The organism is Flavobacterium salilacus subsp. salilacus (assembly GCF_004634195.1).
Classification (GTDB): domain Bacteria; phylum Bacteroidota; class Bacteroidia; order Flavobacteriales; family Flavobacteriaceae; genus Flavobacterium; species Flavobacterium salilacus.
Genome location: NZ_SKBP01000004.1, coordinates 173,015 through 230,685 on the forward strand (window position 1 = coordinate 173,015; position 57,671 = coordinate 230,685).

At 38.0% G+C, this 57,671-nt stretch carries 55 protein-coding genes and 1 tRNA gene (2 of these 56 running past the window's edge); 23 read left to right on the plus strand and 33 right to left on the minus strand.

Annotated features, from left to right (window positions below):
* From purD to E0W68_RS06920, 11 genes are all read right to left on the minus strand, one after another.
* Nucleotides 1-453, minus strand: the start of a protein-coding gene (purD, locus tag E0W68_RS06870; RefSeq protein ID WP_135218682.1) for a phosphoribosylamine--glycine ligase. It extends 819 nt beyond the left edge of the window; only the first 453 of its 1,272 coding nucleotides appear in the window; the start codon lies at nucleotides 451-453; the stop codon falls past the left edge of the window.
* A gap of 24 nt (nucleotides 454-477) precedes the next feature.
* Nucleotides 478-1,845, minus strand: a complete 1,368-nt coding sequence (locus E0W68_RS06875; protein ID WP_135218683.1) for an undecaprenyl-phosphate glucose phosphotransferase — start codon at nucleotides 1,843-1,845, stop codon at nucleotides 478-480.
* Between the two features lies 1 nt (nucleotide 1,846).
* On the minus strand, nucleotides 1,847-2,830 hold the full coding sequence (locus E0W68_RS06880; protein ID WP_135218684.1) for a UDP-glucuronic acid decarboxylase family protein: 984 nt from the start codon (nucleotides 2,828-2,830) through the stop codon (nucleotides 1,847-1,849).
* Entirely contained in the window at nucleotides 2,827-4,146 is a 1,320-nt protein-coding gene (locus E0W68_RS06885) for an O-antigen ligase family protein (RefSeq protein ID WP_135218685.1), read from the minus strand. Before E0W68_RS06885 ends, E0W68_RS06880 begins: the two co-directional genes overlap by 4 nt.
* Complete coding sequence (locus E0W68_RS06890) at nucleotides 4,082-5,194, minus strand: DUF1972 domain-containing protein (protein ID WP_135218686.1); 1,113 nt, start codon at nucleotides 5,192-5,194, stop codon at nucleotides 4,082-4,084. The genes E0W68_RS06885 and E0W68_RS06890 overlap by 65 nt, the downstream gene beginning before the upstream one ends.
* 77 nt (nucleotides 5,195-5,271) lie before the next feature.
* The gene (locus tag E0W68_RS06895) at nucleotides 5,272-6,369 is read right to left on the minus strand and encodes a glycosyltransferase family 4 protein (RefSeq protein WP_135218687.1); all 1,098 of its coding nucleotides are present in this window, start codon (nucleotides 6,367-6,369) and stop codon (nucleotides 5,272-5,274) included.
* A gap of 32 nt (nucleotides 6,370-6,401) precedes the next feature.
* Nucleotides 6,402-7,694 (minus strand): O-antigen ligase family protein, encoded by a 1,293-nt coding sequence (locus tag E0W68_RS06900; RefSeq protein ID WP_135218688.1) that lies wholly within the window; start codon nucleotides 7,692-7,694, stop codon nucleotides 6,402-6,404.
* 16 nt (nucleotides 7,695-7,710) lie between these two features.
* Nucleotides 7,711-8,523, minus strand: a complete 813-nt coding sequence (locus E0W68_RS06905; RefSeq protein WP_135218689.1) for a glycosyltransferase family 2 protein — start codon at nucleotides 8,521-8,523, stop codon at nucleotides 7,711-7,713.
* A 10-nt stretch (nucleotides 8,524-8,533) separates the two neighbouring features.
* Complete coding sequence (locus E0W68_RS06910) at nucleotides 8,534-9,349, minus strand: FkbM family methyltransferase (protein ID WP_135218690.1); 816 nt, start codon at nucleotides 9,347-9,349, stop codon at nucleotides 8,534-8,536.
* Nucleotides 9,350-9,457: 108 nt separating this feature from the next.
* Nucleotides 9,458-10,120, minus strand: a complete 663-nt coding sequence (locus E0W68_RS06915) for a class I SAM-dependent methyltransferase (protein ID WP_135218691.1) — start codon at nucleotides 10,118-10,120, stop codon at nucleotides 9,458-9,460.
* Entirely contained in the window at nucleotides 10,120-12,564 is a 2,445-nt protein-coding gene (locus E0W68_RS06920; protein WP_135218692.1) for a DUF6311 domain-containing protein, read from the minus strand. Before E0W68_RS06920 ends, E0W68_RS06915 begins: the two co-directional genes overlap by 1 nt.
* Nucleotides 12,565-12,828: 264 nt before the next feature.
* Here E0W68_RS06920 and E0W68_RS06925 point away from each other — a divergent pair, with 264 nt between their 5' ends.
* Nucleotides 12,829-14,310 carry a glucosyltransferase domain-containing protein gene (locus E0W68_RS06925; protein ID WP_135218693.1) on the plus strand — a complete coding sequence of 494 codons (1,482 nt, stop codon included), beginning with the start codon at nucleotides 12,829-12,831 and terminating at the stop codon, nucleotides 14,308-14,310.
* A gap of 10 nt (nucleotides 14,311-14,320) precedes the next feature.
* Here E0W68_RS06925 and E0W68_RS06930 read toward each other — a convergent pair whose 3' ends face one another.
* From E0W68_RS06930 to E0W68_RS06985, 12 genes are all read right to left on the minus strand, one after another.
* Nucleotides 14,321-15,037 carry a glycosyltransferase gene (locus E0W68_RS06930; protein WP_162845814.1) on the minus strand — a complete coding sequence of 239 codons (717 nt, stop codon included), beginning with the start codon at nucleotides 15,035-15,037 and terminating at the stop codon, nucleotides 14,321-14,323.
* Entirely contained in the window at nucleotides 15,025-15,783 is a 759-nt protein-coding gene (locus E0W68_RS06935; protein ID WP_135218695.1) for a class I SAM-dependent methyltransferase, read from the minus strand. Before E0W68_RS06935 ends, E0W68_RS06930 begins: the two co-directional genes overlap by 13 nt.
* Before the next feature lies 1 nt (nucleotide 15,784).
* Nucleotides 15,785-16,612 (minus strand): dTDP-4-dehydrorhamnose reductase, encoded by an 828-nt coding sequence (rfbD, locus tag E0W68_RS06940; protein WP_135218696.1) that lies wholly within the window; start codon nucleotides 16,610-16,612, stop codon nucleotides 15,785-15,787.
* Nucleotides 16,606-17,157: a dTDP-4-dehydrorhamnose 3,5-epimerase gene (rfbC, locus tag E0W68_RS06945; protein ID WP_135218697.1), complete on the minus strand. Its 552-nt coding sequence runs from the start codon at nucleotides 17,155-17,157 to the stop codon at nucleotides 16,606-16,608. The genes rfbD and rfbC overlap by 7 nt, the downstream gene beginning before the upstream one ends.
* 4 nt (nucleotides 17,158-17,161) lie before the next feature.
* The gene (gene rfbA, locus E0W68_RS06950) at nucleotides 17,162-18,022 is read right to left on the minus strand and encodes a glucose-1-phosphate thymidylyltransferase RfbA (protein WP_135218698.1); all 861 of its coding nucleotides are present in this window, start codon (nucleotides 18,020-18,022) and stop codon (nucleotides 17,162-17,164) included.
* 1 nt (nucleotide 18,023) lies between these two features.
* Nucleotides 18,024-19,040, minus strand: coding sequence for a dTDP-glucose 4,6-dehydratase (rfbB, locus tag E0W68_RS06955; protein WP_135218699.1), 1,017 nt, complete (start codon nucleotides 19,038-19,040; stop codon nucleotides 18,024-18,026).
* Nucleotides 19,033-20,034, minus strand: coding sequence for a hypothetical protein (locus E0W68_RS06960; protein ID WP_135218700.1), 1,002 nt, complete (start codon nucleotides 20,032-20,034; stop codon nucleotides 19,033-19,035). Before E0W68_RS06960 ends, rfbB begins: the two co-directional genes overlap by 8 nt.
* A gap of 5 nt (nucleotides 20,035-20,039) precedes the next feature.
* Nucleotides 20,040-21,725, minus strand: coding sequence for a DUF6909 family protein (locus tag E0W68_RS06965; RefSeq protein ID WP_135218701.1), 1,686 nt, complete (start codon nucleotides 21,723-21,725; stop codon nucleotides 20,040-20,042).
* A gap of 67 nt (nucleotides 21,726-21,792) precedes the next feature.
* Nucleotides 21,793-22,431, minus strand: coding sequence for an HNH endonuclease (locus tag E0W68_RS06970; RefSeq protein WP_135218702.1), 639 nt, complete (start codon nucleotides 22,429-22,431; stop codon nucleotides 21,793-21,795).
* Nucleotides 22,431-22,619, minus strand: a complete 189-nt coding sequence (locus E0W68_RS06975) for a hypothetical protein (protein WP_135218703.1) — start codon at nucleotides 22,617-22,619, stop codon at nucleotides 22,431-22,433. The genes E0W68_RS06970 and E0W68_RS06975 overlap by 1 nt, the downstream gene beginning before the upstream one ends.
* Before the next feature lie 6 nt (nucleotides 22,620-22,625).
* Nucleotides 22,626-24,107 carry a GH3 family domain-containing protein gene (locus E0W68_RS06980; RefSeq protein ID WP_135218704.1) on the minus strand — a complete coding sequence of 494 codons (1,482 nt, stop codon included), beginning with the start codon at nucleotides 24,105-24,107 and terminating at the stop codon, nucleotides 22,626-22,628.
* Nucleotides 24,108-24,113: 6 nt separating this feature from the next.
* Nucleotides 24,114-24,983 (minus strand): M23 family metallopeptidase, encoded by an 870-nt coding sequence (locus E0W68_RS06985; RefSeq protein ID WP_135218705.1) that lies wholly within the window; start codon nucleotides 24,981-24,983, stop codon nucleotides 24,114-24,116.
* Between the two features lie 180 nt (nucleotides 24,984-25,163).
* On the opposite strand from E0W68_RS06985, the gene E0W68_RS06990 reads away from it, so the two are divergent.
* From E0W68_RS06990 to E0W68_RS07005, 4 genes are all read left to right on the plus strand, one after another.
* A complete protein-coding gene (locus tag E0W68_RS06990; RefSeq protein ID WP_135218706.1) occupies nucleotides 25,164-25,373 on the plus strand; it encodes a Sec-independent protein translocase subunit TatA/TatB in 210 nt (69 codons plus the stop codon).
* Between the two features lie 155 nt (nucleotides 25,374-25,528).
* Nucleotides 25,529-26,143 (plus strand): bacteriocin fulvocin C-related protein, encoded by a 615-nt coding sequence (locus E0W68_RS06995; protein WP_135218707.1) that lies wholly within the window; start codon nucleotides 25,529-25,531, stop codon nucleotides 26,141-26,143.
* Complete coding sequence (locus tag E0W68_RS07000; protein WP_135218708.1) at nucleotides 26,143-26,997, plus strand: TlpA family protein disulfide reductase; 855 nt, start codon at nucleotides 26,143-26,145, stop codon at nucleotides 26,995-26,997. The genes E0W68_RS06995 and E0W68_RS07000 overlap by 1 nt, the downstream gene beginning before the upstream one ends.
* Nucleotides 26,987-27,364 (plus strand): DUF1573 domain-containing protein, encoded by a 378-nt coding sequence (locus tag E0W68_RS07005; protein WP_162845815.1) that lies wholly within the window; start codon nucleotides 26,987-26,989, stop codon nucleotides 27,362-27,364. The genes E0W68_RS07000 and E0W68_RS07005 overlap by 11 nt, the downstream gene beginning before the upstream one ends.
* Nucleotides 27,365-27,544: 180 nt before the next feature.
* Here the strand turns inward: E0W68_RS07005 and E0W68_RS07010 are convergent, their stop codons facing one another.
* Complete coding sequence (locus tag E0W68_RS07010) at nucleotides 27,545-29,668, minus strand: Tex family protein (RefSeq protein ID WP_135218710.1); 2,124 nt, start codon at nucleotides 29,666-29,668, stop codon at nucleotides 27,545-27,547.
* 103 nt (nucleotides 29,669-29,771) lie between these two features.
* On the opposite strand from E0W68_RS07010, the gene E0W68_RS07015 reads away from it, so the two are divergent.
* Both E0W68_RS07015 and E0W68_RS07020 read left to right on the plus strand, forming a co-directional pair.
* The gene (locus E0W68_RS07015) at nucleotides 29,772-30,800 is read left to right on the plus strand and encodes a DUF2971 domain-containing protein (RefSeq protein ID WP_135218711.1); all 1,029 of its coding nucleotides are present in this window, start codon (nucleotides 29,772-29,774) and stop codon (nucleotides 30,798-30,800) included.
* 23 nt (nucleotides 30,801-30,823) lie between these two features.
* Complete coding sequence (locus E0W68_RS07020) at nucleotides 30,824-31,408, plus strand: hypothetical protein (protein WP_135218712.1); 585 nt, start codon at nucleotides 30,824-30,826, stop codon at nucleotides 31,406-31,408.
* Nucleotides 31,409-31,411: 3 nt separating this feature from the next.
* Here E0W68_RS07020 and rpiB read toward each other — a convergent pair whose 3' ends face one another.
* Nucleotides 31,412-31,843, minus strand: a complete 432-nt coding sequence (gene rpiB / locus E0W68_RS07025; protein ID WP_135218713.1) for a ribose 5-phosphate isomerase B — start codon at nucleotides 31,841-31,843, stop codon at nucleotides 31,412-31,414.
* A gap of 620 nt (nucleotides 31,844-32,463) precedes the next feature.
* Nucleotides 32,464-32,703 (minus strand): putative signal transducing protein, encoded by a 240-nt coding sequence (locus tag E0W68_RS07030; protein ID WP_135218714.1) that lies wholly within the window; start codon nucleotides 32,701-32,703, stop codon nucleotides 32,464-32,466.
* A 141-nt stretch (nucleotides 32,704-32,844) separates the two neighbouring features.
* Between E0W68_RS07030 and rnr the strand changes: the two genes are divergently transcribed.
* The 4 genes from rnr (at nucleotide 32,845) to E0W68_RS07050 (ending at nucleotide 37,335) form a co-directional block, all read left to right on the plus strand.
* On the plus strand, nucleotides 32,845-35,034 hold the full coding sequence (gene rnr, locus E0W68_RS07035) for a ribonuclease R (protein WP_135218715.1): 2,190 nt from the start codon (nucleotides 32,845-32,847) through the stop codon (nucleotides 35,032-35,034).
* A gap of 93 nt (nucleotides 35,035-35,127) precedes the next feature.
* The gene (locus E0W68_RS07040; protein ID WP_135218716.1) at nucleotides 35,128-35,796 is read left to right on the plus strand and encodes a head GIN domain-containing protein; all 669 of its coding nucleotides are present in this window, start codon (nucleotides 35,128-35,130) and stop codon (nucleotides 35,794-35,796) included.
* Nucleotides 35,797-35,925: 129 nt separating this feature from the next.
* Nucleotides 35,926-36,567, plus strand: a complete 642-nt coding sequence (locus tag E0W68_RS07045; protein ID WP_135218717.1) for a GIN domain-containing protein — start codon at nucleotides 35,926-35,928, stop codon at nucleotides 36,565-36,567.
* A gap of 117 nt (nucleotides 36,568-36,684) precedes the next feature.
* Nucleotides 36,685-37,335, plus strand: a complete 651-nt coding sequence (locus tag E0W68_RS07050; RefSeq protein WP_135218718.1) for a LysE family translocator — start codon at nucleotides 36,685-36,687, stop codon at nucleotides 37,333-37,335.
* Nucleotides 37,336-37,393: 58 nt separating this feature from the next.
* On the opposite strand, the gene E0W68_RS07055 is transcribed toward E0W68_RS07050, so the two are convergent.
* Together E0W68_RS07055 and folB are read right to left on the minus strand one after the other, a co-directional pair.
* A tRNA-Cys gene (locus E0W68_RS07055) sits at nucleotides 37,394-37,464 on the minus strand.
* Nucleotides 37,465-37,540: 76 nt separating this feature from the next.
* A complete protein-coding gene (gene folB / locus E0W68_RS07060; RefSeq protein ID WP_135218719.1) occupies nucleotides 37,541-37,900 on the minus strand; it encodes a dihydroneopterin aldolase in 360 nt (119 codons plus the stop codon).
* Between the two features lie 131 nt (nucleotides 37,901-38,031).
* Here folB and E0W68_RS07065 point away from each other — a divergent pair, with 131 nt between their 5' ends.
* The 4 genes from E0W68_RS07065 to E0W68_RS07080 all read left to right on the plus strand — a co-directional run bounded on the left by E0W68_RS07065 (nucleotide 38,032) and on the right by E0W68_RS07080 (nucleotide 40,964).
* Nucleotides 38,032-39,717 carry a glutamine--tRNA ligase/YqeY domain fusion protein gene (locus E0W68_RS07065; RefSeq protein WP_135218720.1) on the plus strand — a complete coding sequence of 562 codons (1,686 nt, stop codon included), beginning with the start codon at nucleotides 38,032-38,034 and terminating at the stop codon, nucleotides 39,715-39,717.
* 309 nt (nucleotides 39,718-40,026) lie between these two features.
* A complete protein-coding gene (locus E0W68_RS07070) occupies nucleotides 40,027-40,344 on the plus strand; it encodes a YtxH domain-containing protein (RefSeq protein WP_135218721.1) in 318 nt (105 codons plus the stop codon).
* Nucleotides 40,345-40,364: 20 nt separating this feature from the next.
* Complete coding sequence (locus E0W68_RS07075; protein WP_135218722.1) at nucleotides 40,365-40,718, plus strand: competence protein; 354 nt, start codon at nucleotides 40,365-40,367, stop codon at nucleotides 40,716-40,718.
* A 3-nt stretch (nucleotides 40,719-40,721) separates the two neighbouring features.
* A complete protein-coding gene (locus tag E0W68_RS07080; protein WP_135218723.1) occupies nucleotides 40,722-40,964 on the plus strand; it encodes a DUF6327 family protein in 243 nt (80 codons plus the stop codon).
* A gap of 31 nt (nucleotides 40,965-40,995) precedes the next feature.
* On the opposite strand, the gene E0W68_RS07085 is transcribed toward E0W68_RS07080, so the two are convergent.
* The 3 genes from E0W68_RS07085 to gltX form a co-directional block, all read right to left on the minus strand.
* A complete protein-coding gene (locus E0W68_RS07085; protein ID WP_135218724.1) occupies nucleotides 40,996-41,973 on the minus strand; it encodes an SPFH domain-containing protein in 978 nt (325 codons plus the stop codon).
* 475 nt (nucleotides 41,974-42,448) lie between these two features.
* Nucleotides 42,449-43,450, minus strand: coding sequence for an SPFH domain-containing protein (locus E0W68_RS07090; RefSeq protein WP_135218725.1), 1,002 nt, complete (start codon nucleotides 43,448-43,450; stop codon nucleotides 42,449-42,451).
* Nucleotides 43,451-43,599: 149 nt separating this feature from the next.
* Nucleotides 43,600-45,111, minus strand: coding sequence for a glutamate--tRNA ligase (gene gltX, locus E0W68_RS07095; protein ID WP_135218726.1), 1,512 nt, complete (start codon nucleotides 45,109-45,111; stop codon nucleotides 43,600-43,602).
* A 201-nt stretch (nucleotides 45,112-45,312) separates the two neighbouring features.
* Between gltX and E0W68_RS07100 the strand changes: the two genes are divergently transcribed.
* The 7 genes from E0W68_RS07100 (at nucleotide 45,313) to E0W68_RS07130 (ending at nucleotide 55,618) form a co-directional block, all read left to right on the plus strand.
* On the plus strand, nucleotides 45,313-48,618 hold the full coding sequence (locus E0W68_RS07100) for a DUF4175 family protein (protein ID WP_135218727.1): 3,306 nt from the start codon (nucleotides 45,313-45,315) through the stop codon (nucleotides 48,616-48,618).
* Nucleotides 48,611-49,030 (plus strand): rRNA maturation RNase YbeY, encoded by a 420-nt coding sequence (gene ybeY / locus E0W68_RS07105; RefSeq protein WP_135218728.1) that lies wholly within the window; start codon nucleotides 48,611-48,613, stop codon nucleotides 49,028-49,030. Before E0W68_RS07100 ends, ybeY begins: the two co-directional genes overlap by 8 nt.
* 111 nt (nucleotides 49,031-49,141) lie before the next feature.
* On the plus strand, nucleotides 49,142-51,013 hold the full coding sequence (mnmG, locus tag E0W68_RS07110; protein ID WP_135218729.1) for a tRNA uridine-5-carboxymethylaminomethyl(34) synthesis enzyme MnmG: 1,872 nt from the start codon (nucleotides 49,142-49,144) through the stop codon (nucleotides 51,011-51,013).
* Complete coding sequence (locus E0W68_RS07115; protein WP_135218730.1) at nucleotides 51,010-51,531, plus strand: hypothetical protein; 522 nt, start codon at nucleotides 51,010-51,012, stop codon at nucleotides 51,529-51,531. Before mnmG ends, E0W68_RS07115 begins: the two co-directional genes overlap by 4 nt.
* Nucleotides 51,532-52,392 (plus strand): class I SAM-dependent methyltransferase, encoded by an 861-nt coding sequence (locus E0W68_RS07120; RefSeq protein ID WP_135218731.1) that lies wholly within the window; start codon nucleotides 51,532-51,534, stop codon nucleotides 52,390-52,392.
* A 240-nt stretch (nucleotides 52,393-52,632) separates the two neighbouring features.
* Complete coding sequence (locus tag E0W68_RS07125) at nucleotides 52,633-53,223, plus strand: OmpH family outer membrane protein (protein ID WP_135218732.1); 591 nt, start codon at nucleotides 52,633-52,635, stop codon at nucleotides 53,221-53,223.
* Nucleotides 53,224-53,332: 109 nt separating this feature from the next.
* Nucleotides 53,333-55,618, plus strand: coding sequence for a helix-turn-helix domain-containing protein (locus E0W68_RS07130; RefSeq protein WP_135218772.1), 2,286 nt, complete (start codon nucleotides 53,333-53,335; stop codon nucleotides 55,616-55,618).
* A gap of 33 nt (nucleotides 55,619-55,651) precedes the next feature.
* Here E0W68_RS07130 and E0W68_RS07135 read toward each other — a convergent pair whose 3' ends face one another.
* Nucleotides 55,652-56,044: a DoxX family protein gene (locus E0W68_RS07135; RefSeq protein WP_394346281.1), complete on the minus strand. Its 393-nt coding sequence runs from the start codon at nucleotides 56,042-56,044 to the stop codon at nucleotides 55,652-55,654.
* A gap of 6 nt (nucleotides 56,045-56,050) precedes the next feature.
* Nucleotides 56,051-57,199 carry a DNA polymerase III subunit gene (locus tag E0W68_RS07140; protein WP_135218733.1) on the minus strand — a complete coding sequence of 383 codons (1,149 nt, stop codon included), beginning with the start codon at nucleotides 57,197-57,199 and terminating at the stop codon, nucleotides 56,051-56,053.
* A 318-nt stretch (nucleotides 57,200-57,517) separates the two neighbouring features.
* On the opposite strand from E0W68_RS07140, the gene E0W68_RS07145 reads away from it, so the two are divergent.
* On the plus strand, nucleotides 57,518-57,671 hold the 5' portion of the coding sequence (locus E0W68_RS07145) for a phosphoglycerate kinase (protein ID WP_135218734.1). It continues 1,034 nt past the right edge of the window; only the first 154 of its 1,188 coding nucleotides appear in the window; it begins with the start codon at nucleotides 57,518-57,520; its stop codon lies beyond the right edge, outside the window.

The window sequence follows — 57,671 nt, forward strand, 5'->3', positions numbered from 1 at the left end:
GTCAGCTTTTAGTACATAGGGTGGTTGTAGTGTTTCCAGAAACTTACAGCCCTGCTCTACCGTATCTTTGGTAAAGCTGTCATAAGCTGCTGTAGGTATATTATTTTTTACAAGGAATTTTTTGGCAAACTCTTTACTGCCTTCCAGCTCCGCCCCATGTTTTGATGGTCCTATTACGGGTATATCGGCAAGCTCGGTGTCATTTTTAAAAAAATCGTATATCCCGTTTACCAGCGGGTCTTCGGGTCCTACCACAACCATTGTTATCTGCTCGGCAAGTACCCACTTTTTTACCGCATCAAAATCGTTAGGGTTTATTGCTACATTAGTAGCTATGATTGCTGTGCCTGCATTGCCCGGCGCTACAAAAAGCATGTCGCACTTTGGGCTTTGTGTTATTTTCCATGCCAGTGCGTGTTCTCTCCCTCCTGATCCTAATAGTAAAATTTTCATGTGTGTGTTGTGCTTACTTAGTAGTTAATATGCTTTTTCGTCGCCCATTATTATATTGGTTACCGTTTGCAATATAATTTTTAAATCCAGCAGTAGCGACCAGTTTTCTATATAAAACACGTCATACTTTATACGGTTTATCATATCTTCATCGGTACTTATCTCACCTCGGTAGCCTTTCACTTGGGCAAGCCCCGTAATTCCGGGTTTTACATAGTGGCGTATGCCATATTTTTTTATTCGTGAGCTGTATAATCTGTTTTGAGACCAAAGGTTGGGTCGAGGTCCTACTACCGACATTTCGCCTTTAAGTACATTTAAAAACTGAGGCATCTCGTCAAGGCTCGTTTTTCTGATAATTTTACCTACACGTGTTACCCTTGGGTCGTTTTTTACTACTGACTGCTCTGTAGTTTTATTAATTTTCATAGAGCGGAACTTATAACAAAAAAATTCTTTCTCACCAATGCCAGGGCGACTTTGCAGAAAAAAAACAGGTCCTTTAGATTCCAGCTTTATCAATATAGCCATTAATGGCGTAAACCACGATAGTATAAAAATAATTACAAACAGCGAGAAAACAATATCAAATCCTCTTTTAACTATTTTGGCAATTGGCTCATGCAGCGGTGTTTTGCGCAACGACAGTACCGGGAAAAACTCATAATAATCTATCCTCAGGTTTTTAGAGAATATATGTTTGGTATCCGGTATAAATTTAATGATTTTGTTATTTGCCTCCGCAAACTCTACAAGGTCTTTCATTTGCAGGTTGTCCAGCTCATTCATAGAGCAGTATATGTCGTCAATTTTTTTGGTTGTCACAAAATCTTTTACTTCATCTATCTTTCCCACTATCTGCGGGTTTTTCTTTTTATCTGAAAAATAGCCGTAAAAATTATAGCCGTAGTCAGCCCTGGTGTCAAATAACTCTTTAAGGTTTATTGCCTGAGGGGTATAGCCTATTATTATTACATTTCTTTTATTGCTGCCTGTAGATAGCCTGTATTGCTTTAGGTAATAGAACAGTAGGAACTTGAAGGAGGTAATGGCGGTAAAGGTAACCACTATATATTCTGCCATAGCCTGACCGCTAAAAATGGTTTGCTTGGCAAACGGAAAAAAGGCAATTATTGACAGTAGGAAAAGTATGCCCTGACGGAATAGTTTAGAGAATATTTGTACTGCGGTAGTGTAGCGGTACACCTCATAAAATCCTGAAAAATAGGATATAATAGACCAGCAAACTATTTGATAGGCCGTAAAGTGCAGGTCGTTTACATTGAGTTCGCTAAAAAAGAATCGATAGGCTATACTGATAAGAAGCACATCGAAAGATATATTGATTGGTCTTAAATATTTTGAGTACCTACCCCTACTGAATGAATTCATATTAATGTATAAATCCTGAAAAATCTTTATGCTCTTCTTTTAGCAGCTCTTCTTTTGAGAGGGATTTAAAATAATCGTATGTTATTTTCATCCCTTCCGCACGACCTACTTTTGGCTCCCACCCTAATAATTCTTTTGCTTTTGCAATGTTGGGCTGGCGCTGTAAAGGATCATTTTCAGGAAGTGGTTTGTATATTATCTTTTGGTTTGTTCCTGTGAGTTTGATAATCTCCTCGGCAAAATCTTTAATAGTTATCTCGTCAGGGTTACCAATATTTACAGGATATACATAATCAGACTGTAATAACCTGTATATCCCCTCTACCTGATCATCTACATAACAAAAAGAACGGGTTTGCATACCATCGCCAAATACCGTCAAATCTTCGCCTCTGAGTGCCTGACCTATAAATGCCGGTATTACCCTGCCGTCGTTCAGCCTCATACGGGGACCATAGGTGTTAAATATTCTTACTATTCTTATATCTACTTTATGAAAGGTGTGATATGCCATAGTGATGGACTCCTGAAAACGTTTTGCCTCATCATATACCCCTCTTGGCCCTATGGTGTTTACATTGCCATAGTAATCCTCAGTTTGGGGGTGTACCAAAGGGTCGCCATATACTTCGGATGTTGATGCTATCAATATTCTTGCGCCTTTTACTCGTGCCAGTCCAAGCAGGTTGTGTGTTCCTAACGAACCTACTTTTAGGGTTTGAATGGGTATTTTTAAATAATCTATAGGGCTTGCGGGCGATGCAAAGTGCAGTATATAATCTAAATTACCCGGAACGTGTACAAACTTGGTTACATCATGATGATAAAACTCAAAATTTTCGAGCTTAAAAAGGTGTTGTATATTCTTGAGGTCGCCCGTTATAAGGTTATCCATGCCTATAACATAATAGCCCTCTTTAATAAACCTGTCGCAAAGGTGTGAGCCTAAAAAACCTGCCGCACCGGTTATAAGTATTCTTTTCATATCTTTTGTTTATCAGTAGCTCCCGGCAGCAAAGCCGTATTAAAAATGCAGTAGAACATAGTAAAGAAAACTACTCCTCTTTGCCTCCACAGAAATGATTCGGTCAAAAATAAACTTATCATAACAATTGCGAAAGCAATATGTACAAAATCTTTTTTATGGATGCCCTTTTTAAGATTTATTATGAGCATAACAATAACTATCAAAAAGCCGAAAATTCCTAAATCGGCAAACACTTGTACATACTGGTTATGGAAATTGAGCTTATTATAAAACAATCCATCTTTATCGCCATGAACAAGGTTATGTTCTATGCCCTGTTCTTCTACTTTATCATCTGAGGCGTTAAGACCGTAGCCGGTAAACAATACAGGGTCTTCTTCCAGCATTTCGGTAAATATTCTTATTTGATAGAGCCTGAATGATGTTCCGTTAAGGAAATCATTACCGTTAAAGTCGTTTCTCGACCAAGCCTCCTGTAAGGTAACATAATGCACTCCGCCTTCTGCCTCATTCTGTTGTTTGTTATTGGTAAACTCGGCTGCTATGCGCTCATTTATTTTACCGTAATAGCCCAGTAATCCTGCCATTATGCATAGCAGTGTTACGGCAGCAACGCGTCCTCTTACCGTCATGCCCGAATAGAAAATGTAATATAGGGCTATAAGCAGTACATTGGTAATTATAATTACTTTGGAGGAAAGCAGGAAAAGAAAAACGAGCAGGAACAGCATCATAACATGCCCCCAAAAGGTTTTCTTTTTTTTACATAAAAAATACATTAACGCCATAGATACCAGTACTGAAAGGTATATGGCATTAACATCGTTAGTGGCAAGCTCATGGTAAAAGAAAACATCTGTACCGGCGCCTTCTCCGTAACGCATAATTGCCCTGCCCAAAAGGATGATGCCGAACAGGATAATACCCAAACTGTAGTTTTCGAGTATCTTATTTAATGATTTGTATGAAAGTGTCTGATTAAAACAAAAAGTAACGGGTATAAACAGCAACGGTGCCTCGCGGCTAAGGGCTTTGAGGGTACTTTTAAAATCTACCGACCACAGTAGTGACAGTGCCATGAGCATAAAAAGCAACATTAGCGGCAGCAGGGGTAACCGCAGCTTTATATTTTGCTTGTTGTAGGAAAGAAATGTATATAATACAAACAGTATAAGGGTAATACTGTTATATACATAGCTGAGCGGTATGGTTAATAACGCTGCCGAAATGAAAAAAATAAGCATTTTTTTACCCGGCGTGAGTCCTATTCTTTTTAGTAAAGCATGCCTCGAAAAATTGTAAATATTTGCCATTTATTTTTTCCCAGTTAAAGTCGTTTTCTATTGCTTGTATGTTATTTTCTATAATTGCCTTGTTTTTTTCTTTATCCAAATTCGCTATCAGGTGTGCCACCTCATCAGGATTGGAAAAATAAAAAGCATTGTCTTGTAGAACGCCTCTGTTAAAAGCATTATTGTGGGCTGCTATAAGTGCGCCCGATGCCATTGCCTCAAGCAACGAAGGGTTAGTGCCCCCTACTGAATGCCCATGAAAATAAATTTTAGAAAACAATCGTAAATTATTAAGATGTTCTAAGTTATAAAGCCCTCCTATAAACCGTATGTTTTTATAGGATTTGTACTTTTCGGTAAGGTAATCTCCATGCTTGGTTTTATAGTTGCCTACTACCAGTATGGGGGTATCATTTTTTGTGTTTGCCACGCCCTGTAATACCATATCAATATTATTTTCGGGCTCAAAGCGTGCCATAATCATGTTGTAGCCATATTTTTCAACATCATATTCCTTCAGGATATTTTCGTCAGGATTAGTAAAGGGCGTTGCGCCATAGGCTATATATTCAGATTCTTTATTATATAATCTTTTCAACGATTCCTGTATGCCCAAAGAGTCGGCAACAAGATAGTCGCTTTTTACGGCTGCAAGCTTTTCGGCAAATTTTAAAAACTTTTGTACCGGTTTGGAGTATTTAGAGCGTTTCCATTCCAAGCCATCCATATTGGTAATAATTATGGGCTCTTCAGGCAGCATAAAATACCATACAGAGTTGCTGGTATAGCCCAGTTGCAGTATAATATCAAAATTGCGTTTGCGGCTGTCTTTTATACAATTATAATCGTAAATAAACTGCCCTGCCGTACCCATTTTATATTCCGGGTCATAGCAATGGATGATGTTTACTCCGTTAAATATTTTTTCCTGATAGGGGTGGTTGTGCGAGTTGTAAACATATACTTCATGCCCTTTATTAACAAGGTAAACCGAGAAAAATTCGGCAAACTGTTCAAAGCCTCCATAATAATTGGGCACACCTCTTGTTCCTAATATCGCAATCTTCATCAAAGTTCTTTTTCAAGGGCATAAAAATAGGCTTTAATTTGTATATGAAAAAATGTATTTGGATATAATAAAGTGTATTATTTTAAATGCGTGTTGAGTGCAGTTGCCGATATTTCCCAATCATATTTTTGCCTGATGTTGTTGCTTATTGCCTGAGTATCTGTATCTGAAACAGCATTTTGTATTGCTTTGTGCATTGCCTCTTCATCGTTTGGGTTGAAAAGCGTATTACCAAAGAAATCGAAATCGCCCATAGCGGTTGCAGAGGAACAGGCTGTAGGGACTCGTGCTGCTGCCGACTCTAATGGCGGAATGCCGAAACCTTCGGCTATGGAGGGATATACAGATACATCGGCTCCTCTTATTAACAGCAACAAATCGTCAAAACTGACTTTGTTAAGTATCAGTATTTTGGCGGTAACTTCGGCAGGTAATGATTGATAGAATGCGTCAAATTTTGGGTTGGCAATAGCAGGTTGTCCCACAAATACCAAACTATAATTTTTATAGTATTGTTTTTCTACAAAAACTTTTAGCAACATATCGTGGTTTTTACGCGGTTCCCAGCGGCTTACAAAGAGTAAATAATTATTAAGTGCATATTTTTTTGCAATGGCATCCTTAACCGTTTTTTTATCATATTTTTCAAAAAAGGCTGCATCTACTGCATTGGGGGTAATAATTATGTTTTGAATGTTATAATGGTGCTCTATTTGTGTTTTTGAATAGGGTGAAACCGTTAATACCAAATCGGATAGTTTTGCACTATACCTGAAAAAGAAGCCTTTTACCAGCCTGTATGATAGTGGAAAATATTGCGGATAGTCTAAAAAAAGCAGGTCGTGTATGGTGTTAATATACTTACAATATTTAAATAGCGGGGTTATATATTGAAAATGGGCATAATCAATATTATTTCTTTTAATAATACGCGGAATATCAATAAGCAAGCGATAAAACTTTCCTGACGATGTGTAGCGTATGTATTGTATATTCTCGGCATTGCCAAAAACAGTTTTCAGCTTATCAATATCAGATGCTCCAAAAAAGAACTCTTTGGTTTGGTCTTTAATCAGCGTAGTATAAAGCCCTTTCAAATAAGTTGTTGTTCCCTGAAAGCCATCGTCAAAAACATGACAATCTACAAAAATTTTTATTTTCTTATTTTCGTGCATACTCTTAATCTGGAGTAAGGGTTTTGTTGTGGTTATGGCAAAGCATTGCTCTTTTCCGATTCGCGAATATAGGTTTTGGATGTATAATACAGCAATGCACCCAATATAAAAATAATTACATCTCTGGTATTATAAATCCCCGTAATGGTTAGTGTAGAAAACAAGTATATTGCCCCGATGCCCGATACCATAAGGGTGCTCATACTACGTTTTTTATATACATAAGCATACCACCTCAATACCAGCAGCAGGTATATTATGAGCCCTATTGCCCCTGTTTTATAAAAAACATACATATACCCGTTGTGCAACTCCGAGATGTAGCGTACTCCCTTATTGGGGTCGTTTAAAAGCGGGGCTTCAAATTTAAGGTTTACTAAGGAGCCATGACCTGTGCCTACTATATAGCTGGAGGGGTTTTTCTCCATAAGCGAATAGGCTCTCATGGCTTCATAGCCTCGCCAGTGATCCCATAAATCTCTGTGGTTTTCACGATTTACTCTTGTAGTGAATATTTCTTCGGGGGCTACTTTTATTTTGTATAAAAACCCCTCAAGTCCGGGTTTTCCGCGTCTTATGGTTGTGTTATTTAAATAGGCATAAAACAGCAATAAGGCAACTATAAATGCACCTCCCACTAAAATGGTTTGCTTGGTTATTTTTGTAAAACCATATATTGTAAGTAACATTATGGCTGTCATAACCATCGTAGCTCTGGAAAAATACAAAATGCTTGATAATACTATTGTTATAAGCACTACTTTGTAGTATGTTGAATTGTTAATCAACGAACGTCCTTCCAGCTTTTTGTAAAACCACAAAAAGAAAATGGCGAATAGTTCCAGAAAATTATCTTTTGTATAGTACCGGATATTTGATATTGAGCCACTTGCAAAATCTACTTTAAAAAACAAAACGTAAAAATGTATAATGGCAGATATGAACCCCGCAACAACTACAACTTGTATAAAAAGCCTGAAATTATTTATTTTTCTAAAAAAGAGGTAGCCTATAAGAATACCTACTAAAGGCTTTATGAAATGGAAAATGTCTTTAATGATGTTAAAAGGTTCATATTCATGAAGTATGGTTCCTATAAACCCTAACAGCAACAGTAAAATTAATGTTATTACCTGTGCTGAAAATTTTATTGAAAGTACTGTTTTTCTTTCTATAAACACAAAAAACAGCAATGCGGCAAGCTGTAAGGCTATATTGGCTTTAAAAGAAGGCAGATAGAGCTGTAATAGCAACAGCAGCACAAAAAGAGGTGCGTATATTGTTTGGGCTTTTATTTTAATGTGTGTATTTTGTGTTTGTGCCACTTATCAAAATATTAGTTTAGTCCAGTTTAAAAGTGCTTTTTAGGCGTTTAACCAAAGCGTTTATGGTTAGTGCAAACTTAAGCTTTATTGCGGTTATACCTGTATAATGTTTTTTTATATAGCGTTTAAAACCTTGTATCAACAATGGGTTTCTGGCTTTATTAAACCCTACAAAATGTATGTAGCTGTATTTTGATAAAAAAACGCGCCTGTAGCCCTTGTAGTATATCCTCCGACTCAAATCTATATCTTCAACATACATAAAATAATCTTCATCAAAGCCTCCTACCGCGTCGTAAACTTTTTTTGGCATTAACAGGAATGACCCGCTAAGCCAGTCAACCTCATAAGCTTCTTTAGAGAAATGTCCCGTTTCTATATCCCTGCCTGTTTTGCTGAGATTTTTTAACCGTAGCATTGCGCTAAAATCAGGAAACTTGCCTGTCGAGATGGTGTATTCCTTATCAGCGTTAAGCATTTTTATAGTTAGTACTCCTATAGTATCATCTGCTTTTATATAGTTTAGCACCGGGGTTAAACTATCCAGTACTATGGTATCATTATTTATGAGCAGTAAATAATTGCCTTGGGCGTGTTTTACCGCTTCGTTATTCCCTTTACCAAAGCCAAGATTATCGGGGCTTTCTATAAGTTTTATATCAGGATAGTTTTCGCGTATATAACCGCAACTGCCATCGCCCGATTTGTTATCTATAACAATAATCTCATAAGCTATACCGTGTAGTGTTTTATATAAAGAGTCAAAACACCCCTTCAGGTATTTTAACCCATTATAATTTACTATTATTACAGAGAGTTCCGGTTTCATGTACTTACAGTTATATCCAGAAATGGATTAACACAGGTTTTGGCGTTTCTTCATATATCCCCTTCACATAATAGTTATATTCCGGTACAAAACCTTTTATAATCCTGATGATTTCTTTTGGGTCGTTCTGGTCATGGTAGGTAGTTATGGCTATTTTCGGTTTATTTCGTTTAATAGTCAACTCAGCCCCTTTCAGCATCTCCTCTTCAAAACCCTCAATGTCGGCTTTCAGATAAGTAATTTTTTCGTTGTTTGATAATAGTGTATCTATTTTTCGTAAATCTATTTTTTGAGCATTTGCTTCGTTACCCTCAACAATTTTTCCGGTAAGGGAATCGTCAGAAAACATTATCTCAGTATCCTCATTACCAACAGCAACATTAAAAATTGTAACTTTATCTTTATAGGGTATAAATGTTTTTTGCAGGCTTTTGTAAAATTTCTCTCCGGGTTCAACCATATAAATATGGCTACACTTGTCTATCTCTAAAAGCGATAACAGCCCTTCGGCAGTACCTATATCCAGTAAAATTTCTCCGGGTGCTATAATAGTGTGTTGCTTTTGATAATAATGCCAGTCTGATGTGTCAAACGTTTCGCATATTACCTGGTCAAGCCTGTTTAGCGGAAATGATTTTGGCCAATACAGCACTTTATCGGTATCCTTAAAAGAAACCTGATAATCGTCGGTTTCAATTATTTTATCAATATAGTTTTTGGCAATGCGGTGAATTTTTGGTTTTGTTAAAAACTTAAGCATTTCGATAAAACCAACATTGTTTTTATTGACAAACAACCAAAAAAAAAGAATTTTTAATCTTCTCATGCAGAAAAATTTTAAAGGGCATAATAGCTCCTCTTTACGATAAAAACAAAAGTATAAAAACGTACTTTGTTTTTGTCTTATAATGTGGTAAATAATGCCCTTAGTCGATTATACGTTTTTTACCCTGAAAAAATATTGTACTGAGAAGAACTCTTCAAAAACTCCAAAGGTTAGCTTGTTTAGAAGTTTTACAAACGATTTCCCTTTATAGTTCTTTACAGAGCCTTCGCTATACTGTACCTTGAAACCTGATGCCTCTAAAAGCTCTTTGATATTTTTCCTGCAATAAAAACGCATATGAGTATAGTCGAATATACCACTCTCCTCGTATCTGAAATCGCCTTTAAATACAATTTTCTTTATTGCGGAATAATGCCGGATGTTGGGCATACTTACCAGCACCTCTCCGTCAGGATGAAGGTATTTTTGTACTTTGGCAAGTACTTTTTTGGGTTCTACCAAATGTTCCAACACGTCGGGCAATAAAATAATATCAAAATAGCCCTCATATTCCGGGAAATCGGTTTCCTCAATATTGGCAAATATAAACCTGTCCAGCGGCTTATAATTTTCTTTATTTTTAACATCTTCATAAAGCTCTACGCCCACAGCTTCTGCCGCAATTCCCTGCTGTTTTAAAAAATATAGTGTTTCGCCATAAGCTGCCCCAATTTCTAAAACCTTTAGCCCCGGTTCTTTTTTGCTTATCAGGCTAATAAGGTCATGCCTTATATTGGCATAATAGCTGGATGTTTTGTCACTGTAATTCATTATCTCTTTGTAAAAGTTTTATCTGTCATTTGTAACGATTCTTCGCCATTTAGCTTGTTGCGTACTAATAAACCTATTTTATAGCTGCCTTGCGGTATATCTTTTTTATTAATCAATACTTCACAACCTGAATTGTCATAGTTATGCCCGTCATTATAATACTGCGTAACATCGGGTCTCAGTACAAGTTTGGCAGGGAATATATAGGCCTGATCATTCCCCACAAAAACAATTTCTATTTCATTGTCCGTTGCATCCTTATCTTTTAAAAATGTCCAGCCTTTTATTTTTACTGTATTTGGCTGCTCCAAAATTTCATCAATAAAGCCAAGCTGTGGTTTTTGTGCCGGCAGCTCATCTTTTTTAACCGATCGGGTCGTTTTCTCTATCTCTGCCAGTCTGCCTATTTTTTTATAAAGCCACTTGCCCGAATATTTCTTTATTGCTATGCCCAGCGTAAGACTGTCTGGCTCAAAACCGTTTGTAAATATAATGGATGAAAAGCCTAATCCGGCATTACCCTCTTGCATTATCTGTTTGGTTTGAGTGATAAATACTTTACTACCATCTGAAACGGTTATAAATACAGAATCTTTACTACTACCGGCATCATTTTCCACAAATACATTTCCTGCCGTTATAATACTGTTTTCATTAGTAATAAGCCTCTCCAGAGTAACTGTTATTTTATCATTATTCAGATTTTCAGCTTCCTGTGGTTTGACGTATCTGATATTATTTTCAGAGTCCATTTTATATAGTACAGAACCCTCGCGGTCAAATTTTATTTTATTTTGCTTTGCCTTGTCATACAGTAAATAATAACCGTTCAGATAATCTATGGCTAACTTATTATCTTTTAAAAGAGTACTAAAAACATCCAGGTGTTCCTGAGTTGTAATATACAGTTCGTCAGAAGAAAAGTTACCGCCCTCCAACAATGTCCTTAGTGAATCGGTATATTTTTTAATCTCTTTATAATTGTCTCGCGCAGAATATCCTACACTTATTTTTTTATGGTTTTTTAATGCCAAAAAGCTTAAGTCCTGATAGTCCATCCCGTTAAGTAAATGATTATTGAATGGAGGAAAGGTTATCATAGCATCAAATTCAGGGATTATGGCATTCCATTTTTCTTCGGTAAGAGGATTGTTATATTCTCCGTAAGCAAAATTTTTGGGAGCATACAGTTTTTTAAGCTCATAGCCCTGTATAAAAATAATAAACAGTAGTAACAAAGCCTTAAACCATTGCGAAAGTTTACTCTTTATAAATACCAGCGTAAAGAATAACATTATTACATAGTAAGGAATCCAGAAAACCCTGCCACAGGCACGAAAAGTATCTCCCAGCTTTAAAATAATTTTGGGCAGCCAGTACTCAAACAATACCCGGTCGTTATAAGTAACCCTGTTGGATACAGCAAAAAATGCTGCTGCAATCATGAAAATAAACAGCAGAAAGAGAAATTTATTTCTATCATTAAAAACAACTTTCCTGCCTTTTATTAAAAAGTACACGAATGATACAATAATCAATAGTCCCATGCCTATTCCCAGATACATATAACCCTCGTATTGATAAGGAGATGCCCAGCCCATAGATGGAAAATAGGTGGAAAAACCGCCGGAGTTTATCAATCCGTTAAGGTTTATGCCATATAATTGATAACCATCCTTCACAGCAAGATTGGTACTACTGCTAAAAGACAACATGCCTAAAATAAACCATACTACAAGTACAGCAGCAACAGAAGTGGTGATATAGGTAAAAGCTTGTCTTTTGGTTAAAAGCTTACTGTAGAGTGTGTGTTTCAGGGGCAAGATAACATTGAATCCTGCTACCATAAAGGTAAGGTAAGGGTTAACCAGCCCGCTTATTACCAACAGGAATATCTGTTTTTTATTCAGGCTCTTTACATTATCTTCCGACGCGGGTTTTAAATAATAGTATAAAGAGGCTAACAATAACCAGTGTGCACACAAAGCAGGATGAAAAGCCCTGTAAAATAAAACCGGATTACAGGTAATGAGCAAAGTGCCTAATATTATAAAAACAGGCTTTGTATGGTATAACCTGAATATTTTTATACAATAGTGTGCCGTTAGTAAAAAGCATAACAGTAACCAAATGCCAAAGTACTGGAAATCATCAGGCAACAGGGGAGAAAACAGTTTAAGAGGCAGGGCCATCAACGGTATAGAATCTGTAAAACCTACGTTAGTGCCTATAGGGTATATGTAACTGTCTATTTCGCCTAAAGGAAACGTCCAGGGTGCATCTCTGTAAAACCCCCAGCCCAGGTAATGCGTACCCCAGTCGTGCCGTGCATCCATAAGCCAGCTGATATTGGTAGGGATAAGAATTTCTAACCCGTAGCTATAACCAAAAATAGATACTATTAGCAGTAGTACTAAACCGTTTGTAATCCATTTTTTATCCATAAATAATCCCTGTCGGTTGTTGTGCGCAAAACTCCTTCTTAAGTAAACGCTTTTTTGTATTTTATCCTACAAATATAGTCCTATTTTTATATCCCCCCGGTTTTGAACCCTCACCCGGCATAATGTGTGGTTTATTTCAGGTTATATGGCTCAATTTTATTATCTACACAACTTGAATTTGTATTTTAAGAAAATAAACCGAACGTTAAAAAGCAGTCATCCATTTTTAAAATTTTTACCTTTGGCCGAATCTTTTTATAAAAAATGAAGCATATACTATCATCCAACTATTTTAAACTATTTTCTTTTTCTTTTCTTATCACTTGTATTGCTTACGGATTTGCATTAATCAATTTTTCCCTGAGTATAGACAGCGAACAGGTAATTTACGAGGATATTTTCCTGCCTTTGGGCAGGTGGGGAGCTAATTTAATCCGCTACCACATTTTTGGGGATATCATTCCGCACTTTACACTATTGGTTTCGTTATTTTTCCTGAGTTTAACGGCTGTTGAGTTGAGTAGGCTGTTAGGTTTTAAAGGCATTATGGGTTATTTTTTTTGCGGGTTGTTTTTAACGTTTCCGCAAATGGCATATCAGCTCATATTTACGCTCCAGGCCGATGCTATTACTATAGGCTTTTTATCCTCTGTATTGGCAATGAGATTTTTCATTAAATCACTTGATCACTTTTTCAGTTTAAAATTCGCTGGCTATTTTACACTGTCTGCCCTGCTTTTTATGTTTTCAATTGCGGTTTATCAGGCTTTAGCATTTATTCCTGTATTGATATACCTGATTATTTTTTTTAAGAATACCTACACCGAAAACTATAATTTTAAAACCGAATTTAAAAAAGGATTGATATTTATCGGTTTAACCATCGCTTCGGTCGTACTGTATTTTATTTCTACAAAAATTTTCTGCCCCAAAAGCAGCAGCGGGTTCTTTTCTGCTTATACACAGGACAATCCCGGAAATATTTTTACTGATTTTTTCGACAGGTGGAAGATACTCCTTAAAGGAAATGCCTACTACGGCAATAAAACTTTTATAATTGCAACTGTGCTGCTGGCAGTAATTATGATTAGAATCTTTTTTCAAGAAAAGAAAAAGCTGTTGATACGTTTTATTACACTGCTCTCTATAATGATTGTACCCTTTATAATATCGTTGTTTATTACTAACGGTATCCACCCCCCAAGGTTATATGTTGCTTCGGGTATTGCGTTTGCATTTATAATCATATATTTTATTACAACCGTAAAATTTCAAAAAGTATTCCTAGCTTTAGCCTCACTGGTTATAGTTGCCAATATCTATTATATAACAAAGCTGTTTTTATCGCACTACAGGCTGTATAATAATGATATTAAAGTTGCCCGGAATATAGATTCGTCTATCCGCACAAAATATCCTGACTTTGACCCCGCTAACGATTATGTTTACTTTTTTGGCAGCCTGCCTTACAGTGAAGGGAATGAGCACCGATTACCAAATGCAGAAATTTTTGGCGGATCATTCTTTATATGGGATAATGGCAGTAACGACAGGATTATAAACTTTATGAAGTTTAGCGATGTAGCCCATTATCGTATAATTGATAATAAGGAGACATATCTGAAAATTAAAGACTCTATCAACCCTATGCCCACATGGCCAAAAGATGGTTATATAAAGCGTCTTGATAATGTTATCGTGGTAAAACTGGGAGTAACCAAAGGGGCTAACCTATGGGTGGAATAGCTTATACAGGTTATCTTCCTTTTGTGTACAACAAATATAATTCTCTGAGTATTTTAAATGAATCTTTCCAATTTAGTTTAGAACCATCTACGTCCCTCCAGCTCTGCAAAGGTATTTCTTTACCGGTGTGCATCAGGTTATTTTTTTTGAGCCTTAAAAAGATTTCCATATCAAACAACCAGGAGGTACGGAACGGTTGGGAAAAAGCAATTTTTGCTATAGCTACCGGGAACAGCTTTGCGCCACATTGCGTGTCATACACACCCAACTTGAATTTTAAATTTACAAGGGTTACTATAACACGCCCGATAATGTGCCTGTAAGTTTTTCTTTTTATCTGCGAATTGAGCAGCATAACTCTCGAACCCATGATAAAATTTTCAAGGTTTTGATGCTGTATATCCAGCAGTTTCACGATTTCCTCAACAGGGGTTGAAAAATCTGCGTCAAAATAGCCTATGTGTGTGTATTCTCCTCGGTTTAGTATATCATTAACCGATTTATATATAGTATTTGCCTTGCCCGCGTTTTTTGCATAATGTATTACAACGCAACGGTTGCCTATCTGCCCTGCTATGTCATTAAGCACCTGCAATGTATTATCGGTACTGCCGTCATTGCATAAAAAAATATCCGCTTCCGTGAGCGATACTAACAAGGACAGCATGGTTTTATCTATCCTCTTTTCCTCATTATAGCAGGGAATAATTATGGCTACTTTTTGCATAGGCAGTAACATGACAGTCCCGGAATGGTAATTCCGGCCTTTTTTAATAAAATTCCTATATCGGCATCTATTTTTAAAACCGTGTTTATAAGACCTGTTTTAAACTTACCTGCTGCCCAGTTATCTATAGATTCTTTTTTATTTTTAGTGAAGATTTTTTCCATTCGGCGAAGCATTAACAGAGACATAAAATAATACCCCCTGTCTTTTACCGTAAAGCCATAGTTGGCAAGCACACCTTGCAGTTGCAGTAGTGTATAACGCCTGTAGTGCCCCAACAGCGCATCGTGCCCCGAGAAAACAGACTGAAAGGCAGGCACGGCAAAAAAATAAATATGATTGCTGTTGCCCCCCAGGTGCGACAATATAATACTTTCGTCCTGTACATGCTCCAGTACATCCATGCACAAAAACAGCGTAGGAACATCGTTCCCATACTTTTGTTTATACTCCTCTATATCCTGTACATATTGCACGGGGCTGTTACCATAGTTTTCTTTTAACTGGCTGATAACCTCAGGCGTATAAGCCGTATCAATAGCAATATACTCCCTGCCTATACCTTTATGCAAAAGTGTGTGGATAACATAAGCATCTCCCGCGCCAATATCAACAACCCTCTCTATGGGGAAAGGTATTTTATAGCTTTTCAGCAGCTTGTGCAGCACATTTTTACGGGAAGTTTCCCACGGATGCCTGCTGTAGCGGTTTTTATTATTTAGTCTCGAAAACTCAGATATATCCATATTACAAATTATCCTGCCAGTGTTTTATCGTAATCCCGAAAACACGTTTTATTTTACTTTTATCCATTACGCTGTAAGCGGGCCTTCTTGCAGGAGTGGGATATTCTTGTGTGGTAATTGGTTTTAAATCAACCGATATATTGTTGACTTCAAATATTTTTTTGGCAAATTCATACCATGTGGCAACACCCTCGTTACTGTAATGGTATATGCCATATTCTTTTTTACCGCTTTCTGTAATCTGCAAGATTGCTTCGGCAAGATCGTTGGCATTGGTAGGCGTTCCCGTCTGGTCGTTCACTACACCCAGACTATCCCTTTCATTACCCAGCCTTATCATCGTTTTCATAAAGTTATTCCCGTACTCCGAGTACAACCACGATGTCCTGATGATATAATGTGCTGTAAGTAGCTTCTCTATTTCCTGTTCGCCTTCCCGCTTGGTTTTTCCATATACTCCCTGCGGATTGGTTTCATCCTCTTCGGTATAAGGCGTGTTCTTACTGCCGTCAAATACAAAATCAGTTGAAACGTGTATCAGGGTAGTATTATATTCCTTGCAAACCTCAGCCAAATTTTTAGCTCCCGTTACATTTACTAAATGAGCTTTTTCCGGCTCACTCTCGGCTTTATCTACAGCGGTATAGGCTGCCGCATTAATACAAAAATCAGGCTTTAGCCTGCTGAATACCTGTTCCAGATTTTCCTTGTTGGTTATATCTGCTTCCGCCGAAGTAACAAAGTAGAATTGTATTGCCTCATGCTGCGGTGCTAGTGCCTGCAGTGCCTGCCCTAACTGCCCCGATGCTCCTGTTACTACTACTACCATATGGGTCGTGCATTTTTAAAGTCAGGCAATACGGTATCTTTTGGCGAAATGATAAATTCGGAAGCATCCATACCCCAATCGATACCAATAGAGGCATCATTATACATAATACCGCCTTCTGATTCTTTATTGTAAAAATTATCGCATTTATAGAAAAATGTAGCGGTTTCGCTCACTACCAAAAAGCCATGTGCAAAACCACGCGGCACAAAAAGCTGCTTTTTATTTTCTGCCGTAAGCATTACCGCTACATGCTGCCCGTAGGTTGCCGAGCCGGGGCGCACATCTACCGCCACATCCAGCACTTCGCCCTGCAATACTCTTACCAGTTTTGCCTGTGCATATTCCCCTGTTTGGTAATGCAACCCGCGCAGTACTCCGCGTGTAGAAAACGACTGATTGTCCTGTACAAAATGTACTTTTAAACCTGTTTCCTGCTCAAAGCGTTTCTCGTTATGGCTTTCCATAAAATAGCCACGCTCATCGGGTATAACGTTAGGTTCAATAATAAAACATCCTTCCAGTTTGGTGGGTATTGCTGCCATTTTTTTATTCTATTATGCTTAGCAAATGCGTACCGTAACCACTCTTTAAAAGCGGTTGTGCAAGTGCCGTAAGTTCTTCTTTTGTTATGTAGCCCATTTTGTAGGCTGCTTCTTCTATGGCTCCTATTTTAAGCCCCTGCCGTTCTTCTATAACCTGTACAAACTGGCTTGCCTGCATCAGCGAGTTAAACGTGCCGGTATCCAGCCATGCCGTTCCTCTGTCGAGTATGCTTACTTTAAGGTTACCACGTTTCAGGTATTCCTTATTTACATCGGTAATTTCAAGCTCGCCACGATGGCTGGGTTTTATATTGGCTGCTATATCCAATACATCGTTATTATAAAAATAAATACCGGGTACGGCAAAGTTCGACTTTGGTTTCTCCGGCTTTTCCTCTATAGAAAGTGCCTTACCGTCTTTGTCAAAATCTACCACGCCATAACGCTCCGGGTCATGCACATGGTAGGCATAAATAATACCGCCTTCGGGGTCGTTGTTCGACTGTAACAAATCGGCAAGCCCGGTACCGTAAAATATGTTATCGCCCAGTATTAGTGCCACTTTATCGTTGCCCACAAATTCTTTTCCTATAATGAATGCCTCGGCAAGCCCGTTAGGATGCTCCTGAACGGCATATTCAAAACGGCAGCCCAGCTTGCTGCCATCGCCCAAAAGGTGACGAAATAACGGCAAATCGTGCGGAGTGGATATAATAAGTATTTCCCTTATGCCTGCCCACATAAGGGTAGATAGCGGGTAGTATATCATAGGTTTATCATAAATGGGCATTAGCTGCTTACTTACGGCAAGTGTGAGCGGGTGCAGTCTTGTTCCTGAGCCTCCGGCTAATATTATTCCTTTCATGTTATTTTGTTAGTTTCTGCAAATACCATAGTATGGTTTTTACAATTCCTGTTTCAAAATTTTCATTGGCTTTCCAGCCCAATTCGTTTTCTATTTTTGTGGCATCTATGGCATAACGCAGATCGTGCCCCGGTCTGTCCGTCACAAACGTAATCTGGTCTTTATAGTTACCTTGTGCCTTGGGGTGCATTGTGTCGAGCAATTCACATATCTTGTTGGCAATATATAGGTTATTGCGTTCATTCCTGCCTCCTATGTTGTAGGTTTCGCCTGCCCTGCCTTTTTTATACACCAGCTCTATACCTGTACAGTGGTCTAACACGTACAACCAGTCGCGCACGTTTTTACCATCGCCATAAATAGGGATATTTTCTCCTGATATTGCTTTTCTGATAATAGTTGGTATCAGTTTTTCCTGATGCTGTTTTGGTCCGTAGTTATTAGAGCAGTTGGTGGTTACTACATTCATACCATAGGTATGGAAGTAGCTGCGCACTACCATATCTGACGATGCCTTAGAGGCGCTGTAAGGACTGTTGGGCGCATACGGAGTCTTCTCGGTAAACAAGCCTGTTTCGCCCAGTGTACCATATACCTCATCGGTTGAAATGTGGTGGAAACGGCAGTCTTCGTACCCTGCCTTATATTTGTTGGGAGCATCCATCCAATGCTGCCTTGCGGTTTCCAGCAGGTTAAAAGTACCCAATACATTGGTTTTTATAAATGCCTCAGGTCCTGAAATGGAGTTATCTACATGCGACTCGGCAGCAAAGTGTATCACGCCTTTAAAATCGTGTGCTGCAAACAGTTCCTGCAAAAAAGTCCTGTCGCAAATATCGCCTTGTACAAATTTATAATTCGGGTTACTTTCAATTTCTGTAAGGTTATCCAGTGTACCCGCATAGGTGAGCAAATCGAGGTTTACCAAAAAATAATCGGGGTTTGATGCAAGAAAATGCACAATAAAATTAGAGCCTATAAACCCCGCGCCTCCTGTTATCAGTATCGCTTTATTCATTGGTAATAATAATTTTTCGTTTGTTTATCTGCCTTCTGTAGTATCCTTTAAACATGGCAATAGGAATAAATATAAAGAACACGAAGATAAAAGGAACTATGAATTTCATTTTTCCTGTGGTAATACTGTCTTTTCTTACATTCAGCACTACGCTGTTTTGACTGATAATGCTATTGTAATTTATACTGTTTACCCTATTTTGGTTTTGCTTCTTTAAAAGTTTATTTTTAAGCACTATAACCTCATCAAGTTGGGTATTATCGCTATGATACATTTGGTTGCCATCGGGAGTTTTTCGCCCGTTAACAGAATAACCCGTAAGCAAAGCATCTATGTTATTGATAGTGCTGTCGTTTGCCGCAATTTCTTGTTCAAGGCTTTTAATATACTCTTCTTTAACTTTCAGAAAATAAGTATCTGAATTTAAATATTTCATTATCGGATCTACCGTTGTTTCCTGTTTTGTTGTCCCCGAAGTATATAGGGTAATCAGGTGCTTGGTATAGTTTCTGGCGGTAGGCATAGCCTCCAGTACATCCTCCATATTATCATTTTCTGCCATAAGCCTGAATACCTGAACTTTTTTCTGCCCCTCATCATTATCATCGTTAATAAAGTCGTATATCTCTACTATGGGTTCTACTTTGATGCTTCCAATAGACAATTCGCCATTTAAACCGATGCTGCTTAAAAACTCTTTGTCATTTTCTTTTATCTTTTCATTTATCATCTCCACGTTATCATACAAATAGTCTATACTGCCAAAATTAGGTATGGCAACTATCCTATGCTCATAAACTCGCTTACCGCTATCCATATAGTAGCCCAGCGCTGCACCGACAATAATAATTATTGCTACTAATATAATATTACGTTTTAAAAATAATATCCAATCAAAAAACCAATCATTTATACGGTTTATGTATTCTTTAATTTTACCGGATACCGAAGTCAAATCTATGTCCTCGCTGGTATTGTGGGTTTGGTTTGCCATTGGTTTTATTTACAGTTAAAAAGTTGTTCTAAAATTTTTATGGTTATCAAATAGGTTGGTTTTACACCTGTAGTGCCCAGTCCGCCCGAAGCCAACGTACTGCCTGTTTCCAGCGGGTTATCGGATGCATAGTAGGCATAGCGTACTTTTACATCGGGGTTTATACTTTTCCTGATTTTAGATGCCGATTGTATGGCCTTCTGGTAATAAGCCCCTTCCATTTCCAGCCCTATAACACCCCAGGTAGATTTATGGAAAAACTTGAGCAGATCTTTATTTTGAAGCGAAGTACCCAATACGGTTACCATAGAGCCGCTATATACAGGTATGCCCTGCCCTTCAAACATTTCGGCTTTCAGTTCGTTATTAAACGGGTAGTTATCGCCTGTACCCTCATTTATATGTGCCGAAGGTATCATAATATCGCCTTTATTCCCTTCCAAGATACCTGCTTTACCCATTATAGATACCGATGCCACATTAAGTAATGTTTTAGCAGTATCTTCTTTATACGGTTTCAGTAACTCGTCTATTGTTTCATAAGCCTGCTCGCCAAAAGCATAATCCATTACAATAATAACCGGTTTATCTTCGGATAATTGTGCGGTGGAGAATGCCGTTTTTGAGAAATCAATCTTAGCGGAATCGAATATTTGTACATCTATATTGGTACCCGATGTATCGGGCACAAAAATCATCCCGTTTTTAAGGGCGTGTTTTTCTACTTTGTCCCTGTCTGTATTACCCGATTTGCTTAGCTCTTCATAAATGGTAAAATCCGGCTTGTCTTTATATTTTGCCGTAAGCACAAAGGGCGCAAATATGGAGTTCATTACGCTGTGCATATTGGCGCTTATAACGTGTATGGGTCTTTCCAGCAGTCCGTTTTGCTTTAATACCGACTTTATGTTGTCTGCCCATATTTCGCCGTGTATGTGATGCCCCAGTCTTTCGCGTAATATAGGGCTAAAGGTTATGGTACGTTTAGTTCCGCCCAAAGCTTCATCTATAGCCAGTTTGCCCAACCAATAAATTACATGCAAAAACCTGTCAGGAATATTGGCATTGCCAAAAGCATCATAAATATCAGTAACTTCTGCAAACGTGCGTCCCAATATATTCGATACGTGCGAAATAGCCTTTTCGCGTTCTACAAGGTTCAGTTTTTTGTTTTGCAGTATTACCTGCTCCAGCTTTTGCCAGTCGCGAGTCATTTCTCCGCCCTCATCCAGCAATACGCGGTTTTTTATTTTGTGCGATTCTATAAATATAAAGGTAAGGTGCGTAAGTATATCGTATATATCCGATCGGCCTCGTGTAATATCTACATTCATCTGCTCCTCATCTATACGGTAGCAGTTTCTTCTTCTTTTGGGTGGTACTATTGCCTGAAAGTGCGATTTTGAATATCCTTCATCCGAAGTAAGGTTGATGAAACGGCATTCTTCTATACCTATAGGCAAACGCTCTATAACATACAGCAGCCCGTTAAGTTCGGCTTTTTCTTCGGCTATAGAGCCGTATATCTCCGGGCGGAGCTGCAATAATGCTTCCCTGAGTGTTTCGCCCGATACCCCCATGGGTTTGTAAAACCCTCGGTTAAAAAGGTGACGCATGGTTATGTACAGCCGCTCTATAGCTGCAGAAGATTCCTGTGCCCGTGTGCGTGATATACTTTTAAATTTTTGCATTTTCATTACTATTTTACCCGCAAATGTAGGATTTTTTATTTTTAGTCTCTTTAAGTCAGAAACATGATTATTCTATAAAAATGTTTTGTCTATGGTAGTCTAAATATTTTAATCTATCTTCCGTTGGCAACTTTAAATATTTTTTGCCTTTTTCAATTCCTATATAGTTTATATTCTTTTCTGATAGCGAAGAAGAAATGATCAACTCCTTATTGTTTTCAAAAGTTATTAAACCTGTATCAAATAATTTATCTATTGTGGGGCTAAATATAAACCCATTATTAATATCTAATCTTTCGAAGTTTGTAGATAAAGCCCACGGTTTTATATGGCTTGCATTCAATATTCGCTTTTCATCAATCCCTGTAATAGGGCATTTTCTTAATTGTTTAATCAACATTAAACGGAATTTCTCCTGACCTATTCTAATTTTACTCTGAATAATCTTAGATGTATCTCCTCTATCTATATCATCATCAAGTAAAAGTTTAGTTTCATCGTAGTCAATTAGAGCTATTAAGCCTACATCAATCATTTTAAACTTTTTACCTAGTTCTCTATATAGTACACCTCTAACCCCAGCCTTCCATTCTTTAGAGGATTTTATTTTTGGATAATGCTTCTCTAATTGATTATAAAGAATATTCCAGACAGCAACTCCTCCATTATCTTTTAGAACTTCTTGTATTGCTTCAACTTTTGTCATTAGTTCGACTCGATTGGTAAATCAATTAAATATATATGTTTAATGATACTTGATATTTCTTCTTCTTCAGAATCTTCATGTAAGCAAAGCCAACCTTTTTCATCAATAGCGTTATCACTATCATTATCTTTTATCTGTAAAACTTTCTTACCTGTATGCTTACATACTCCTACCCTTATTGCTTCCATTTTATATTACCTTAATGCATCCGCAATTTTCCTGTCGTTGCTAAGGCGGGGCAGCTTGTTTTGCCCGCCCAGCTTGCCTATGGATTTCATGTATTCCTGAAAACCGTTTTTACTCACTTTGGTTATTACTACCGTGCGGAGTATATTACCGCTTATAAGATCGTCATAATATACATTCTGGTTGCGCATGGCATTGTCTATTTTCAGGGCAAATGCCTCTATATCCTGCGGTTCGTTTTCAAACTCTATAAACCACTCGTGATACGGCAGTCCACTGTCGGGGTTTATTTGCGGAGCTACGGTAAACTCGTTAACCCTAATCTCTGTTCCTTCCATTGCTTCATTCAGGGCACTTTCTACCTCTTTGCCAATAACGTGCTCGCCAAAGGCGGAAATAAAATGTTTTATCCTGCCTGTAACAATAACCCGGTAGGGACTCAGGGAAGTAAACGCGACAGTATCACCGGTATTGTATGCCCACAATCCGGCATTGGTAGAAATAATCAAAACATAATTTACGCCCTGCTCTACCTCGCCTATGGTGTAACGGCGCGGGTTTTCGGTAAAAAATTCATCTGATTTTATAAACTCATAAAAGATACCGGAGTTGAGCAGGAGCAGCATTCCTTTTTCGCCCTGCTTGTCCTGATAGGCAAAAAATCCTTCGGAAGCGGGGAAAAGCTCTATGCTGTCAACCTTTCGCCCAATCAGGTTTTCAAACTTGGCGCGGTAGGGTTCATAATTAACCCCGCCGTATATAAACAGGCTGAAGTTTTTAAAGATATCGCCTACTTTTTTATTGCCCTTTTGCTGTAAACGTTCAAAATACATTTGCACCCACGAGGGTATGCCCGATATTACGCTCATATCCTCTGTAAAGGTTTCGGCTACAATAGCATCTACTTTGGTTTCCCAATCGTCTATAATATTGGTTTCCCAACTGGGCATGCGGTTGCGTTGCAGGTAACCCGGCACGTAGTGCGCCACTATACCGCTAAGCCTCCCGAATTTGATGCCGTTTTTCTCCTCAAGCACGGGGCTGCCTTGCAGGAATATCATTTTGCCATCTACAAAATCGGCTTTGCCTGTTTCGTGAATGTACAGCAGTATGGCATTGCGTGCTGCCTCGATATGGTAGGGCATCGACTCCTTAGTAAGCGGTATATATTTTGCCCCGGATGTTGTTCCTGATGTTTTGGCAAAATATATGGGCTTGCCTGCCCACAGTACATCGGCTTCGCCTTTTACAACACGCTCTATGTAAGGTTTCAGGTCTTCATAATCGCGTACCGGTACGCGGGTTGTAAAATCGGTATGATTGTTTATGGTACTAAAGTTATGGTCTTTGCCAAATGCGGTATCCTTAGCTTTTGCCACCAACTGATTGAAAACCTTGTGCTGGGCTGCTACGGGCTTGTTTGCCCATTTTTGTGTATCGTTATATACTTTACGGGCGAATATTTTTGCGGCAAATGATTTTAACGACATAGGTTGTTATTCAAAGTCAATATACTGAGTTGGGTTTATAGGGTAACCGTCTTTCCATAGTTCAAAATGCAGGTGTACACCGGTAGATTGATTTCCTGTAGAGCCTGCAAGGGCTATAACTTCGCCGGAGCGGACTAAATCGCCCTGCTCTTTGGTTAATGAGGCAGCGTGTTTATATACTGATATGATACCGTCGTTATGGCGCACTATAATAACATTGCCGTTGGTAGGCGTCCAGTCGGCAAAAAGCACTGTACCCGCAGCAACAGATTTTATAGGGGTGTCTTTTGCCAGCGCAATATCTACAGCAAAATGTTTGTTTTTAGAACTGTACGGTTCTGTAATATGCCCTTTGGCAGGCGAAAACAGTACGAGGCTGACACGTGGTTTTGCGCCTTCAAAAAGGTTATACTTGTCTTCCAGCGCTACCTGTTCTATGAGTTTAACCTCGGCTTCGGTAGGGTTTACATCTATATGCGGGGTTTCTTTCTGTTCGGGCACATAAATAGAATCCCGGCTAAGCTTGGTTAACTCCAAATCGCCTGTAAGTACTTTTTTTATTGAGGCTATGTATGCCTGATTCGATTCTAACTCTTCAAGCAGCGAGTCGGTTTTTATAGCATTTAATGTTGCTTCGCGCTTTAGCTGGGTGCTGGCATATCCGGGTATGTATTCGCGCAATGGGGTAAATGCAATAATGTAGGTGGTGAGTGTTATCATGATAATACTTACTATTGTGATTACCACAAACACATTCATAAGGTTGAGCTTGAGGGAAAATTTTTCTTCAAAATTATCCTCATCCAGTATAACCAAGCGGCTCTTGTTGAACAGCTTTTTTTTGATTACCTGCCTTTTTAGCCTCTTCTTTGCCATTGTAACAGTTTAATTGACAAATATACTAATCTCTGCAGGAGAATGAAATGGTATGGGCATGAAAAGCATAGAAACGGGTTTTTATTTTATTTAACGCAAACCATATCCAAATAATTGTCGTAAATAATTGCAGTAAATAATTTATGATTAACTTTGTAACGAAATATATATTCTATCATTATGAATGCATTAACATTTTTTTTAGGAGTAGTTGGGCCATGGCAAATAGCTATTGTGGTTGTGCTAATCGTGTTGTTATTTGGGGGTAAAAAAATTCCTGAATTGATGAAAGGGCTTGGTTCCGGTATTAAGGAATTTAAAAATGCTGCGAAGGATGACGACCAGCAACACCAAACTTCTAAAAAACAACAAGAAGAGAATAAACTGTAATAACTATTTTGAGTTTTATATAAAAAACCCATAGCCTTGCTATGGGTTTTTTTGATTATAATAATTTAAAAACACCTACTCTTGGGTATTTTATTTTACTTAACATAAAGTATATTTGAATACTAAAATTTATTAATTTTTTAAAAACCCATTCAATGAAAAAATTTCTTTTTGTAGCATTTTCTGCTACTGTATTTTTAGTTGGTTGTTCTAAAGATGACAACTCAAATTCTCAAAATGCTGATGCCTTGAAAGTGGAGTCCGTTTTAAACATTAGAGAAAATCCAAATTTTCAAACTAAAAGTGACACTACGGATTTAGAAGATGCTGAAAGAACTGCTTATCTTCTTTTAAACGCATCAGAAAAATTAGTTTATTGGCAAACTAAATTATCTGATTTTATTGTAGAAGACCGTGAGTTAAGTACCGCAGAAATAAATTTAATTGAAGAAGTAAAAGCTGCGATAGATGTTGATGTTTTTGAAGATATTACTAATGATAAACAAGAATATTTTAAAAATATTTTTGTTCCTGATTTTTTAGATAGGGTAGATGATGTAATGCCTACCTCAAAAGTCGAAAATCTTTTTTATGGCTATACTCCATCATTAGGCTCAGCTAAGAAAAAATGTAATTGTAATCAAGGATCAATGTTTGGCTGTGGAGCATCTAACCATTGTGATGAAAGAGTATGTAAGAAAAAAAGCAGGGGATGTGGTTTCATGTTTTTATGGGAATGTAATGGTATTTGCTCATATACAGATTTTTAATGAAAAAAGGAATTTATTTACTTAGTTGCGGTATTTTAAATACCGCAGCTTTACTAAGTGGTGCTGTTGATTTAACAATAAGTTTTTTTGCAGTACCATTACTATATTTATTAGGAGGTATATATCTTTTAAGAGTAAATCCTTTTAATAAAAAATGGATTGGATATTTATCAATTTTTGGTATATATCCTACGATGTTATTATCTGCTTTTATAGGGTCATTTTTTTATGACGGATTTATGGGCTATCCTCTTGTTATAATAACTGCTATAAGTATTATACTTGCTTTTCTTTTATACAAAAAATCTAAACAAGTTATCATAAGATATAGTTTTATATTAGTAATTGCATTTGGAATATTAACCGCGTTAGTTCCCAACTATTACAATTACTTGAATTCAGAAACAAATAATCCAATTTTAGATAAACAACTAACCGACTTGGAGCTTTATAATGAATTTGGAGAAAAAATAAACATAGAAGATTTTGAGGGAAAAGTACTAATACTGGATATATGGAGTTCTTCATGCGGAATATGTATCTCTGAATTTCCAAAATTTGATGCTGTAACTAAAAAATACTCTGATGATAAAAACGTTAAGTTTTTTAGTGTAAACTTGCCTTTAAAAAGGGATAAACGAGAAGAAATAGAAAAATACACAAACCCCTATTCATTCAGTAAATTATATGCTGGTGAAGATGTACAAAAAAAATTGAATATCACTCTTATACCTAAATATATAATCATAGATAAGAATCTAAAACCAAGATATGTTGGTTCTTTAAACACAAGAACATTTGATATTTATAAAAATTTGGATCGATTAATTAATGACCTCAAAAATGAGAAATAACATTTTACTTTTCGTGATAACTATTATGTTTCTTTCCTGTGATAAAAAAACGGAATTTGCAACAATTGAATTTGAAAAAGAAATAGATTTTGGAACAATATCATCTAAAGATACAGTCATAAAAATTTTCAAAATATATAATACTTCTGAAATCCCACTAAAGATATCAGAAATAGGAACAAGCTGTGGATGCACTGGTGCTATTCTATCAGATTCAATAGTTAAAAAAGGGAACTATGCAGAAATAGAAGTTTCATACCATCCAAAAAAAGAAGAAACAGGTTCTGTATCAAACTCAATAGTAATTGAAGCTAATACAAACCCTCCATATACTGCCTTATATTTAAAAGGCAATGTTATCGAATAAAACGAAGTACTTTTTTAGTTTTTATTAACCCCCATAGCAGGCTATGGGTTTTTTAATGGTTTGCCATTGCGAGGAAGCATGACGAAGCAATCCATAAAAGTTTGCCACGCTCCATTTCATTACGCTCGCAATGACGAAGTAATAACATATCAACGAATAAACAAACTCTCAAATCAACCTTTAAATAACCATACTCAACGCTACACGTTTCCGCACTTCATCTACTTCAATAACTTTTACGGTAACGTGCTGGTGCAGTTTAACCACTTCATTTACATCGCTTACAAAGCCTTCTTTCAGTTGAGAGATGTGTACCAGTCCGCTTTCTTTAATGCCAACATCTACAAAACAGCCAAAGTTGGTAATGTTATTCACAATACCGGGCAGTATCATGCCGATATGCAGGTCGGTAATTGATTTTACATTCGGGTCAAACTCAAACATTTTAGCAGCCTTGCGCGGGTCGAGTCCCGGTTTTTCAAGTTCTTTCAGTATGTCTTTCAGTACCAGTACCCCTACCTGTTCGGTAGCATAAGTTGATGGGTTTATTTTGGCAATCGCTTCCTTATTCGAAATTAAATCGGCTGTTTTCAGTTTCAGGTCTTTTGCCATTTTTTCGACTATCGCGTAGGCTTCGGGGTGTACCGCACTGTTATCCAACGGATTTTTAGCATTGGGTATGCGCACAAAGGCTGCTGCCTGCTGGTAGGCTTTTTCGCCCAGTCGGGGTACTTTTTTCAGTTGCTTACGGTCGTCAAAAGCACCGTTTTCGCTACGGTAGTTTACAATGTTCTCGGCGAGCTTCTCCCCTATGCCCGATACATAGCTTAACAATGCGCCACTGGCGGTATTCAGGTTTACCCCTACCGCGTTCACGCAGCGCATTACTACGGTATCGAGTTCTTCTTTAAGTTTGGTTTGGTCCACATCGTGCTGGTACTGCCCTACGCCTATGGCTTTGGGTTCTATTTTTACCAGTTCGGCAAGCGGGTCGCTGAGCCTGCGCCCTATTGATACCGCTCCCCTAACGGTTACATCGTAATTAGGGAACTCGGCGCGGGCTATTTTTGATGCGGAATATACCGATGCGCCTGCCTCGCTTACCATAAATACCTGTGGTGGCAAATCCCATGCTATTTTTTTGATAAAATGCTCCGTTTCTCGGCTTGCGGTGCCGTTACCTATGGATATTGCCTCTACTTTGTAGGCATTGACCATTGAACGGATTTTTTTCATGGCTGTTGCCGACTCTTTTTGTGGCGGGTGCGGAAATATGGTTTCGTTATACAGCAAATTGCCCTGCTCGTCAAGGCATACTACTTTACACCCCGAACGATAGCCGGGATCTATAGCCAGTATGCGCTTTTCGCCCAACGGTGGTGCGAGCAGTAACTGCCCTAAATTATCGGCGAATACTTGTATTGCCACCGCATCAGCTTTGGCTTTTGCCTCCTGCAATACCTCGTTACTAATGGCGGGTGCAAGCAGGCGTTTGTAACTGTCGGCTATGGCTTTTTGCAGGTGTGCTGCGGTTTCCTTGTTCGGTTTTTTGATGATGGTTTGCTCCATAAGGCTGAGTACCTCATCGTTATCCACTTCTATTTTAAATTTGATGATGCCTTCGGCTTCGGCACGGAGCATGGCAAGCAGGCGGTGCGACGGGGCTTTGGTGAGGTTTTCGCTCCAGTCGAGGTATTGCGAAAATTTTTGGGCTTTTTCGGGGTCGGCATCTTTAACGGCTTTGGTGGTAATGGTCGCTTTGCGACCAAAAATACGGCGCAGGCTTTTTCGGATGTACATGTTTTCGTTTATCCACTCGGCTATAATGTCGCGCGCACCCTGTAGTGCGTCGTCTTCATTAGCTACTTTATCGTTCAGGTATTTGCCTGCTATATAGTCGATATCCTCGGCGTTTTGTGCCATGATTATTTTTGCCAACGGTTCCAGCCCGTTTTCGCGTGCGGTGTCGGCTTTTGTTTTTCGGCGTTTTTTGTAGGGCAGGTACAGGTCTTCCAGCTCGGTGAGGTCGAAACTGTTATTAATTTTATCCTGCAATTCGGGTGTAAGGGCGTTTTGCTCCTCGATGCTTTTTAGTATGGCTTCTTTGCGCTTTATAATTGCCTCATACGCTTGGTTGAGCTTCGCTATTTGCTCTATAACTACCTCATCGAGGTTGCCGGTGGTATCTTTACGGTAACGAGCTATAAAGGGTATGGTGCAGTCCTCATTAAGGAGTTGTAATGTGGCAGTTATGCTTTTTACGGGTGCAGTTACCACGCCCGCTATATATTGAATGTTTGTCATGCTTTGTTGTTAAATAGTACAAAGATAACGGGATATTTTGGGAGTGATATTTAAAATTTAGTTTTAAGAAAATTTTTGTAAGTTAGGAATTTAATTTAATTCGATGTTGGTATATAAATATAGAGGAGGCAGTGATGATGATTTTAATAGAGACTTAAGCTCTATTGAGAGAAACTATTTTTGGGGTTCTGATATAAATCAACTCAATGATCCTTGGGAGACTATTATCAAATCTGAGAAATTTATCAAGCAATCTAAATCTGTTAGTTGGTTTTTCGGAAAGAATTCACACGAAAAATTGCTTAAGGTACATGAAGCTCTAGAAAATCTACTTTCATTCAATAAAAGAATTGGTATTTATTCTTTATCAACAAATTATTTAGATGAATTGCTTTGGGCACACTATGCTAATTCACATAAAGGTTTCTGTATAGAATACGATTTAGATATCTTATTGAATACTTTTAGAACTGAAAAAGTTTATCATTTTCCTGTTAAATATAATAAAATCCCACCAGAAGTTACTATCTCGGATGTCAATATTAAAAATGACAGTCTTATTCGTAAATTGTCTGGTTTCAAATCAAAACGATGGGAATACGAGCAAGAATATAGAATAATTACTGATAATTCAGGAAAACAGTCTTATAATCATCAAGCATTGAAATCAATTTATTTTGGTTTGAGAATGTCTGAAACCCATAAATCAGAAATTTTTAAAAGATTAAAAGGACGAGATATTAAGTTTTATCAAATAGAACATCTTAATAAGTCCTATAAATTTGAAGCCGCTAGAATTTCAAACCCATTTGGAGAAGATATTGATTATTTAAAATTTATCCCTGCCTCTATTACCAATAATAAAAATATTTCATTTGAAATAATTGAACAAAATTTTTATAAACACAGGTCAAAAGGAGTTATTACTATAATGCTCGAATCGATTATAAAGAAATCAGAAATAGAATGGTTAGCTAATAAAATTTATGATGAGATTTTTCATACAGCTGAAAAAGTATTTATTCTCTACTATTTTAAAGAACAAAAAAATATGGAAGTAGCTTGGGCTACTTCGCATTTTATAAATGGAAAATTAGAAATTAAAATAAACGATTTTATTCTTTCAATGTAAACTATACCTGTTATACTTAAAGCATGAACAGACAAGATATACTTACTCAACTCATTCAATACCATACGGCAACAGATTATTTTGATTATAACCATGCCATTGAATGGGCACTTAATCTTGTTGAACAGAGCAGTACCCACGAAGATATACTAATGCTGGCTTCTTTTTCTGAACCTATAGATTCATTTGAAATCAAACCTTATGTAAGCAGGGCAATCAGAGCAGTAGAATTGGAAGAAAAAATTAATGTTAACGAAGCCGAAAATATTTTAGCTTTATTATATGCCAATGAAATAATACAGAACAAAGAAATCCGCAAAAACCTACAACTACTTAAAGAATTGTGTATTAATGCAAATTATAAAAAGGCTTTGATGCCTTTTCAATCACTTCAGTATACATGGGAAGATTTTGATTTTGGGAATTATGAATATCCTTATTATGATGATGTAACTATTGATACTATAGCAGATAGCGTAAAAACAGAAGCAAAAAATTATATCGATAATTTTAATATTGCTGACACTGAAATATATGTTTATACACATCCTGAAAAACAAAAAATCCCCTTTTTCAAGAGGATTCTTACTTATCTAAAAAAACTGTAACTTTTATTTACACGCTATTTTATCTACCCTGTTTTGGTGGCGTCCGCCTTCAAATTCAGTATTCAGGAAAACATCTACCATACCTATAGCCTGCTGTATTGAGGTGTAGCGTGCCGGTATGCTTATTATATTAGCATCGTTATGCCGGCGTGCCAGCTCGGCAATTTCTTTTATCCAACACAGGGCAGCCCTTATGCCTTTGTGTTTGTTTGCCGTCATTGCCACACCGTTACCGCTCCCGCAGATGATAATACCAAAATTGGCAATACCAGTGGCTACATCTTCGGCTACGGGGTGTACAAAGTCAGGATAGTCCACACTGTCAAAAGTATCGGTTCCGTGGTTAATAACTGTTATGCCTTTTTCTTCAAGATGTTTTACAATGGCTTTTTTGTAGTCGGGCCCGGCGTGGTCGTTGCCTATTGAAATTTTCATTTTCGTTGTTGTGTTATGTTGTTTATGGGTGCAAATTTACCAAACAAATAGTAATATACTATTACTCAGCTTGGTAATCTTTATTGTAGCTGTTCCGGACTAATAATATATGAATAAAAATGTTAAAATGATGATATGTTGATAAAATATGGAAGTGTTTGTAAATAAATAAGTTACAAATACACTAATTATGTTAATAAGTTCATAACGAAATTTATAAATTTTTCGGCTTAGTTAACAATTTTTTTACATAGGAAAAGTTAAATTAAAAAAGCAAGCAAAGTTTTTAGTTTTTTACATTTTTTTATGAAACGTTTAATACTACTTATCAACACAAAACAGCGTAGTGAATTATCAAACAAACGTATATATTTTTTGTTCTTAACGATTGTTGATAAGTCATAATTAAAATTTAAATACGTTTATTTTACAGCTATTTACATTAAATTAACATTGTTGATTATTTTGTATAATTTGTCGAAAATCAGCATTGCAACAAAAAGAGAAAAAGTTTTACCCATTATCAACACGCTATCATCATCATCATTATTTTTAAATTTAAATAAATCTATTTTGATGTATTTAATAAATGTTAACAACTTTGAATTTTGAAAACCGATTTATACAATTCGAAGGTTATTTTCCGAAGAAAAGTTTTTGAGGATTGCTTTTACGGTTTCCAAATCGTTACGATGTACTTTTAGTTTTATACCTCCCAGCGCTGCCGAATACAGGGGTGCTATAGAAGTCATAGTTTCGTTTTCGAAGAAAAAAGCAATACCGGCTTCTGCTAATAAGTGTTTCAGGATGGTAATTTCGTGAGGATAAGTAAAGGTGGCGGCAGTAACAAAATCTTTCATAAGAGCAAGTTATACTTATAAAGATACTCATTTTTGTTATTTCTTGTAAATTAATTCTGGTTTAAAAAAGTTATTATTTCATTAAATACCATCGTAAATAGCATAGTTATTTGTAATTTTCAACATTATTTAAATTTTTTTATGACTAAAAAGAACGGAAGACCCTCAGAGAAAAAGGAAAAGGACTTTTCCCGCAAAATTTTCAAGATACTTTCTAAAGATCCCAACAAATCATTCAACTATAAACAAATTGCTGCTATACTGGAACTAAACGATACCCAAAGCAGAAATGAGATTATTAAGGAATTGAAATATTTGGCATCCAAAGAAAAGGTAGAGGAAACAGAAAGAGGGAAATACAGAGTGATTGCCAAAGCTGACTATGTAGAGGGAGTTATAGACATGACAAGCAGAAGAACTGCTTATTTTGTATCGCCAGAACTGGAAGATGATATTTTTGTACCTACCAATAACCTTAACAAAGCCCTGGATGGCGACAAGGTTAAAGTATATATATACAACAGAAGAAGGGGCAGAAGACCCGAAGGTGAAGTGGTAGAAATACTGGAAAGAGCCAAAACCGAATTTGTGGGCGTAATAGATGTGCAAAAGAATTTTGCATTTGTATCTACCGCCAACCCGAAAATGTACACCGATATTTTTATCCCGAAAAACAAACTGGGTAATGCCGAAAACGGCGATGTGGTACTGGTTAAGATAGAAGACTGGCCTGCCAAGGCAGACAGCCCTTTTGGAGAGGTATTACGCGTACTGGGAAGACCGGGTGAACATGATACTGAGATACATGCCATACTTGCCGAATATGGGTTGCCTTATGATTTTCCGGTGGATGTAGAGGTATATGCCCAAAAGCTGGATACCGAAATACACGAAGATGAAATTGCCCGCAGACGCGATATGCGAAAAGCATTAACTTTTACCATAGACCCGCGTGATGCTAAAGATTTTGATGACGCCCTGTCATTTGAAAAGCTGGAAAACGGTAATTATGAAATAGGCATACACATTGCCGATGTATCACATTACCTGCAGGAAGGTACTATACTGGATGAGGAAGCTTACAACCGTGCTACATCTGTTTACCTGGTAGATAGGGTAGTACCTATGCTGCCCGAAGTACTGTCTAACTTTGCATGTTCGTTGCGACCTAATGAAGAAAAATATACCTTTTCGGCTATTTTTGAACTGAATGATAAGGCAGAGCTTAAAAACCAGTGGTTCGGGCGTACGGTAATCTATTCCGATCAGCGTTTTGCCTATGATGAAGCACAACATATTATAGAAACGGAAAGCCTTACCATACCCGCCGAAATTTCGCTTACAGGAGAAGATTATACCGTAAACGAAGACATTAGGGATGCAGTGCTTAAAATGGACAATCTGGCAAAAATAATGCGTAAAAAACGTATGGCAAATGGCGCAATATCTTTTGATAAAGTAGAAGTAAAATTTAACCTTAACGAAAATTCCGAACCTATAGGCGTTTACTTTAAAGAATCGAAAGATGCCAACCACCTGATAGAGGAATTTATGCTGCTTGCTAACCGGAAAGTAGCCGAATACATAGGGAAACAAAATAAAACGTATGTGTACAGGATACATGATGAACCGGATACTGACAAGCTGATAAACCTGCAAACGGTAATAGCAAAATTTGGATATACCCTCAATTTTAAAACAAAAGATTCCATATCCAAATCGTTAAACCAGTTAATGGAAGATGCACATGGTAAAAAAGAACAAAACCTTGTAGATACCCTGGCAATAAGGAGTATGAGCAAAGCCAAATACTCTACGGATAACATAGGGCATTACGGCTTGGCTTTCGATTATTATTCCCATTTTACATCGCCCATACGCCGATATCCCGATGTTATGGCACACAGGCTGCTGCAATATTATCTGGACGGAGGAAAATCGGTAGATGCCGATGTGTATGAAGAAAAATGCAACCACTGTTCCAGCATGGAATATCTTGCCGTAAATGCCGAGCGCGACAGCATTAAATACATGCAGGTTAAGTATATGCTGGATCATAAAGACGAAGAGTTTTTGGGTGTAATATCCGGTGTGACCGAGTGGGGCATATATGTAGAAATTGTATCGAACAAGTGCGAAGGAATGTGTCGCATTCGCGAAATAAAAGACGATTATTACACTTTTGATGATAAGCAGTATGCACTGGTGGGCGAGGTTACTCATAACCTGTTACAGCTTGGCGATGAGGTATATGTAAAAGTTAAAAATGCCGATTTAGTAAAAAAACAACTCGATTTCCAGTTTTTAGGAAAAGCCATTGATAAGCAGTAAAATTTTTTATACTGCAACTGTAACCTTTTGAGGTTTGTTTTCGTCTTTGTATGTAGCAAAGCATACAAATCATCAATTTTAAAAACAATCAACATGAAAAAAGTAATTGTTATACTATTTTTAATCATCAGCCAGTTTATTGATGCTCAGGTTACAAAAAACCTTGGCGATTTTAAATCCGTTAAAGTATTCGATCAAATTAATGTAACCCTTGTAGCATCTGATGAAAACAAAATAGTTATTAAAGGCGACAGGGCAGAGGAGGTAACATTGGTAACAAAAAATGATGTACTCAAGATAAAAATGGGATTTACAAAATTGCTTGCCGGCGAGGATATAGAGGTTACTTTATACTACAAAGGCACAATTGAAGCCATAGAAGCCAATGAAGGCTCGTTTGTATCATCTGCAGATACTTTTAAAACCATAGCATTTGATATAAATGCAAAAGAAGGTGCTACTGTAAAAGTTATACTTGATGTACAACGCCTTACTTCCAAAATTACCTCGGGTGGTATTGCAGAACTTTATGGCAAGTGCGATAACCACGATGTTGTGGTAAACTCAGGAGGGATACTGAAAGCAAAACAGCTCATCACGAAACAGACTCAAATCACAGTTAATGCCGGAGGTAACGTAGATATTTATGCAACAGATTTTGCAGACACCAAAGTAAGAGCAGGAGGCGATATCACTGTTTACGGAAATCCTAAACAGGTAAATAAAAAAACCGCTTTGGGTGGCAATATTCATGTAATGTAAAAACAATAAAAAGCAAATAATTTAAACTCCGAAATATCATTATAAAATATTTTGGAGTTTTTTTATGGCTAACTGTAACAATCAAAATAAATAGCTGTCTTTAAACAGAAATACTAAATCTTATACATTATGAAAACAACCTTTGCACTTATTGCCTTTACTGCATTCCAGTTTGCCATTGCACAAAAAACTATCGAACTCAAAGAATTTAAAAGCCTTACAGTAGCCTCAGATTCACAGGTTACTATGGTTAAATCTAATAAAGATTATCTTATCATAAACGGAGAAGATGATGAAAGCACCGATATTAACAACGAAGGAGGCTCGCTGGTACTTAATAGTGATGCCAATTACATTTTATATTACAAAAGTAATATAGAGAATATCACAATTGCTTCAGATGCGATTCTGTCGTGTGATGAGGAAATCAAATCAAATCAACTTACTATTACAGCAGATTCGGATGCAATAGTAACGCTGGCAGTAAATGTAAAACAACTGCAAACCACAGCTAATTCTGACGCTGTAGTAACCCTTACAGGAAAAGCTGTAAACCATTCGGCAGCATTCAATTCAGATGCGCAATTAAACGCTAAGAGTCTTATAACTGAAAACTCTAATATTGTATTATCATCAGATGCCGTAGGGCTTATTACTGCTAAAAAAATAGTAAATGCAACCGTGTCATCAGATGCTTCTCTTACCATATATGGCAATCCTGATAAGGTTAACAAGAATATAAGCGATGATGGAGAAATTATCGTAAAATAATTGATATTGTAATCAAAAAACAAAGCCAGGACAAGAATAAGTCAGTATATTCCTGTCATTAAATTTTTAGCTTTAAAAATATAAATGTTAACTTGCAGTCTCATATTTTGATACTGAATGATTGATGATATACTTGCGGCATTACCGTTAGGATTTCTTCTTAGTTTTATGCCCGGAGCTGTATTTTTTGTCCTTCTGGAAACCAGTGTTGTAAAAGGATTTAAAGCAGCTATAGCCTTTGATTTAGGAGTTATACTTGCCGATATAATTTTTATCAGCATTGCTTATTTTAGCAGCTACAGGCTTATACAAAGCATTAAGGATGAGCCCGCCCTGTTTATATTTGGCGGGCTAATACTGGTAACCTATGGGCTAATATCGTTTATAAAACAAAAGCGTATTGCCAGAGAGCTTACAGACAGTGAAGCTCAGGAACTTGTAAAAACAAATTACTTCGGCTTATTTTTCAAAGGATTTTTTCTCAATTTTATAAATATAGGCGTACTCGGTTTTTGGCTTACCATAATTATTACCGTAGGACCGCAACTGGATATGGACCGCAACAGAATGATTACCTTTTTTACCTCGGTACTCATAGGATATTTTGTTACCGATATATTTAAAATATTGCTGGCAAAACAATTACGCAACAGGCTTACATCCGGCAATATCCTGAAGATAAAAAAAATAATAAGTATCATCCTTATAGTTTTCGGAATACTGTTGCTGGCACAGGCATGGTTTCCTCAAATAAAAAATTCACTGTAAACTTACAGTACAAACCAATAAAAAAGCCGTTACTGAAAAGTAACGGCTTTTTTTGCAGAGGCATCGAGCGGATTCGAACCGCTGTAGCAGGTTTTGCAGACCTGAGCCTAGCCACTCGGCCACGATGCCATTTTAATATGGTTGGCAAATTTACATATATTTTAGACTAACACAAGAAATTTGCTATAAAATTTACCTTTTCTTATCAGCTTCGGTATTCCTCCAGTTGCACTGTTACAGCTTCTACATCGCCACCTATCGGCGGGTTTATTTTAGATACGGCAATCATTATTCTTGATACAGAGGCTATTTCGCCAAAGATACGTTTCACGATTCTCTCCGCCACGTGCTCCAGTAGTTTAGAGCGTACAGCCATTTCTTCCGTTACAATTTTATTCAGGTGTACATAGTCAACCGTATCAGCAAGGTCATCCGTATCACGCGCCTTTCGCAAGTCGGTTTTCACTTCCAGGTTCACTAAATAGTCAGATCCTATCTTGCTTTCTTCTTCCAGGCAGCCATGATACGAAAAAGTACGTATGTTTTCTAATCGTATAATTCCCATAATTTAAATAAATTTCCTTTTGTAAAAATAAACATTTATCGGCGTTATCCTGTGGTTTAAATCTTTTAAACGCATCCTTTTTATCTGCTTTTTTTGAATAACTTTGCATCACTTGTAAATAACCGCAGTATATGTCAAACGAAGAAAGATCGCTCAATTTTATTGAACTCATAATAGAAGAAGACCTTAAAAAAGGACTTCAGCAGGACAAACTCCGTTTTCGTTTCCCACCCGAGCCAAACGGTTACCTGCACATTGGGCATGCCAGCTCTATATGCCTTAACTTCGGTTTGGGGCTAAAATATAATGCTCCGGTAAACCTGCGCTTTGATGACACCAACCCCGCCAAAGAAGAGCAGGAATTTGTAGATGCCATTAAGCGCGATGTAGAGTGGCTGGGCTATGAGTGGGCAGAGGAACGCTATGCATCTGATTATTTCCAGCAGTTGTATGACTGGGCAGTCGATTTTATAAAGCGCGGTCTTGCCTATGTAGATAGCCAGAGCAGCGAAGATATGGCAAAGCAAAAGGGGACACCCACACAACCGGGTACCGATAGCCCATACAGAAATAGGTCGGTACAGGAAAACCTTGAGCTATTTGAAAAGATGAAAAATGGCGAATTTCCCGAAGGAAGCCATGTACTCAGGGCTAAGATAGATATGAAATCGAGCAATATGCTGATGCGCGACCCTATTATGTACAGAGTGCTTAACAAGCACCACCACCGTACCGGCGATAAATGGCATATATACCCCATGTATGACTGGGCGCATGGCGAGAGTGATTATCTGGAAAGTATATCGCACTCGTTCTGTACGCTCGAATTTGCGATGCACAGAGAGCTTTACGACTGGTTTTTAGACCAGATATATGATGACAGCCAAACACGCCCTAAACAGCGCGAATTTGCCCGCAGAAACCTAAGCCATACCGTTGTGAGTAAGCGTAAGCTGCTGCAACTGGTTCAGGAAGGTCATGTAACGGGGTGGGACGACCCTCGCATGTCCACCATTTCAGGATTACGACGCAGGGGATATACTCCAATGTCCATCCGCAATTTTGCCGATACTATTGGTATTGCCAAGCGTACTAACCTGGTAGATGTTTCGTTATTAGAATTTTGCGTAAGGGAAGATTTAAATAAAATAGCCCCGAGGGTTATGGCGGTTTTAGACCCTGTAAAACTAATTATTGATAACTATCCGGAAGGGCAGGAGGAATGGCTTGATGCCGAAAATAACCCGGAGGATGAAAGTGCCGGATATAGAAAAATACCTTTCTCTAAAGAATTATATGTTGAACGTGAGGACTTTATGGAAAATGCTAACAGTAAGTATTTCCGCCTTACACTGGGTAAAGAAGTACGCCTTAAAAATGCTTACATTATAAAAGGGGAGAGCGTTGTAAAAGACAGCGAAGGTAATATTACTGAAATACATTGCACGTATGATGCCGATAGCCGTAGCGGCAGCGGCAGCGAAGCAAGTATGCGAAAAGTAAAAGGCACGCTGCACTGGGTATCTATACCGCATGCTATAGAGGCAGAAGTAAGGGTATATGACAGGTTGTTTACTCACGAAAATCCTGACGGCGATAAAGAGGTTGACTTTAAGAGTTATATAAACCCCAATTCATTAGAAGTAATAAAAGGTTATCTTGAGCCAAGCCTTAAAGACGTTAAAGAGGGTGAGCAATACCAGTTTCAGCGTTTGGGTTACTTTTGTGTAGATAGGGATACTACTCCTGAAAAAATTGTTTTTAACAAAACGGTAGGACTCAGAGATACGTGGGCAAAAGTAGAGAGTAAAGAGTAAATTTTAAAAATAGATTTTTCTTATAAAAAGCCTGTTAATTCAGGCTTTTTGTTTATTATTACTTTTTCCGATTATGTACCGATTATTTATAATTATTGACTATTAAAAACGGCTTTATATAATGCCTTTAAATCCATTAAAAAAATCTGTTAATGCTGTTGAGTGTCTTTTGTGTTTATAATGCATATAATGGCGTTATTTTAGTTTCGCATAGTTTATACTTCAATTAACTACCTGTTAACACGCTACAAATGTTAAAGTCATTACCTTTATGTAAAATAAATTCAATAACTTTAAAAAAATAAAATTATGGCAGGTAGAACAGACACTTTGGTTGCAGTAATTGCAGGAGTTGCCATTGGGGCGGTAGCAGGAATATTGTTTGCTCCTGATGAAGGAAGCAAAACCAGACGAAAAATAAAAGAAGGGTATGATTCTAAAAAAGATGAGCTGAAAGATAAACTGCACGATCTTACGGAGCAGATAAAAAATAAGTTCGGTTCATCTAAAGAAGATATTGAAAGCGGTATTGACAGGCTTGTGTCGAATGTGGAAGAAACAGCAGATGATGTTATTGCCGCACTCGAAAGAAAACTGGAAGAGCTTAAACGGGCTGCTGCAAAATAAAAATATATAAAGCTTTATTTATGGCATTTGAAGAAGTAAGAGAAAATATTGAAGATTTGAAAGCACAGGGCGAAGAGGTATTTAATGCAAATGTAAAATACTACAAGCTCCTGGCTTTTAAACTGTTTATGCAAACCAATGCAATGGTGGCAAAGGTATTGTTGCTGGGTGCGCTGTTGTTGATGGTATTGTTTTTCTTTTCGTTTGCAGCCTCTTTTGCCATAGGGGAGGCATTGGGTAACTATGGTTACGGGTTTTTAATTGTAGGGGCTTTTTACCTGCTGTTGGCTTTCATTGTATATAAAATGAGGAATAAAATTGTTGACGGACCGCTTCTTTCCAATTTTTCTAAAATACTTTTAAAAGACGATTAGTTTATGGCATTAGATAAAGTATATACAACATTTGACGAAATTAACAGGGATCTCGAAATCCTGAAGGTAGAAAAAGAACTTTCTTATTACAGGTTTAAAAAAGAGCTGGTAATTACTAAAGAAAGTTTTGAACCTAAAAACCTGATTGGCAAAACGCCTGCCAAGATACTCGGCTTTCTGTCTATGCTCTCCGGACCGATTAAAAGCGCAATACTTACAATGATTTTCAAAAAGATATTTAAATAAAAAAAGTGGCTTGAGAGCCACTTTTTTTACTTTATAACTGATTGCTGAAAAAATCAAACTCGTTATTTTCCTGTTGGTTTGGGAATCGTATTATTTTTCTGAAATCCTCTTTCGCCTCTTTATCGTCTTTTGTTCCGGTAAACGAAGCCATCATATCGGTAATCATATTCTTGCTTTCCTGAGGAGAGCCGGGCATTACAATACGGCTGCTGCCATCGTTGCTTATAGACTGTAACGTATCATAATGTTGTGTAATGACAAGCAGTGCAGAGGCTTCGGTTGATGAGATACCTGTTTTGCCCAGTAAGGTAAGGCTTTCGGTAAGGCTCTTTGCCACTTCAAGGCGTTGATTTGACATCCACTCTGCCTCCAGTTTTTTACTTTCAGCTTCCGCTTTTGCTTTTGCAAGGATGCCTATCCGTACAGCTTCCGCTTCATATTCTGCAGCCGATTTCTCAAGGTCGGCAGCATTAATTCTGTTCATTGCGGTTTTTACATGCGCATCGGGTTCAATATCAGTAGTCAGTGTGTTAACGATATCATATCCGTAACAATTTATTTCTTCTGATAAGGCTTTGTTTACTATATCGGCAATTTTATCCTTATTTTCAAAAACATCGTTAAGGGTAATTTTTGGCACTTCGGCACGTATAATATTAGTTACATGAGCCATAATCTGTTCATACGGGTTCTCCATATTATAGTAGGCGTCATAAATATTGTTTTTAGATATTTTAAACTGTACAGACAGGCTAACGGTTACAAAAATGTTTTCTTTTGTTTTTGTTTCTACGTGTACATCCAGTTGCTGAATTTTAAGACTAAATCGTTCGGCTATTTTATCAATAAAGGGGATTTTAAACTGTAGCCCCGCATGGCGCACGCTTTGGTATTTACCCAAACGTTCAATAATTACTGCTGTGTGTTGTTTAACTGTAAAAACTCCGAAGAGAAAAACAAAAGATATAATAGCAAGGGGGGACAATGCATAATAAAAGATGTTTTCCATGATGTAAAAATGTGTGATGGTTAAGTAAAATTATTTGTGTTTAATAGTTATTTGTTTTAAAGATTTTTGCTGTGCGTTACTACTATTTAAATCTTTGTATCCTTTGTCAATTTTAATTTTAAAAAAGTTTTTAATCCTTTCAAAAATATATTTTTTCATTACAGCATCTCTATTTGTGTTGTTAAGTTTATGGTGTAATTATATTATAGATATTTATAGTTAATAAAAAACTAAACTATCTGTTTTTTAGATACTAAGTTCTTCTATACACATAAATTTCACGATTACGGGCAGTACAATTTCGCATATATTTTATCATTTTGTTATCCTTTCAAGGTGTTTTTAATATTTATTATTATAAAATAGATATTAACTTAACACAATACCTTTAAAACTCATGCAGGATTTATAATTATAGTAAATAAAAAAAGTGCCAATCCAATTGGCACTTTTTTATTTACTATATAATTTTTATTTATTCATCCGCATCATCTTCGTTATCATCTTCCGGATTTATAACGGGAGGGAGCGGTTTTGCATCTTTCCTCTCTTTTTCTATTCTTTTCTCATTGCCTCGTTTCATGGCTTCGCCCACTTGGTTGGATGCCGTGAAAGATGCTACCATATTATTAAGCATATCGCTACCCGCCTGTGGCGAATTTGGCAGTAGTATCAGGTTAGAGTTAGTATCGGCACCTATGGCTTGCAGGGTATCATAATGCTGTGTAACTACAATAAGCGCAGAGGCTTCCTGAGAGTTGATACCTACTTTGTTAAGTACATCTACACTTTCTACCAGCCCGCGTGCTATTTCTCTGCGCTGGTCGGCAATACCCTGTCCTTGCAGTCTTTTGCTTTCAGCCTCAGCCTTAGCTTTTGCTACGATACGAATACGCGATGCTTCCGCTTCATATTCCGCTGCTGATTTTTCCCTGTCCGCAGCATTAATACGGTTCATTGCATTTTTTACCTGAATATCCGGGTCAATATCCGTTATCAGCGTGTTGATAATGTCATAACCATACGTAGTCATAGCTTCGTTAAGTTCTCTTTTTACAGCAATGGCAATATCATCCTTACGCTCAAATACATCGTCCAGCTTTAGTTTTGGTACTTCGGCACGCACTACATCAAATACGTACGATGTTATCTGATCGTGCGGATATTCCAGTTTATAAAAGGCTTCATATACTTTTTCCTGTATTACTTTAAACTGTACCGAAACTTTCATTTTTACAAATACATTCTCTTTAGTTTTCGTTTCGATGATAACATCAAGCTGTTGTATTTTAAGATTAATACGCCCTGCTATTTTATCGATAACCGGTATTTTTAAGTGCAGACCGGCATGGCGGATGCTGAGAAATTTCCCAAAACGCTCTACAATAGCGGCTGTTTGCTGCTTAACGGTAAAGAAGGAGAGAATAAGAACAATAAAAGCTAAGAACAGAAAAAGAAAAACACCTGCATTTTCCATGATATATTGGTTTAGATTATTTTGTTAAAAAAAGTTATTATCAATAAGTACATAAAGATAAGCAATTGTTACATAGCAGTCCTTGAATAGTTAGTGTGCTGCAATGCAAATTCATAAAAAAACCTCCTTAATCAGGAGGTTTTTTGTTATTATGACAATGTGGTAACCGCTTTATTAATTCGGTTTACGGTTTCTTCCTTACCGATGAGTTCCATAATATCAAACATGTGTGCACCCTTCATTTCGCCTACAAGGCTTAAACGCAACGGAGGCATCATCTTGAATCCTAAACCTTTTTCCTCCATCCAGGCTTTAGTAATGGTTTCTATATTTTCAGACGAAAAATCATAGATACCTTCTATTACCGTTGTAAGCTCGGTTAAAATCGCGCCTGTATCCTCTTTCCACTGCTTTTTAGCCGCTTTTTCGTCATAGCTTTCGGGGGTTTCAAAGAAATATTTACTAAGTTCCCATAACTCACCGGCAAATGTGGCTCGCTCTTTTACCATTCCCAATATTTTGGTAATAGCTTCAATAGGTTTATTGATGCCTTTTTCCAGTAAGGTATGCGAAAATTGTTTTGCCAGTACTGCATTATCCTCTAATTGAAAATAATGGTGGTTTATCGATTTTATCTTGGCAGGGTCAAACTTAGCACCCGCTTTATGCACTTTTTCAAGTTCAAAAAGGCGTACCAGTTCGTCAATACTAAAAAACTCTTGGTCGTTACCGGGGCTCCAGCCCAATAGCGCCAGGTAGTTCACCACCGCCTGCGGCAGGTAGCCCTCTTCTCTGTACCCCATAGACGAAGTACCATCTTCATTATTCCACTGCAATGGGAATACAGGAAAGCCAAACTTATCGCCGTCACGCTTGCTTAATTTACCGTTACCTACAGGTTTTAATATCAGGGGCAGGTGGGCAAACTCAGGAGCTTCCCACCCGAAGGCTCTGTACAGCAATACATGGAGCGGGAGGGAAGGCAACCACTCTTCACCACGAATCACATGGCTGGTTTCCATCAGGTAATCATCTACTATGTTAGCAAGATGGTAGGTAGGCATACCATCGCTTTTAAACAATACCTTATCGTCAAGCAGGTTGGTTTCAAATTTTACATCGCCTCGTATGATATCTTTCAGCGAAAGCGTTTCATCTGTCGGGGTTTTAAATCGTATTACATATTCCTCGCCATTAGCAATACGTTGCTGTGTTTCCTCAGCAGCAAGGCGCAGGGAGTTATCCAGCATTTCGCGGTTAGTATGGTTGTATATAAAGGTTTCTCCGTTGCTTTCAGCTTCCTTTCGTGCAGTGTCTAACGAATCGGCGGTATCAAAAGCATAATAAGCCCATCCGCTGTCAATAAGCTGTTGTGCATATTGCTTGTATATGTCTTTACGTTCGCTCTGGCGGTACGGTCCATACTTACCCTCTTTCCCCACACCTTCATCAAACGGTATTCCGCACCAGTTCAGGGCTTCCACAATATAGTCTTCAGCTCCGGCAACATAGCGGTTTTGGTCAGTATCTTCTATTCTCAGGTAAAATACACCATTATGTTTTTTGGCAAATAAATAGTTGAACAGGGCAGTGCGCACACCACCTATGTGTAGCGGTCCTGTAGGGCTTGGTGCAAATCGCACACGTACGGGTCTTGACATGGTTACTAAGTTTTGCCACAAATATACAATTATGAAATTTTCTGCTCTATCTATTTATGGCAGATATTTTGATGCTGTTTTACAAAGGGTTTATAACGATATTCTTTTTTGAAAAAGCTATGTACCATATAAACCGACATTTAACGTTTATCTATTCAATATAAATTGTAATTTTATCAGTTATTAACAATCATTAGTAATTTGGAAACAAAAAATAGCATATATCAAAAGCTTGAAGGCTTTATAAAAAAGTATTATACTAACGAGTTGATTCGAGGCAGTATCTTTTTTGTAGGGTTGGGCTTGCTGTATTTTATAGTTACACTACTGGTCGAATATTTCCTGTGGTTACCGCAAGGGGGTCGTACCGCTTTGTTTTGGGTATTTATTGGTGTAGAAGCATTCCTGCTGTTACGCTTCATACTGTTCCCATTATTTAAACTCTTTAAATTACAAAAGGGTATCGATTACAATCAGGCATCGGCGATAATAGGGAATCACTTCGCCGAAGTATCGGACAAGCTGACTAATTTTTTACAATTGAGCGGGCAGTCGCATCAATCAGAATTGTTGGCTGCTTCGATAGAGCAAAAAGCAAACAACCTGCAACCTGTACCATTTGCTAATGCCGTTAATTTTAAAAAGAATTTAAAATACGTTCCTTATGCAGCCGTGCCCTTGTTGCTTATCCTGTTTTTTATGATAAGCGGTAACAGTGGGGTTATTACACAAAGTTTTGATAGGGTAGTGCATTATGACAAGCACTATGCACCGCCTGCACCTTTTGAATTTGTTGTGCTTAATAAGAACTTAACCGCACAACAGGATACCGATTTTTTACTGGAGGTAAAAACACAAGGCAGTGTAATCCCTGAAAATGCCATGATAACCATAGGTGAGGAGAATTACTATTTGGAGAATGTGGGTAACGGTGTGTTTCAGTATAAGTTTGAAAAACCATCTAAAAATATTGACTTTCAACTCAAGGCAAATACTGTGGTGTCGCAACCCTATGCGTTGAATGTGGTTGCTGTGCCTACTATTGCCAATTTTGAAATGGTGTTGAATTATCCTGCCTATCTGCGCAAAGCTGCCGAAGTTGTTCGTGGAACAGGTAATGCCGTTGTACCCGAAGGCACGAAAGTAACTTGGAAGGTTGAGGCACTTGCCACTACCGGTATCGAATGGGTATCGGGAGAAAGCACCTCCGCATTTAATAGGAGTGAAAATGGCTTTAATTTATCTAAAAGTATATTTAATAATACAGATTATCAGATACTTACATCCAATAAAAGTGTAAAACACCACGAAAAACTGCAATATCAGATAACAACTATCAAAGATCAGCACCCAACCATAACCGTAGGCACTGCTCCTGATAGCTTACAGCTAAAGCAAGAGGTACTGGTAGGGCAGGTATCTGACGATTATGGGCTTACCAAACTGCAAATAGTGTATTACCCGCAGGATAACCCTGATGCAGCCAGGAAATACAATCTGTCAGTTCAAAAAGATACGTACGACAGGTTTGTATATACCTTCCCCGAAGGGCTTAACATCAAGGCAGGGGTTAACTATGAATACTACTTTGAGGTATTTGATAACGATGCAGTGCACAATTACAAGAGTACTAAGTCTTCAGTATTTTCGCACAGAGAGTTAACGGATGATGAAAAGCAGGAACAGGTGTTGCAGGAGCAAAACAGTAATATCAACAGCCTCGAAAAGTCGATTAAAAATCAGGATAAGCAAATAAGTGAGTTGGATAAACTCCGCAAGATGAATAAGGAGAAATTCGAACTCGACTTTAAAGACCAGAAGAAAATAGAAGATTTCATCAACAGGCAAAAGCAGCAGGAAGATATGATGAAGGAGTTTTCTAAAAAGCTTGAAGATAATTTAGAACAATTTAACCCGGAAAAGAAAGACGAGTTTAAAGAGGAGTTGATGAAACGCCTTGAAAAGACTGAAGCCGAAGCAGAGAAAAATAAGAAGCTGCTGGACGAACTTAAAAAACTTACCGATAAAATTAATAAAGAGGAACTTGCCGAAAAGATAGACCAGTTTAAGCAAAAGGCGAAAAACCAAACTAAAAACTTAGAGCAGTTAGTAGAGCTTACCAAGCGTTTTTATGTAGAAAAAAAGGCAGAGCAGATAGCCGATAAATTGCAAAAGCTGGGCGAAAAACAAGAGCAGCTATCGGAGAGTAAAGAGAACTCTGCACAAAAGCAGGACGATATTAATAAGGAATTTGACAAGCTGCAAGAAGAAATGCGCGAGCTTGAAAAGCAAAACGAAGAGCTTAAAAAACCAATGGATATCCCTACCGATAAAAATGAGGAGCAGGATATTGAAAAGGACATGGAGAAAGCTCAGGATGAATTGCAAAAGCAAAATAAAGATGCTGCCAAACCAAAACAAAAATCGGCAGGAAAGAAGATGAAGCAGATGGGTGGGCAAATGATGCAGATGATGATGAGCGGCGAAATGGAAATGATGCAAGAAGATGTAAAGATGCTCCGCCAAATATTAGACAATTTACTGGCATATTCATTCTCTCAGGAAGACGTTATGGGGCAGTTTAAAAACACTGATTCCCGTTCGGCTTCGTTCAGTAAATATTTAATTACACAACAAGATTTAAAGCAACAATTCCGCCATGTAGATGACAGTATTTTTGCCTTTTCACTTCGTAACCCAAAAGTAACCGAAGTTGTAACTGCCGAAGTGGGCAATGTGCATTATTATGTAGATAAAGCCCTTGCTGACCTTGCCGACAATCAAGTACCGCGCGGAGTGTCCAATCAGCAATATGCCGTAACGTCGGCAAACAAACTTGCAGATATGCTTAGCGATATGTTAAACAGTATGCAGATGCAAATGCAGATGCAAGGTCAGGGTATGGGTAAACCATCTCCCGGACAAGGCGAGGGGATGCAACTACCTGATATCATACAAAAGCAGGAAGGGCTCTCTGAAAAGATGAAAAAGGGCATGAAAAAAGGGGAGCAGGAAGGCGAAGGCAAACCCGGAGAGAAAGGCAAGCCCAACAGTAGTGGCGAAGGCGGTGAAGGAGAAGGCGAGGGGCAAACCGAAGGCAATGCAGGCAAGCTTTTAGAGATATATAAAGAACAGCAACAATTGCGTGAAGCATTGCAAAAAGCATTAGAGAAAGAAGGAATGGGCGGCAATGGGCAAAACGCGATGCGCCAAATGAAGGAGATAGAAAAACAATTGCTTAACAAAGGCTTCAATAACGAAACCATGAAGCGTATGCAAAGCTTAAAGCACGAGCTTTTAAAACTGGACAAAGCCATACAGCAACAAGGCGAGGAGAACAAACGCCAGTCGCAAACCAATAAAAAAGAGTTTAATAATCAGGCAAACCAATTACCTGATGCGCTGAAAGAATATTTAAATAGTGTTGAAATATTAAACCGCCAAAGCTTACCTTTGCGCCCGAATTTTAACCAAAAGGTGCAAACTTATTTTAGGAAAGATGATTAGTTTTAATTACGAAACCGGCTTTGAGCTGGATAACGAGGCGCACTATGAAGATTGGATTACCCGCGTAATCGAATCGGAAGATAAAACGGCAGGCGAGGTAAACTATATATTTTGCGATGATGAATACCTGTTGCAAAAAAACATTGAGTTTCTTGCCCACGACACACTAACCGATATTATCAGTTTCGACTACACTATGGGTAACCTTATTAGTGGCGATGTGTTTATATCTGTAGAACGTGTGCGCGAAAATGCTGTTGAATATAACGTAGCTTTTGAAGAAGAATTAAAACGTGTTATGGCTCATGGTGTGTTGCACTATTGCGGTTATAAAGATAAATCGGAAGAAGACGCTGTGTTAATGCGCAGTAAGGAAGAAGAGAAAATCAAACTGTTCCACGTGGAACTTTAATTGCTTTTTATTTTTCAACCAATACATGTTTCACGTGGAACATGCATTAGGTGTGTTTAAAACAAAACAATACGTTCCACGTGGAACAACTAAATAAAGAAGGAGAATATAATGTTTCAGGATGAATATGATGTTATAGTAGTGGGTGCAGGGCATGCCGGTTCAGAGGCTGCTGCTGCTGCTGCCAATATGGGCTCTAAAACCCTATTGGTTACTATGAGCTTGCAAAATATTGCCCAGATGTCGTGCAACCCCGCTATGGGAGGTATTGCCAAAGGGCAAATAGTACGCGAAATAGATGCATTGGGCGGATACTCCGGTATCGTGTCCGACAAGACCGCTATACAGTTCAGGATGCTTAACAAGTCCAAAGGACCCGCTATGTGGAGTCCGCGTGTACAGAGCGACCGAATGCGTTTTGCCGAAGAATGGCGATTGATGTTGGAGCGCACCCAAAATCTTGATTTTTATCAGGAAATGGTTTCGGGTGTGATAATAGAAAACGGCAAAATAAGAGGGATAAGAACATCGCTCGGAATCGAAATAAAAGCCAAGTCGGTTGTGTTGACCAATGGTACTTTTCTAAACGGATTAATACACATTGGCGAAAAACAATTTGGAGGCGGCAGGGCAGGAGAGGGAGCATCGTTTGGTATTACCGAAGATTTGGTAAAAGCAGGCTTTCAATCGGGCAGGATGAAAACCGGTACACCACCACGTGTTGACGGACGCTCGTTAGACTATTCTAAAATGACAGAACAGCCCGGAGATGAAAACCCCGATAAGTTCTCGTACTTGGATATTACAAAACCATTAACACAGCAACGCTCCTGCTATATGACCTATACATCGGAGTTAGTGCATGATGTGTTGCGCGAAGGTTTCGACCGTTCGCCTATGTTTAATGGGCGTATCAAAAGTCTTGGACCACGCTATTGCCCCTCTATCGAAGATAAAATAAACCGCTTTGCCGATAAAGACAGGCACCAGCTTTTTGTAGAACCTGAAGGTTGGAACACGGTAGAGGTATATGTAAACGGTTTCTCTACATCGTTACCCGAAGAGGTGCAGTTTAAAGCACTGCGCTCTGTAGAGGGATTTGAAAATGTAAAATTCTTCCGCCCCGGATATGCTATTGAGTACGATTATTTCCCACCTACGCAGTTAAAGCATACGCTCGAAACGAAATTGGTAGAAGGATTATACTTTGCAGGGCAGATAAACGGTACAACAGGATATGAAGAAGCAGCCTCTCAGGGCTTAATGGCGGGTATAAACGCCCACCTGAAAGTTCACGATAAAGCTCCGTTTATATTAAAACGTAATGAGGCTTACATAGGTGTGCTGATTGACGATCTTATTACCAAAGGTACAGAAGAGCCTTACCGTATGTTTACTTCGCGCGCGGAGTACAGAACGTTGTTACGACAGGATAATGCCGATTTCAGGCTTACGCCATTATCATTCGAAATAGGTTTGGCAAAAGAAGACAGAATGAAAAGGATGGAGAAGAAACGTGACGAAAGCGATGCTTTTGTACACTTCTTTAAAGAAACAAGTGTTACTAAAGAGGAGGCTAATCCTATACTGGAAGAGAAAGGCTCATCGTTAATGACACAGTCCGACAAAATGTTTAAAGTATTCTCACGTCCGCAAATTGATTTAGAGGATATCCTTCGGTTTGATAAAGTAAAAGAATATATCGACCGAAATAATCTGGATAGGGAGGTAATAGAGCAAGCCGAGATACAGGTTAAATATTCGGGCTATATAGAGAAGGAAAAAAACAATGCCGATAAACTAAACCGACTGGAGGATGTGAAAATTCCTGAAAATTTCGATTTCGATAAAATAAAATCAATTTCTATGGAAGCTCGCGAGAAATTAAAAAACATTCGCCCCGTAACCATATCGCAGGCATCGCGCATCAGCGGTGTATCGCCAAGCGATGTTTCGGTGCTTTTAATACATATGGGACGATGATGTTTCACGTGGAACGTAAAATAAAAACCCTTTTCAGAAGAGGGTTTTTTCTGTTTTGTATCGTTGCGCTTGCTGTGTCATGTATTACGCCAAGACATACAGTAGAAATTAACGATTACATTTTATTGAACAACGGAAAAGAGATTTTAGGAAAAGAAAAAGGGCTTACAGCTTTTATGTTTGAGAATAATCCAAGAAAAATACCTTTTCAGCAATTTGTAGCCCATAAATATAATGTAGGCAGCTATCATGATGTTTCATACTCGGTAACTATCGATGGCAACCGCTATAAAGTTTTTGTATATGAAAATTCGGATGTAGAGAAGTATTTCGATATATCAGAATTTATGGTGAGCAATGTAGAGACAGATGCAAACATTGTAGGCTCTAAAGCTAAGTTTATAGCACTGTCTATGGTTACTGCTTCGAATGAAGATTGCCTTGCCGAAAATTCATTATTCCGAAACATTGCTGTGAAACATTTGAAAGAATTAAAAGACGAATACCTGAATAACTAAATGGATTTTACTAACGCTACCGTTTACCTAACTGTAAAAGATCACTCCGTTTCGGGAGAGCAATTTGAGTTAGTGCTTAATGAAGAATTACAGCTTTTAAAAACACACCCGCAGCCCGTAGCTGAAAACTTAGCGCGGTATTATGAGAGTGACGACTACATTTCGCATACCGATGGCAAACGGTCGCTTTTTGAAAAGCTATACCATACTATAAAGCAAAAAGCACTTCACGACAAGATAAAGTTAGTACAGGAGTTTAAATCGCAAAAAGGGAAACTCTTGGATATAGGTGCAGGTACAGGCGACTTTTTGGTAATGGCTAAAAAAAACGGTTGGCATATTACGGGTATTGAACCCAGCGAAAAAGCGAAAGGCATTGCTAAAGCAAAAGGAGTATCATTTGCAGATAGCCTTACCCATATTGAAGATCATTCGTATGATGCCGTAACCATGTGGCATGTACTGGAGCATGTACCGGATGTAGAAAACCAAATTTCAGAACTGAAGCGTATCATAAAACCCGATGGCGTTATTGTGGTGGCTGTGCCCAATTATAAGTCGTATGATGCAAAACACTATGGCAGCTATTGGGCAGCCTACGATGTGCCGAGGCATTTGTGGCATTTTAGCAAAACGGCTATTAAAAAACTTTTCGGGGCGCAGGGTATGGAGGTAGTAAAAGTGCTGCCCATGCTTTTTGATAGTTTTTATGTGAGTCTGTTGTCAGAAAAATACAAAACAGGAAAAATGAATTTTGTGAAAGGCTTTTGGAACGGATTAAAGTCAAATACCAAAGCAAGCCGCAATTTTGAATATTCCTCGCACATTTATGTCATTAAAAACAGCCAAAACGCAAAATAAAGCGATTTAAGCCACTTTTTCGGGGTGCGATAACAATTGCTATAGCTATTAATCAAAAAACAAAACACAAAAGAGGATATAAAGCCTATTTTTATTAGTTGTACTTATATAAAATTTAAAAACAATAGTTAAAATTTATTGGCATGAAAAGGCAATAAATGGACTATAAAAACAGTTGTGTTGTAGTTTGAGAAGTAATTATTACTTTTGTCGAAATTTTTAAATAACTAAATTCAGAAAATGAGAAGATCACTTTTAATACTTGCCTTAGCACTTACACTTTTTTCATGCGATAAAAACCAGACATCATCAAACGGTTTAAAAACAGCCTATATTGATACTGTTAAATTGATGGAAGGATATGATGAGCTTAAAGATCTTGAATCGAAAGGAAAAGTAAAATCGGAAGAGATGGCAAGAGAGCTTGATGGCGAAGCACAAAAGTTAAGGCTTGATGCGGCAAGTTTTCAAAACGAGGCACAATCGAAAGGAAGACAGTGGGCTGAATTGAAAATGCAGGAACTGCAAAACAGAGAGAGAGAGCTTGGCGTAAAACAGGAAACGATGATGAGGCAGCTTCAGGAAGAATTTGGTGTAAAGAGAGATACCATACTATCTCAAATGAAAAAGCACATAAAAGAATACGGCAAGAAAGAAGGTTACGATTACATATACGGTACAGGCGATGCTGCCAGCATACTGTACGGAAAAGAAGCATATGACATAACGGATGTTATACTGAAAGACCTTAACGATAACTACAAAGGCGAAAACAGTACAACAGAAAAGCCTGAAGCTAAAGAGGAAGACACTATTACCGAAGCAAAATAATTTATATTGAAAAAATATAGAAGATGCTCCCATTACGGGAGCATTTTTTTTGCGGTCTTACTACCGATAGCCTAAAAAAATCCTTATTTTTCCGTTTTATTACATGCCTATGCAAACCCTTTCTACCACTGCCCAATATGCGCTTCGTTTTATCAACCAAACGAACAAATCCATATTCCTTACAGGTAAGGCAGGCACGGGCAAAACCACACTGCTAAAGGAAATTATCAAAACCACGCACAAAAACGTGGTAGTGGTAGCACCTACGGGCATTGCGGCACTAAATGCAGGCGGCGTTACCATACACTCTATGTTTCAGTTGCCATTTTCGGGCTTTATACCGGAGTTTAATTACCCGCCGCAATTTTCTGAAAGTGTAAAATTTGAAACAAAAGACACACTGCGCAGGCATTTTAGGATGCGTGCCGATAAACAAGCGGTACTGCAAAATCTGCAATTGCTTGTTATAGATGAAGTTAGTATGCTGCGTGCTGATTTACTAGACGCTATCGACTTCATGCTGAGGAGTGTACGAAAAAAAGAGATGCCATTTGGCGGAGTACAAGTGTTGTACATAGGCGATTTATTACAACTTCCGCCTGTAGTACGTAATGAAGAGTGGGAGGTACTGCGGCAGTTTTACAAGGGTAAGTTTTTCTTTCATTCGCATGTGGTGCAGCAAAATCCGCCTTTGTATATTGAATTAGATAAAATATACCGCCAAACGGATGAGCAGTTTATAGGCGTACTCAACAACCTGAGAAACAACATTATAACAAAGGACGATTTACAAATACTGAATCAGTTTGTAAAATCTGATTTTGATATTAAAAACAATCCCGGTTATATTACCCTAACCACGCATAACGCTAAGGCAGACACCATGAATGCCAATGCCCTTAACGACCTTGAGGGCGAAGCGCATACCTACCTGCCTGAAATTGTAGATGATTTTCCCGACAAAATTTATCCGGTAGAAGTAGTGCTAAAGCTAAAAGTAGGCGCACAGGTAATGTTTATAAAAAATGACACCTCGCCCGAAAAGAATTACTTTAACGGTAAGATAGGCGTAATCGAATCATTATCAGAAGGTGAGATAATGGTACACTTCCCCGAAGAAAATCTTACCATTGAAGCCGAAAAATACGAGTGGCAAAACATTCGCTACTACGTAGATGAGCAAACCAAAGAGATAAAAGAAGACGTGCTGGGCACATTTGTACAATATCCGTTAAAGCTGGCTTGGGCAATAACGGTACATAAAAGCCAGGGATTAACGTTTGACAAAGCAGTGCTCGATGTATCGCGCGTTTTTATGCCTGGGCAGGCATACGTTGCCCTTTCGCGTTTGCGCTCGTTACAGGGGCTTATTTTGCTCTCTCCGATGCAAATGAACGGTATTTTGAATGATGCCGATGTAATGCAGTATGCCACCGAAAAAGCCAAAGCCGATGACCTCGAAGCTTCATTACAACAGGAAACCAAAATATTTATAGGCAATTTCCTGATAAACAGTTTCGATTGGAAAGATTTGGCTACCCAATGGCAAAAACACAAAATGAGTTACCTGCAAGAAGGTGATAAAGCCCTGAAAAGCAACCACAGGCAATGGGCACAGCAACAGGAAGACAAGATACATAAACTGCTTGACCCTGCGGCTAAATTCATCAACCAACTTAACAGTTTGTTTTATAAGCCCGATACCGATATGCAATTTGTAAAAGAAAGGGTAGTAGCAGCCTACAATTACTTTTTTCCTGTAATGGATGGGTTAACGGGCGGGATACTGGTAAAAATGGAAGAGATAAAGCGGATGCGAAAAGCCAAAGGTTTTTATGAGGAACTTACCGAACTGGAGGAGTTGCAAACCAATGCCGTACTGCAACTGATGAAAGCAAAACTGCTGATGCAGGCAGTGGTAGCAGGTGTAGAAATCAATAGAGATAATCTTACATCACCCGAAATACAATCATATAAAAAAGATAAACTGGCAGCCATTCGCAAAAAAATGCCTGCTGCGCCTACCTTTTTGGATGATGACTACGAAGAAGATTATTCTGAAAGGTATGCACCCAAGAAGAAAAAGAGCAAAGAGCCTAAAAAATCTACGCTCGAAGAAACCTTTGAGTTATGGCAACAAAAGTTGTCGACTACCGAAATAGCGACTAAACGTAAGCTAACCGAAACCACCATACAGAGCCACTTAGCAGGGCTGATACAGGCAGGAAAAGTACAGGTAACCGATGTGTTGCCACAAGATAAAATAGAAGCCCTTAAAGCTGCTTTTAAGGATTATAATAGTGATTCGCTAGGCGCATTAAAAGAAAAGCACGGCGACCAATTTTCTTGGGGTGAGTTAAGGTTATACAGAGCGAGTATTGAAGCTACGGAGTAACTTCAAATAATCTGTAAATCCAATGGTCTGATTTTACAACCAGCTCAACAGCAATACTACCGGAATAAAGTAAATTACAATGGTTCTTGCACCGTCATAATCTTTCGCAACACGTTGCCCTAAAAGCAGGAATAAAAGCGTAACAGCCGACAGGCAGGCAGCATAAAAGGCAAAGTCAGTTCCGCCACTTACCAATAGCTCGATAACGCCTATTACAGATAACGCTCCTGCGACTGCTTCCAACACCAGAATAATAAAAACGGCTGAGGGAACCATGTTTTTAAGGAATGTTTCGGCAAAATGACCTTTCAGCCAGCCCACATTGCCTTTCCAGTCCATTACCTTATCATAGCCCGATTGTATAAACGTTATAGCCATGAATAGTAGTATCGCAATCATTGCATAAGTTATTCCAAAAGTCATCATAGTATTTTATTTTTTATGGATTAGTCGTGTTAGTTTAATAGATAAGTCAGTCAAAATTATTTTAGCATTACCATTACGTTCTATATGGTAAATGGCATCTGAAAGCTCTTTAAAAATATCATTTATGTTGTTTCCGTTAACAAACGGAGCAAAATTTTCCAGTTTAAATTTATCAACGGTAGGCTCTATATACACCAGTGCTGTAGCCTGATAATTAAGCATTAACGCCTGTCGGAACATAGTAATACAAAAATCAAGAAACTGTTTTTGTGCTTCGCGCCCTATGCCCGCTATCTGCTCGCTCCAGTTTATCAGGTCGTGTATGGCAGCAGCATTACCCTTGGCTCTAAAAGCAGCACGTACCCACTGTACAAACCACTCTTCAAACGGGTAGTCATCACCCTTTTTGTGCAACAAGTGCAGGGCTTGGTTATAGTTGCCTTGCGCTTGGTGTGCCAGCTTCTGCGCTTTGGCAGGGTCAATATTTTCACGTGAAACCAATGCATCGGCTATAGCCTGTTCGCTAAGTCCGCCAAAGTGCAGTATTTGGCAGCGCGACAATATGGTTTGCAATATATCATCTTCATCTTCGGTTATAAGCAGGAAAACCGTTTTTTGCGGCGGTTCTTCCAGTAATTTCAGGAGCTTGTTGGCGGTAGCAGTATTCATTTTATCTGCCATCCAGATAATCATTACTTTATACCCTCCTTCATACGCCTTTAGCGACAGCGATTTCATAATCTCCTGCGCTTCATCCACACCAATCTGCCCCTGTTTGTTAGCTATGTCTATTTTTTTATACCAGTCAAAAAGGCTTCCGTAGGGCGTTTCGGTAATAAACTCGCGCCACGATTTCATAAAGTTGGCACTCACAGGGTGGCTTTTTACCTCGCTGTTTGGTGCTACCGGGAACACAAAATGCAGGTCGGGATGCGAAAAGTTTTTAAACTTCAGGTTACAGGCGGCGTTGCCATTGGTGTTTTCGCCATTGGTATTACCACACAAAATGTATTGTGCATAGGCAATAGCCATAGGCAGTGTGCCACAACCCTGCGGACCCGCAAACAGTTGGGCATGCGGAATGCGCCCACTATCAGTACTTTTGGTCAGGTGGTTTTTAATGTGATCTTGCCCTAAAATTTCTGAAAAAAGCATAGGACAAATATAGCAGAATTTGGGAGATTTGGCGTGTTATGGTTTATGAATTGCTTTGTCATTCTGAAGGTAGTAAGCGTGGTAAAGAATCTAAAAAAATAAAGATTGGAACGCGGATAACACAGATTTAGCGGATTATCGCTGTTATGCTCAATAGAGGTAAATATAGAGATGCTTTGTTACTCAGCAGGATAACAGATAGCTATTATATCGGTTGATTTATTTACTAAGTCATTTTTCAATCGCTATTTATCAAACTATTAGCAGAAAAAACTATATTTGCGTTTCTTCAATTAAAACCCAAATTGTTATACATATATGAAAACGCTTTCAGACATTGATTTTAAAGGTAAAAAGGCACTAATAAGGGTAGATTTTAATGTACCTCTTGACGAGAATTTTAACGTTACTGATACCACGCGTATTGATGCGGCAAAACCCACTATCGATAAAATTTTAAATGACGGCGGGA

Excerpts from the sequence above, each read along its gene's own strand:
- E0W68_RS06875 (WP_135218683.1), bottom strand. The coding sequence starts at position 1,845 with ATGAATTCATTCAGTAGGGGTAGGTACTCAAAATATTTAAGACCAATC.
- E0W68_RS06880 (WP_135218684.1), bottom strand. The coding sequence starts at position 2,830 with ATGAAAAGAATACTTATAACCGGTGCGGCAGGTTTTTTAGGCTCACAC.
- E0W68_RS06885 (WP_135218685.1), bottom strand. The coding sequence starts at position 4,146 with ATGGCAAATATTTACAATTTTTCGAGGCATGCTTTACTAAAAAGAATA.
- E0W68_RS06890 (WP_135218686.1), bottom strand. The coding sequence starts at position 5,194 with ATGAAGATTGCGATATTAGGAACAAGAGGTGTGCCCAATTATTATGGA.
- E0W68_RS06895 (WP_135218687.1), bottom strand. The coding sequence starts at position 6,369 with ATGCACGAAAATAAGAAAATAAAAATTTTTGTAGATTGTCATGTTTTT.
- E0W68_RS06905 (WP_135218689.1), bottom strand. The coding sequence starts at position 8,523 with ATGAAACCGGAACTCTCTGTAATAATAGTAAATTATAATGGGTTAAAA.
- E0W68_RS06910 (WP_135218690.1), bottom strand. The coding sequence starts at position 9,349 with ATGAGAAGATTAAAAATTCTTTTTTTTTGGTTGTTTGTCAATAAAAAC.
- E0W68_RS06915 (WP_135218691.1), bottom strand. The coding sequence starts at position 10,120 with ATGAATTACAGTGACAAAACATCCAGCTATTATGCCAATATAAGGCAT.
- E0W68_RS06920 (WP_135218692.1), bottom strand. The coding sequence starts at position 12,564 with ATGGATAAAAAATGGATTACAAACGGTTTAGTACTACTGCTAATAGTA.
- E0W68_RS06925 (WP_135218693.1), top strand. The coding sequence starts at position 12,829 with ATGAAGCATATACTATCATCCAACTATTTTAAACTATTTTCTTTTTCT.
- E0W68_RS06930 (WP_162845814.1), bottom strand. The coding sequence starts at position 15,037 with ATGCAAAAAGTAGCCATAATTATTCCCTGCTATAATGAGGAAAAGAGG.
- E0W68_RS06935 (WP_135218695.1), bottom strand. The coding sequence starts at position 15,783 with ATGGATATATCTGAGTTTTCGAGACTAAATAATAAAAACCGCTACAGC.
- rfbD (WP_135218696.1), bottom strand. The coding sequence starts at position 16,612 with ATGGTAGTAGTAGTAACAGGAGCATCGGGGCAGTTAGGGCAGGCACTG.
- rfbC (WP_135218697.1), bottom strand. The coding sequence starts at position 17,157 with ATGGCAGCAATACCCACCAAACTGGAAGGATGTTTTATTATTGAACCT.
- rfbA (WP_135218698.1), bottom strand. The coding sequence starts at position 18,022 with ATGAAAGGAATAATATTAGCCGGAGGCTCAGGAACAAGACTGCACCCG.
- rfbB (WP_135218699.1), bottom strand. The coding sequence starts at position 19,040 with ATGAATAAAGCGATACTGATAACAGGAGGCGCGGGGTTTATAGGCTCT.
- E0W68_RS06960 (WP_135218700.1), bottom strand. The coding sequence starts at position 20,034 with ATGGCAAACCAAACCCACAATACCAGCGAGGACATAGATTTGACTTCG.
- E0W68_RS06965 (WP_135218701.1), bottom strand. The coding sequence starts at position 21,725 with ATGCAAAAATTTAAAAGTATATCACGCACACGGGCACAGGAATCTTCT.
- E0W68_RS06970 (WP_135218702.1), bottom strand. The coding sequence starts at position 22,431 with ATGACAAAAGTTGAAGCAATACAAGAAGTTCTAAAAGATAATGGAGGA.
- E0W68_RS06975 (WP_135218703.1), bottom strand. The coding sequence starts at position 22,619 with ATGGAAGCAATAAGGGTAGGAGTATGTAAGCATACAGGTAAGAAAGTT.
- E0W68_RS06980 (WP_135218704.1), bottom strand. The coding sequence starts at position 24,107 with ATGTCGTTAAAATCATTTGCCGCAAAAATATTCGCCCGTAAAGTATAT.
- E0W68_RS06985 (WP_135218705.1), bottom strand. The coding sequence starts at position 24,983 with ATGGCAAAGAAGAGGCTAAAAAGGCAGGTAATCAAAAAAAAGCTGTTC.
- E0W68_RS06990 (WP_135218706.1), top strand. The coding sequence starts at position 25,164 with ATGAATGCATTAACATTTTTTTTAGGAGTAGTTGGGCCATGGCAAATA.
- E0W68_RS06995 (WP_135218707.1), top strand. The coding sequence starts at position 25,529 with ATGAAAAAATTTCTTTTTGTAGCATTTTCTGCTACTGTATTTTTAGTT.
- E0W68_RS07000 (WP_135218708.1), top strand. The coding sequence starts at position 26,143 with ATGAAAAAAGGAATTTATTTACTTAGTTGCGGTATTTTAAATACCGCA.
- E0W68_RS07005 (WP_162845815.1), top strand. The coding sequence starts at position 26,987 with ATGAGAAATAACATTTTACTTTTCGTGATAACTATTATGTTTCTTTCC.
- E0W68_RS07010 (WP_135218710.1), bottom strand. The coding sequence starts at position 29,668 with ATGACAAACATTCAATATATAGCGGGCGTGGTAACTGCACCCGTAAAA.
- E0W68_RS07015 (WP_135218711.1), top strand. The coding sequence starts at position 29,772 with ATGTTGGTATATAAATATAGAGGAGGCAGTGATGATGATTTTAATAGA.
- E0W68_RS07020 (WP_135218712.1), top strand. The coding sequence starts at position 30,824 with ATGAACAGACAAGATATACTTACTCAACTCATTCAATACCATACGGCA.
- rpiB (WP_135218713.1), bottom strand. The coding sequence starts at position 31,843 with ATGAAAATTTCAATAGGCAACGACCACGCCGGGCCCGACTACAAAAAA.
- E0W68_RS07030 (WP_135218714.1), bottom strand. The coding sequence starts at position 32,703 with ATGAAAGATTTTGTTACTGCCGCCACCTTTACTTATCCTCACGAAATT.
- rnr (WP_135218715.1), top strand. The coding sequence starts at position 32,845 with ATGACTAAAAAGAACGGAAGACCCTCAGAGAAAAAGGAAAAGGACTTT.
- E0W68_RS07040 (WP_135218716.1), top strand. The coding sequence starts at position 35,128 with ATGAAAAAAGTAATTGTTATACTATTTTTAATCATCAGCCAGTTTATT.
- E0W68_RS07045 (WP_135218717.1), top strand. The coding sequence starts at position 35,926 with ATGAAAACAACCTTTGCACTTATTGCCTTTACTGCATTCCAGTTTGCC.
- E0W68_RS07050 (WP_135218718.1), top strand. The coding sequence starts at position 36,685 with ATGATTGATGATATACTTGCGGCATTACCGTTAGGATTTCTTCTTAGT.
- folB (WP_135218719.1), bottom strand. The coding sequence starts at position 37,900 with ATGGGAATTATACGATTAGAAAACATACGTACTTTTTCGTATCATGGC.
- E0W68_RS07065 (WP_135218720.1), top strand. The coding sequence starts at position 38,032 with ATGTCAAACGAAGAAAGATCGCTCAATTTTATTGAACTCATAATAGAA.
- E0W68_RS07070 (WP_135218721.1), top strand. The coding sequence starts at position 40,027 with ATGGCAGGTAGAACAGACACTTTGGTTGCAGTAATTGCAGGAGTTGCC.
- E0W68_RS07075 (WP_135218722.1), top strand. The coding sequence starts at position 40,365 with ATGGCATTTGAAGAAGTAAGAGAAAATATTGAAGATTTGAAAGCACAG.
- E0W68_RS07080 (WP_135218723.1), top strand. The coding sequence starts at position 40,722 with ATGGCATTAGATAAAGTATATACAACATTTGACGAAATTAACAGGGAT.
- E0W68_RS07085 (WP_135218724.1), bottom strand. The coding sequence starts at position 41,973 with ATGGAAAACATCTTTTATTATGCATTGTCCCCCCTTGCTATTATATCT.
- E0W68_RS07090 (WP_135218725.1), bottom strand. The coding sequence starts at position 43,450 with ATGGAAAATGCAGGTGTTTTTCTTTTTCTGTTCTTAGCTTTTATTGTT.
- gltX (WP_135218726.1), bottom strand. The coding sequence starts at position 45,111 with ATGTCAAGACCCGTACGTGTGCGATTTGCACCAAGCCCTACAGGACCG.
- ybeY (WP_135218728.1), top strand. The coding sequence starts at position 48,611 with ATGATTAGTTTTAATTACGAAACCGGCTTTGAGCTGGATAACGAGGCG.
- mnmG (WP_135218729.1), top strand. The coding sequence starts at position 49,142 with ATGTTTCAGGATGAATATGATGTTATAGTAGTGGGTGCAGGGCATGCC.
- E0W68_RS07115 (WP_135218730.1), top strand. The coding sequence starts at position 51,010 with ATGATGTTTCACGTGGAACGTAAAATAAAAACCCTTTTCAGAAGAGGG.
- E0W68_RS07120 (WP_135218731.1), top strand. The coding sequence starts at position 51,532 with ATGGATTTTACTAACGCTACCGTTTACCTAACTGTAAAAGATCACTCC.
- E0W68_RS07125 (WP_135218732.1), top strand. The coding sequence starts at position 52,633 with ATGAGAAGATCACTTTTAATACTTGCCTTAGCACTTACACTTTTTTCA.
- E0W68_RS07130 (WP_135218772.1), top strand. The coding sequence starts at position 53,333 with ATGCAAACCCTTTCTACCACTGCCCAATATGCGCTTCGTTTTATCAAC.
- E0W68_RS07135 (WP_394346281.1), bottom strand. The coding sequence starts at position 56,044 with ATGATGACTTTTGGAATAACTTATGCAATGATTGCGATACTACTATTC.
- E0W68_RS07140 (WP_135218733.1), bottom strand. The coding sequence starts at position 57,199 with ATGCTTTTTTCAGAAATTTTAGGGCAAGATCACATTAAAAACCACCTG.